Genomic DNA, 57,671 nt, shown 5'->3' on the forward strand with positions numbered 1-57,671 from the left:
GCCGAGAAGCTGAAGAATCGCAGCGGAGATGACGTGCGCGTGGGCCGGTTCGCCGGCTTCGATTTGTTTTTGCGTTCCGGTTTCATCGGCGACCCGGATTTGGTGGTGCGCGGCAAAAACAGTTACGCCGCCAAAGTCACCGATACCGCGCTCGGCACGATTCGTTCACTGGAATCAACCGTGCAAGGATTTGAGGAGCGCGGCGTGAAGCTCGAAGGCACGATTGCCGACGCGCAGAAGCGAGCCAAGGAACTCGAAGGCAAGGTCGGTGCCGCGTTTGATCGCGAGGAGCGTTATCAAGAACTTACGCGCCGGCAAAACGAGATCACCGAGAAGCTTGACCTCACGAAGAACCAAGCGTCGAGTCAGGTCGAAGCAGCCTTGCCCGAGGAAACCGCTCAAATAGCAACCGAAAATCACGCCATCAAGGACACCGCTCGGCCCACGCGGCGGTTGTCCATCCGCGTTTGATTCCCTCCGGTCAAAGGTTGTTCCCGTCCGCCAAAACCCAAATCTCGAAGGGCAGCGTTTTGAGTCGAAAATGGCCTGCTGCGGCCTCGCAAAAAACGATTCGCCCCAAGAAGTCGCTGATTTGGCAATAACAGCGGATAGGGGTAATCGGAAGGAGTAGTACAACTGAAATTTGCTACACTAGCGCTACACTAATTCGCAAGTTGTTGATTATCAGTGGAGCGGGTGAAGGGAATCGAACCCTCGTATAGATTCCAGGTAAGGCCTCAGTGCAATTCCTTAATAAATAGTCACATACAGACATCGTTGACACCGCTGGACGTTAGCAATACGTTAGCAGGCATGGCCAGTATCCATCGCAGACCGGGTTCCCAGTATTACCACGCCGCTTGGAGAGACTCCTCAGGAAGGTTGAGGATGCAGAGCACCAAGCTAACCGACCGAAGCGCTGCAACGGCCTTCGCCCTGGAGATTGAAAGGACCGAGAAGCTGGCTGGGGCCGGTTCCCTGGTTGAAGCCCAAGCGACGGCCATCTTGAAGGGTATCCTAGAGAGGGCCGGGGGCGGAGAAACGCTTAGAACCCGCATTACGAGCGAATGGCTGCGCTCCTGGATTGAAGGCAAGGAGGCGACCAAGTCCACTGCGACCGGCGTTCGTTACAAGCAGATCGTGGAGGAGTTCATCGAGCACCTTGGACACCGAGCCAAGAAGCCGCTCTCAGCAGTCACCACCAGAGAGATTCAAGCATTCCTCACGAAGCGAACGGATTCGGGATGCTCTCCCACCACCGTTCAGCTGGACGGCAAGATTCTGAGAACCGCGTTTAACCGGGCACGGCGAGAAGGATTGATCACCACGAACCCAGCAGAGGCGGTGGAGCTGCCGGAAAGGGATTCAGTGGAGCGCGGAACCTTCACCCCTGCCGAGGTAAAGATCCTAATTAATGCGGCCAAGGGGGAATGGAAAACGATGATCTACTTGGCCTACTTCACCGGGGCGAGGCTCGGAGACTGCTGCCGGATGGAGTGGGAATCGGTTGATCTGGCCAAGGGACTTCTCACCTACAAGCAAACCAAGACGGGCAAGACGGTTCTCCTGCCGATCCATCCTCAGCTGCTGACCCACCTGGAGACCTTGGCCGTCTCAGACAAGGCAGAGAAGTTCGTCATGCCTGGAATGGCTAATAAGGGCCCAGGAGGACGCCATGGCTTGTCTGAAGGCTTCAAGCGCATCATGGAGAAGGCAGGTGTAGACTTTCAGCAAGTAGACGGTAGCGGCAAGCGCAAGATCTGCCGAAGAACATTTCACGCCCTTCGCCACAGCTTCACCTCTGTCCTAGCCAATGCTGACGTTGCTCCTGAATTGCGGATGAAGCTTACCGGACATTCATCCCAGTCGGCACATAAGACCTACTCCCACCATGACCTTGAGACGCTGCGCCGGGCCGTGGACAAGATGCCTCGGATTAGCTGACAAATGCTATGGAAGACAGGCTACCAGACAGACCCACAGTGCAGGAGTTAGCGCTCCTCGCCGCCACGTTGAAGGCCTCTAAAACTGCAAACGAAATAGAGGATATAGCTTCTGAGGCTTTGACGCTGTGGAGGAAGTGTCGGAAATGCCTGGAGGAAGACATGTGGGAGCAGGAAGTCCGCGAAATGGAGGAGGAGGACGCACGACGCGACGCGGTTTTCCTCCCGCGTCAGGACTGTCCCCCCATAAAGCGTGACCACTTTCTGAAACGGGTCCTTCCTCAGTGCCAAGGACGGACCGCCGAACTGGCTAGAATCGCAAAAGCCTATGTTCGTTGGGATCTAACCAGAAGACTGGGAGAAACTCCAACCGAGATCGAAATCAGCGAGGGCTATGCGAAATGGCCTGACATGAATAGTTTTCAGGAAGCAAACGAGCAGGCCCTGTTTTTTAAATACTGGCATAGAGGCGTTTTCTTGAAGGCGAGTAAGCGAAGGGCCAGGCCCACGCCCAAAACTTCGCCTCAAAAAAAACTCACCAAAAAAACATTTGGAAGTTAAATCTAGCTGCCGATTCTGCGTAATGCCTACAGCGGCATGTAGAATGAATTTCCCTTAGATGTTAGATGCCGGAGGGTCGCTGTGTTTTGCTGAGAGGAGTATGTAGTTTGCGGTCTTAGCTCTTCGAAAAGCCAGATTATCCACATGCTATCCATGTGTCGTGAAGTCATTGGACTTCGCTGAACAAACACATGACAAAAGCACAAAAGACCAACTGGCAGTCGGTAGTTGAGAGCAACGATCAAACCGAATGCGAACACATCACAACCTCAATTCTTGCGCGGAAGATTCCGGAACCTCCCAAGCGAGTCTCCCTATCGCCATCTGCAAGTGAACTTCAACGGGAGCGAGATAAAGGAATTCCCATTTGGATCCGCGCACCCAAGAGCGGACCGGAACACTACTCGGGCTTTACACGGTCAAAGCTGTACGAGTTAGCGACCCATGGGCGAATTCGTTCAGTAAGCATTAGGGAACCGGGAAGGATGAAGGGAGTAAGACTCTTTCACTTGGACAGCATCCTGCGATACGTGGAGGGTTGTGAAATGACGGTTAACTAATGCCTTTTTGATGCATATGAGCACCATCTCAACACAAAGAAAGGCCCCGACCGCTGTTAAGCAAGCCGGGGGTGATACGGGTGATGTCCTACCCTATTGCCAGACTTACCAACTTGCAAGCAAACCCCGCCTAGACGATAGAATTCTCGGATTGAAGATCGGGGGTGATAGATGACACCTCAGGAACGAGCTTCCCGTTACCTAGCAGCAACACCTCCTGCCATCAGCGGGAGCGGTGGCCACAATCAAACCTACAGCGTTGCCATCTCTTTAGTGCAGGGCTTCGGACTCACTATCACGGAATCCCTCCCGATCCTTCAGCAATGGAATTCCAAGTGTCTTCCTCCCTGGAGCGAAGCCGATCTGATTCACAAGCTTCGCGATGCTGAATCCAAGCAAGTGGGCAAACCTCGGGGCTGGCTCCTGGAGAATTCTGCTTCCAAGGTTACCCTGCCCGCCAGACCAACCAGCCCAGTGGCCAACCAGCCATTGCCCAGAGAGAAAAAGCCATCCAAGGAAGGATGGACTATCGGAACCGATGAACAGTTAGGAAGACTCTCGAAAGCTAGACCTTACTCGTTAGAAGGCCTTCAACTGGCAACTACCCGGGGGCTTCTCCTCTTTGGCTCCTACGGGGGCTACGAGTCCTACGCCGTGACCGACAAGAGCGATTACGTCTTAGAGGCGAGAAGAGTAGATCAAAAGCCTTACCCTGCAACGTTCCACCTGGAAGAGAGAAAGAGCCATGGAATTGCTGGAACATGGAAGCAATGGCCGGTCGGGATTCTTGAAGCTGCGAAACATGATACAGTCGTCTTAGTGGAGGGCATCCCTGACTTTCTAGAAGCGCACTATTTGGCTCAGTGGGAACAAGCCGAGCATTTCTCCAACACTTCCATGCGTTGCGCTATCGTCGCTATGCTAAGCGCTTGCCCTTATATCACAGAAGAAGCCTTGCCATACTTCCGAGGAAAGAGGATTCGGCTGTTCCCTCATGCAGATAAAGAAGGGGTCAATGGAGCCGCTAAATGGGTGAAGCAACTTAGGGCTGCGGGAGCGGCCAAGGTCGATCTCTTCGACTTTGGGGCTTATACCAAGCGGGACGATTCCCCTGTGAAAGATCTCTATGACTTTCGAGACCTACACCCCCGCCACTATAAAGCTGACTCGGAGCTGTGGAGGATCCTGCCATGATCAAGGAAGAGACATCCCAACTGGCAATTGTCCAAAGCGGAATCGCTAGTTTGGCACAAGGCCTTCCCAGCCTTGACCACAACCCGTCCACTGCAAGAGAAGTGGAGGAACTAACGCGGATGATGGGCCAGAGTGCTATGAATCCAACCTCGCTCGCTCAACTGGAAATCCCCAAGCGTGAACCAATCATTGGCGAGTGGTTCCGAGAGGGAGACCTAGGATTTGTTTTTGCGCCGCGTGGCTTAGGCAAAACCTGGCTCAGCATGTTAATGGCTCGGAAGTGTGCGGATGGCCACGGTTCATGCGGGCTCTGGACAGTACACAGGACCAAAAAAGTCCTCTACGTTGACGGTGAGATGCCGCTCGATTCGATGTTGGAGAGAGATAGGTTAATTGCTTCCCTGCCCTCGGAGAATCTCACATTCCTCCAGCACGAAGCCTTCTTTCACCAGCATGGAAGGGTTCTTAATCTCAGCGACCCAACGACTCAGCAGGCGCTTCTCGCGCATTGTCAGGCCAACGGTGTTGAGATCCTGATCCTGGACAATCTCAGCTGTCTGTTCTCCGGCGTTAAGGAGAATGATGCTGATGCTTGGGAGCTTGTCCTCCCTTGGCTGCTAACGCTGCGACGGAACCGGATTGCGGTGGTGATTGTCGCCCACGCCGGAAGAAACGGTCAAATGCGTGGAACCTCCCGCCGGGAGGATGCTGCTTTTTGGGTCATCCAGCTTAGCGAGGTGGCGGATGCAGCATCCCCTAAGACCGGGGCTCGTTTCGTCTCCAAGTTCATCAAGAATCGGAACGGGACCGAGGAAGCATGCCCAAGCTACCAGTGGGAGTTTACGACAAAGCCAACATTGGACGAGGTGGAAGTCCGGTGTGCCATCGTCTCCCCGCTAGACCAACTTGTGGGATGGGTTAGAGACGGGTTAAGCAGCGCAAGCGACATAGCGGTGGAGATGGGAGTCAGTAAGGGACAGGTTAGCAAATTGGCCAAGCAAGCGATCGAGCGAGGATTAATCCGGAAGGAGGCCCGCGAGTACCTCCCCTGCCCTTGAATACGCTTCGCCTCGTTTCTTGTTTCCCTCCCTAGGCGTGGAAACGGGAAACGAATGGAAACGAAACTGGAAACGAAACCGTTTCCAGGGTTTCAAAACCTCCAATCGTTGGTCTTTTTCAATACTCCTGGAAACGAGCGTAAAAAAGGCTTTGGAAACGAAAGGCAGATTCCGAGGCTTCCTCGTTTCCAGAGGTGCAATCGTAAGAGATTCCCGGAGGTGAGGCTGTGAGGCGTTTTGACCGCCACCTCAACCCAAAGTAGCCCAGGTAGGACATGACGCGTCCTAGGCCTTACCACGGAGCAAATTAAAGGGGTTTAGCAGGCAGTGCCAAACCAGGTGAGGGGAAACCTTCTATTCCTGCAACTTCCGCGCGCTTTGGGTGTAGCACTTTACCTCCTAGACGGGTTAATACCCCAACTGCTTAGCAGCCCAAACCATTAACTTCATGTCCTTGTTTAGCCCATACGTTCCGGGAACCTTCGCCAATGCCTCTTTCTGCCTACGCGCTCTAGCCGGGGCACCCTGCTTCCTCCACCTTCTCAGTTGAGGCGGTTGAGGTGGCCAGCCATGGAGCTTGGCTTTCTCCCTCTTGAGCGCCCAGCTTTGCCACAAGTCGGGATGCTGAGCTTTCAAGCCGAGGTATTCTGTCCAAGAGATTTTACAAGCCGCTGCAACAATGCCCTCCTTGTTGCGATTGATCGGCTCTTCCAAGGGTGTTTGCCTATAAAGCTTCCAACATAACAACCGAACTCTTCGCATTCCGGAAGTGCGCCATTTCTGTTTGAGAGCCGGATTATTCTCCTCCGAGGTTAACGCTTCGGAAACATCCATAAGTCTGAGAGGCTTCACAAATACAGGGAACAATGTGGCTAGAATAAAAAGATGCAGAATGTCAGGCCGTTTCCGAGGATCTGGCGTACAGGCTAACTAGCGTTGTGGGTCAAAGAGGCGGCGCAGCCAACTTGCGAAGACATCGACTTCAGGCACATCCGTATTTAGAAACCTGGCCCTGATCGCCGTCCCAAATGGTCTACCCGGCTCCTCCTGCCAAGCTAGCCAGGTATGGATTAATGCTTTCGGTCTATCCAGATCACTGAACCGAACCTCCTCGTTAGGGATGCCAACCAGGCAGGACTTCGCGTAATCCCACAAACGCGCGGACGGAACCATGAAACGCAGGAAATCTTCGAGAATCCCTTTGGAAGAATTGTCGGGCATCAGCCATACCCCTACGCGAGGGAGATAGGATCGTTGAGGGGGTAGCAAAATTGTTCCACTCAAATCAGGTTCGTTCGGCACCATATCGAATCCCGCCCCTTCCAGCCTAGCTTTCAACGCCGCCCAACTTGCAGCCGTACTGGTATCGCAATCGATGATCACGCCTAGGGAATCAATGTCGCTTCCCTTTAGAAAAACTGGCAGGACATTCAGCAATCTCTCAATTCCTTGTTGCTCCTTGATGGCGGGAGTCGTGATGCCTTTTCGCACACAAATGGCGTCGAGAACATTGACTTCATCCTTGCCCTCGACGAGCAGCACATGTTTGCTTTGCATTCTCATCGCACCTCCACGCTTTCACGGGTGACGATGGCAAGTTCGTCCTCACGGAAAATCGTCGGGACAATGATGTCATCATACCTCGCAAGCCGGATGAGCGAACCTTCCTCGGGATCAGCTGCTGCAGCTTCCTGAAAAGTCCTCACGGCGTCCCAGCTGTGGGTAGTAGCGAACACCTGGATATTGAGAGCCGTGGACAAGCGAAAAATCGCCTTCCAGACGTCGAGCTGCACAGTATGGTGCATACCATTCTCGAACTCATCAATGAGAAGCAGACCACCTTTAGCATTCACCAATGAAAGCGCGATACTAAATAGCCTATTGAGCCCGTCTCCGTAGGATCGAAGCGGGATCGGACGCGGGAAACGGGAGGACTTAACAATAGCGGTTCTATGCGTCCTATTACCTTCGACGCCCACCATCGATACCGCCATTATATCCGGCGAAATCAGCTGGAGAGCATCTACGATGTCGTTCTCAAGGTCCGACAGAGCAATCTTGTCCCAGAGGTGACCAACGTTTGAAGTGCGTTCGTTTCCATACGAACTGACAAAAGCGCAAGGAAGACCTACTTCCTCAGGTACCTCCAAGCGCCAAATCCGATTTCGAAGGTAAGACCGTTTCAAAAGATCGACCGGAATCACCCGACGTGCCCGGCCGGTCCGCTCCGTAACTAGGGCGGCAATCAAACCATCCGGAGGCATCAGGCCTTCGGATGGGAAAAGCTCAGGCTGTTGAGGAACGAATTTCTTGCTTCCGTCCTCCTGACGTTCCTCCGTAAAAAATTTAACCGAAAGCGAAAGCCCCAACGCGCGGTCATTTCCTGGGGCTTCCAAAACGATGGGCTCACGGATATCTGCTACCTGGGGAAATCCCGTGAAAAGACTTCCTATCTGTAGGAGTCCTTCTGATTCTGCACCTCTGGTTGAGTCTTCAGACTCGCTGTAGTCCTCTTCTCGATTCCTGGCGATCGCGTTAAGCATAGAAGGAGCGGCATCCGAGGCCATGATGCGTAGCGCTTCTAGGAGAGACGATTTCCCAGTGTTATTCCGTCCCGTTATCAGGTTGACCCTCGCCAGGTTCTCAAGTTCGAGCCGTTTCAAGGAGCGGAAATTCTCGATTCTTAGAGACGAGATGATCAATTTCATATTCTTCTTACGATGCCTTATTTAGCCGAAGCTCGCGGGAGCCTACCAAAAGCGCTCCGGAGACAAAGCAAACACATGCAGGGAGCCTTCGGCAACATCTTTGGCGGAACTTATATCAATAGCCTGGTGCTTTTAACAGTTTACTCGCACATTTTCGGATATTCACTCATGAACGCCTACCCAGACAGTTGAAAGCTTGGGCGGTTCCACCACACTTCCGAGTTGCTAGATTGCTCTGACATCGGCTTTCTTTGCTGCAGGAGTCCGTATGAAAACCCCCAAGAAATCGTTCGCTATATATGTTCTATCGAAGGAGTTGAGAGATGCGTTTAAGCGATTGAAACACCCCAGGACGGAGGAGGACCAAAAGCTTGTAGAGGCGTGCGCCCAGGTTCGAAAACATCTGAACCGCTTGTGGTCGGATCGGCAACAAAAGGTTGAGCAGTGGGACAACAAACGGCGGTGAACGTCCCCGCTTATTCACTCAACCAGATCCATCTCAAGGTTCTCTACTGGCTCGGATTCTATAGAACAGAAAGCTTCCCTCGGCTTCAAGGGATCGCGAAATGCGTCCGCCATCGCCAAGAATCTGTCCTAGAAGGACGTTCCAGACCTTTGTGTCATTGGATCCTTCAATCGCGTAGAAGATCAAAGGCTCCGAGGTAAACTCGATGGTGATGGATTTCTTAACATCAAGGACCGGAGCCTTCGGTGGAGCTGGCTGGTCTGGGAGAGTTGGTGTCTCAGGGTCTGGGGCTGTTAGAAATGGTGTAAACGTGACATAGCCCGGACTGTTGAACGTGTCATTCCGATCGATAATCCGATCTTCTATGACCTGGCTATTGGTAGTGGTCCAGTAATTCAGGGAAATATCGAAGGTGCCAGAACGGATCACAGTCATGTTGCCTACCAAAAACGAATTGTATCTAATCAGCGAGGTAGCGGGGGGCCAATTAAACATTACTGTCTCTGGTGGAGCACCTGGTGGAAAAGTAAACAAGTTATTCACCAGAGTGGTGTTGCCGATGTCCCAGTTGACTTGCCCGAGGAAGCGGTTACGCATGAGGATATTGGTTTTCCCCCGGGTGCTAAAAGCGGTAGCTTGGAAGGTGCAGTCATACGCCTCGAAGCGCGCTGCATCCCTCCCACTTTGGATCCATCCGTTGGTCATGATCAGATACCGGACGAGAATCTGGTTACCCGATCGATAGGCATCGATTCCGCCTCCGATAAACACAACCGGCTTATGCTCGGTTCCCACGATCACCACCTTGCTATTCTCGTAAGGCACAAGAAACTGGCTTGATGAGTTCACAACGACTCCGGCCTCAATGATTAGAGTATCGTTCGGAGGAATCTCGAAAGTCTTGGCAAGGTTAATCGGCGACTGAGCAGCGGTCCATCGGATCTCGGCTGCATTGCAGCTAGCGGCGCAGAGGAAAGTAATGAGGGCTAGGGTCGCTTTCATGGTTGAGGTAAACTTGATTTCTGCAACCGAATCCTAAAGAACTGAGCAACTTCACCCGATTTCAATCCATTGGTGGTCGCCACCCAGCTTGAAAGGTCAGTGCTAACTTCCATCGTCACGTTCATGGCATTCTCTGGTCCTGGAAGTACAATGGAAGTCTTCTGCGGATTGTCGGGGCCGGGAATGATCTTGTAGGTAAATAGAGTATCCGCCCCAATAAAGTGAAGCCTGCCGGGTCCGGAAACCGTCCCGTAAGGGCCCAATGCGAATGTCGAAAGTCCTTCTCCAAACCGATCCAAGCCCCCGGTCCAGCGCCATACCTGGTAGAATCGTCCTTCCCGCTCCAAAGTAACCTCGATGATAGGTGGCTGTAGTCCCTGCGAGGCTTCTTTCGGGAGGCCCGCTTGGGATGCCTGAACCATCATGAAGGTTTGGCCGGCTAGAAGTTCTATTGTGTTCGTGGTACTGCCAACACGGTCTGGGCTAGAAACTCCTTTCGAGGTGACAGTGCTGAAGTATTGCTCCTCCGCCTGCAAGATGGGAAGGAGGCCGACCAACAAACCAGAAACCACGAGGGCAATCAGGTAATACGCTCTCCAAGGTTTAAGCCTCATAGGTGATGCGAGTTTGGATAGTTTTTTTGGTTTGAAAAACCCGTCGACCGAATCTCAGCCTCCATGCTCGCGTGCCCCCCCGCCCCTACGTCCTTGAACATCCTGGAACCTCATTGAAATCTAGGGATTTGTTAGCAGCCCACGTTAGCATGATTTTCACAAATCCTTGATAATCAACTTGGAGCGGGTGAAGGGAATCGAACCCTCGTCTCAAGCTTGGGAAGCTCACATTCTACCATTGAACCACACCCGCTTCCTGAAGACGCGTTGGTGTTAACAAGTTCGGCCGCACTTGGCAACTGAATGTTTCCCCGTTTTCGGATGCCGTCCTGCCCTCAGGGACCGTGGAAAAATCAATCCGGGTTTTGCTGGAGGAATTCTAACATTCTGGCGAGGCACGAGAGAGGAGCATACCCACAGCGGTCTGTGACGAGCGAGTAACGAAGCCAGAATCTGAGAAGGACCCAGCCCCGCGGGGCGGGGCGGTGCCAGGCCAACTGCGTCGTTGCTCGTCAGTTACAGCCCCACTGCGGGGGGATGCGCCATTCTCGCGCCTAGCATCTGGCCTGGCAGCGCTCGCGCCAAAACCCGAATTTATTTTTGCACGGTCCCTTACTCGCCCCCGGGATGCGGTGCATTTTTAACCCGGTCTTCACAGCCAACACCTTTTCACCCGCGATCTACCGGTCCAAGGACACCTTGAGTCCAATGACAATGCAAAGGTCACAATGATCATCGGAACGTCACTTGTCCAAAAAACAACGCACTTGTTAGAGAGGGTGGAGCCGAACAGACCGTCGGCTGACCCAATAAAATAACAACCTCTCCAACCAACTAAACCAAGTGTTCGTCGACAAGGATGCATCATGAACAGCTACTCACCAGAATTGAATCGTGACCGTTTTCTACGCCGCCACGCTTCGCTCGGAAGCTTAAGAGCCGCGACCGTCGCTCTTTCACTCTACACGCAGCTCCACCTCGCCGTGGACCTTTCCTCGGCCCAACAGATCACCGGTTTCGCCAAACTACCGGGAGCCACGTTCGCCGCAGGACCCACTTCAGGTCAGTTCATCGTCGGTACCAACGGGGTGGCCACTCCCTTCGTCGGCCAACAGCCGGTGCAAGGCTTCTCCGGCATCCTGGATGACGGGAACGGCGGCTACCTGGTCCTCACTGACAATGGCTTCGGTGCGAAAGCCAATTCGGCCGACAGCCTGCTCCGTTTCCACAATGTCACCGTGGATTTCAAGACGGCCAGCGGTGGATCGGGCACGGTCGTTTACAAAGGAAACGTGACCCTCAGCGACCCTGACCGCAAAATCAACTTCCCCATCGTCGCCGATCAGGCGTTCTATCCGAACGGCGCCACCAACGTGCCCGTCGATGCCACCATCACCGCCGGACGATTGCTCACCGGAGCTGACTTCGATCTCGAATCGTTCCGGAGGGCTGCGGATGGCACATTCTGGTTCGGAGAAGAGTTTGGCCCTTTTCTCCTGCACACGGACGCCCAAGGTAAGGTCCTCGAAGCCCCGATTCCTCTACCAGGCATCCAATCCCCCAGCAACCCGCTCCTGGGCGGCCAAACAGCCAATCTCCCCAACAGCCGAGGCTTCGAAGGAATGGCCATCAGCGCGGACGGCTTGAAACTGTACCCCATCCTCGAAGGTCCCCTGACGACCGACCCAGACCAGCGAAAGCTGATCATCTTCGAGTTCGACACGGTGACCAAAAGCTACACCGACCGCCGACTGTTCTACAAAATGGACAGCGCACGTGCCCGGGGAAATCATATCGGTGACTTCTCCCCGGTCGGACAAAACAAGTTTGTGCTGACAGAAACCGATCTCGCCGATGCCCCCAGCGGGGTTAAGAGGCTCTTCCTGCTGGACCTCAACCGTGTTGACTCCTCAGGGTTCGTCGCGAAGACGCTTCTGGTGGATCTGCTCCGCATCCCGGACCCCAATCACCTGGCAAGTCCGGTGAACGAGTATCCGATGCCTTTCTCCACGATCGAAAGCCTGATCCTCACCGCCGCTGATGAATTGTTGATCCTGAATGACAACAACTATCCGTTTAGCGCCGGCCGGATCCCCGGAGTGGCGGACAATGAGGAGTTCATTCGTATCAAATTCCCTCAACCGCTCGAAAACATCCCGGTCCCGGGCCTCTTCCCTACCCTCACAGGCCAAGATCCCTTGGTTATCGGACACCGCGGCGCTGCGGGCTATCGGCCGGATCACACGCTTGCCGGATACCTCTTGGCCATTGAGATGGGGGCCGACTACATCGAACCTGATCTCGTCTCGACCAAGGACGGGGTGCTCATCGCCCGTCACGAGCCGATGTTGGGCGGAACCACGGATGTGGGCTCGCATGCGGAATTCGCGGATCGCAAGTCCACCAAGATGGTGGACGGCGTCGCGGTCACCGATTGGTTTGCCAGTGATTTCACGCTGGCGGAAATCAAGACCCTCCGTGCCATTCAGCCCCTGGGACGCCGGGATCAGAGCTTCAATGGTCTCTACGAAGTGCCCACCTTCACGGAAGTCATCGAACTCGCCAAAGCGCAGGGCGCCTTGAAAGCGCGGACAATCGGTATCTATCCGGAAACCAAGCACCCCACTTTTCACGACAGCCTCGGGCTTTCGCTGGAGGAGCCTCTGCTGGCAGCTCTGACGGCCGCCGGCTGGAACACCTCGAACGCACCGGTGTACATCCAATCGTTTGAGGTCTCGAATCTCCGTCAACTGAACCAAATGACCGAGGTCCGACTGGTTCAGCTGATCGATGCCGACGACGTCAATGCGGATGGGTCGCTCTCGCTGGTGGCGCCGTACGCCCAGCCTTACGACTTCGTGATCAGTGGCGATCCGCGCACCTTCGCGGATCTGCTGACACCAGCGGGACTGGACTTTGTCCGCACCTACGCCGATGGCGTCGGACCCTGGAAACCCTACCTGCTCAAAACGAGGATCTACGATCCGAATGGCGACGGCATGGCTGAAGATCGCAACGGTGACGGCACCGTGGATATCAAGGACCGAGAGATCGTGGGCGACACCGGTGTGATCGCGGCCGCCCACCGAGCCGGCCTGGTAGTTCATGCGTTCACGTTCCGGGATGACGCCAGCCTCTATGGCTTTCGGGATCCGATCTCCGAGTATCAAGCCTTCTTCCGCCTCGGCGTGGATGGGCTCTTTAGTGACTACACAGATACAGGGGTAGCGTCGCGGGCCCGGCTTCATCAAGTGGGCAACGTCTTAGCCATCGAACCCTTGGGTCACAGCCCCAAGGGATTGCGCGCCCGTGTCTTCACGGAGGGCGGGAAGCCGGTACTGATTGAGTCGAGCACGACTCTGGCGCCGACGGCTAGCTGGAGCTCGGTTATGGAAGTAGCTCCGACCATGCCTGTGTGGGAACTGGATCTACCACTGAGCGGGGGCTCGGCTGGCTACTATCGGTTGCGGGTGCCTTGAGTGCGTCCTAAGAGGCCCCGATTAGACAAATCATTCACTCGCCCCGGGTGCGGCAGCGCTCACCGGGGCGAGTGCTTTTAGATGGATCGCGGACGAATCGCACGCTGAGCGGTTAGGGTCGGCACCGCCGAGGGGATCCCAGCTACGCTGGGGGGACCAAAGCGGCAGAGGGCTCTCATCTTTACCTCCAAAAATGCGGACTAGACAAGTCGGGCAACACCGTCGTTTCTCACTTTGTCGGCAAGGCCCGAACCCGCAGGGTTCAAAGAGATGTAGCCGGGGGTGCTCGCACCCCCGGAACTGTTAAAAGTACGGAGCATCGCGCAGCGATGCCACCGGCTTCTGAGACCTGCGTTACCACTCCTCAAAGAACCTAATCAGTTCGTCAGTCCGTTCGCCGACGGGTGGCACGCCTTTCAGGGTGCTGTTGAATAGGGGCCGACAGACCGGGGGTGTCGCTGCTCTCCACACCGCGGTTAATCTCTTTGAACCCTGCGGGTTCTCGGCCGTGGATACAGGAACTCACCCGAAGAAGTGAGGATCTCCTGCAACCTGTTTAGTCCGCCTTTTTGGAGGTAATGCTTAGAGCGGGTTCGACGGAAAACAGAATTATAAACTCAATCGGATCGAACATCGATCAAGTCTCTCCCTACCCGCTGGGTTTGGCAGACGTTAACCTCCCTTGCTCTCGTGAACATCCAAGCCCAGAGTAAACCGCCATGAACACCAACGAAGCCGAAGTCCTGGTCTTCAACGGAGCAGGAAAGCCGTTTGAACTCAAACGGGTGCCTATTCCTACGCTGGGGCGAGGCGAGACACTGATCGAGCTGTCGCTCTCCACGATCTGCGGATCGGATTTGCACACGGTCGACGGCCGTCGCAACGAACCTACTCCTTCCGTCCTCGGCCATGAAGGGGTGGGCAGAGTGGTCGCGATCGGCGAGGGCGTCGAGGCAGCCTGGGTGGGCTGCAGGGTAACCTGGAGCTCGGCGGTCGGATGCGGCCGGTGCCGCACCTGTTGTGAATGGGATCTCCCTCAGAAGTGCGGCCAGGTTTTCAAATACGGCCACGCACGGTTCAAACCGGAGGATACACTGAACGGATGCTACGCCTCGCACCTGATTCTAAGAGCGGGAACCAAGATGGTTAGGCTACCAGAATGCGTGACAGACTCGATGGGCGCTCCCGCGAACTGCGCTTTAGCCACGATGATGGCCTCGACGGAGCCGCTCCGAGAGACACACGATTGCGCCCTGATCCAGGGCGCCGGCCTGCTCGGGATCTACGGGTGCGCAATTTTGCGCCGCGCCGGCTGGAAGCGCGTGTTGGTCAGCGAGCCGAACCCGGAGCGTCGCAAGCTGGTTGACGCCTTTGGCGGCGAGGCGTTCGATCCCGCCGACTCCGGTCAAATCTCTGCGGGTTCGGTCGACGCGGTGTTAGAAGTGAGCGGGAATCCTGCGGTGGTCCCCGAAGCAGTGCGAGTGCTGCGGGTTGGAGGACACTACGGCCTGGTGGGGATGGTGCATCCAGATTCAGCCCTCGGACTGACCGGGGAAACGATCATTCGCAAATGTCTCACCTTGCGAGGCACTCACAATTACGCCTCGCGTCATCTGGAGGCGGCCGTCGCCTTCCTGGAGGCAAGCGCTGAAGCCATGCCGTGGGATACTCTCGTATCGCCACCCCTGCCCCTCCATGACCTCTCTACCGCGTTCGAGCTAAGTGCCACGGGCCAATGGCCTCGGGTCGCGGTACGGCCGTAGCAGCCCGACAGGCGCTATAGAGCGCGGAGACATGTCTCCGCTTTTCCTGCGCGCGGCGGACTAGCTGCTAGTGTGCCTATTGTAAACGGCAGCGTTGGAGGGGTTGAGCTAGAGCGAAGGAACAGCGGTGTCGTGCCCTAAGCATTACCCACAAGTTCGGAGTGTTTCGGTCCCTATCCCAACGGGATTGCGCCTCAAAGCCCAGGGTTGGGAGGAACGAGCTACCCTGGGGAAACCGCTATAGAATTCACAACCCCATCGTGGGTTGCGGTTAGTTGGGGGTGTTAGCCGATCCAGTCGCAACCCGCGATGGGGTTGTCAGAAAACAACGACTAACCCAGGGTAGGCGCTCCTGCGTCGCGCCAACCCTGGGCTTTGAGGCAGAATCCCTTTGGGATTCTAACATTAGGTCGAGGAACTTGTGGGGAATGCTTAGGGCAGCAAGCGGGAAAACGTCACCCGAACGTTACCCCTCGCCTTCGACAGAACAGCTAGGATCGGCGGCATGGCAACTCGGAAAATCGTCGATGCTCAGGTGGGCCATGCCACGCCCCGCGAGTCGGGATGGTTAGCACACCCCGGAGCGCTGGCTGCGTGGAGCATGATCGCCGCCTTTGGGGCCTACGCGTCCATGTATGGGTTCCGCAAACCTTTCACAGCAGGGGGCTACTCCGGCAACGAATTTCCCGACGGTTTCAAAGTCTGGCTGATTGTGGCCCAGGTTCTCGGCTACACCGTCTCGAAATTTGTCGGGATTCGGGTGGTGGCAGAGATGAGACCGTCGGGGCGGGCAGCTACCCTGCTGGCGCTCATCGGCGCAGCGGAGCTCTCCTTGATACTCTTCGGGCTGATTCCAACACCCTGGAACTTGGCCTGCCTATTCTTAAATGGCCTGCCCCTTGGAATGGTTTTCGGATTGGTGCTCGGGTTCCTGGAGGGCCGTCGCATGACTGAGGCGCTGGTGGCAGGATTGTGCGCCAGCTTCATCGTCGCCGATGGCTTCGCGAAGTCGGTCGGCGCCACACTCCTGAAGGGTGGAGTGCCCGAGCGATGGATGCCCGCCGTGGCCGGCCTGATCTTTCTCGCCCCCCTGCTTGCGTTCGTCTGGATGTTGCAGCGTATTCCCGCTCCCACCCAGAAGGATCACGAAGCCCGCTCACCGCGCAGTCCCATGACTCGCGCGGACCGCCGTCGGTGGCTGAAACGGCACGGGGTCGGACTGGGGTTGATCACCGCCGGATATCTGCTGGTGACGGTGCTGCGGAGCTTGCGTGCGGATTTCGCTCCCGAACTCTGGGCGGGGCTGGGGGTGAAGGGTGCCCCCAGCCTATTTACCATCTCGGAACTCTGGGTGGCCCTCGGCGTGGTGTTGACCAATGGGCTAATTTTTCTCGTGCACGACAACCGCCGGTCCTTCTTTCTAGCCCTGGGGGTCGCCATCTTCGGACTCCTGCTGGGTGGGGTGGCATTGCTAGGGCAGTCCGCTGGATGGCTGGCCCCTTTGCCTTTTATGATCCTGATGGGGCTCGGCATGTATCTGCCCTATGTCGCGGTTCACACCACCGTGTTTGAGCGGCTCATCGCCATGACCCGAGACCAGGGTAACATCGGCTTCCTGATGTATCTCGCAGACGCGTTCGGATATCTGGGTTATGTGGGCGTCATGTTGGGTAAACTGGCATTTCAAACCGGAGGGAGCTTCCTTGAGTTCTTTCGTCCTACCGCCGCCATCACGCTAGGGCTCGCCGCCTTGGCCTTTCTGATCGCCTGGCGCGTCTTCGCCGTGCGGATACCCGGTCAGACTCATGGATCCCCGGTTGGACCGGGCTAAACGGGAAGCGACAAGCCCGACAGGCTCTCCGTCAACCAAGCCTCGTTACTCGGCTCCTACACTGGGGACAGTAGGCGGTTCAGATTGGAAGGGTGCCTGGAGTCTGTCGCTTTCCTGTGACCAAAAGGTCATTGGAAAGGGTCGAAAACCTTGCTATACAATACCACCAACTTGACGACGGTTCAGCAATCAACCCGAAATACCAAACCGCTATGCATCAGAAAACCACCATGGGACTCGCGATTATCGCGGGCGGCCTGGCGTTCGTCGGATCCGCGAACGCGACCGATCTCATCATCAACGGCAGCTTCGAGGAACCGAACAACGGGGAGTGGATCGGCAGCTTCGGCACTTACAAGTTCACCGATGTCTACTTCGCCGGCCCCGCCATTCCAGAAAGCTACGAGCCGGGCATCAACTACTCCTGGCGCCACCGCGAAGCGAACAACGACGTCCCGTTGACTCAACTCGTCGACCTGACCGCCGCCCTCTCCCCCACTGAAATCGATGCCGGCGACGGAAAATTCGCCCTGAGCGCCTGGCTGGCCTCCTACACTTCCAATCCTGAGGTTGCCAAGCTCAGCGTGGATTTCTTCTCCCCAGACAACACCGCCCTAGGCCACGCCGAGTTTTCCGGAGCCAGTAGCACCTATCTGGTCCGAAATGCCGATGGCTCTGGACCAGAGGGTTGGACCACCAAAAACTGGTCTCTCTACTTGCGCGAGGGACAGATTCCGGCTGGCGCACGCAGCGCTGTCGTCTCGATCACCCGTGATCCGGCTGCGGGACTGAGCGGCAACCCCGATACCTACGTCGATCTGGTGAAACTGGACGTGTTCGCCTCCGCCGCCCCGGTGCCGCCCACGGTGGAGAGCATCCAGCCAGCCGCCGGCAGCAAATCCGTTCCACCCACGGTGGTGCTGGATTTTACGATTCGCGATGGCACCACCCAGGTTAAGAGCGACAGCATTCAATTCCAGTTCGACGGTGCCACAACGGCACCCACGGTGACCAAGGAAGCGGATGTCACTCGCGTTAAATTCGACCCGCCCGGACTGCTTCCTGCGAACTCAACGCACACCGCACTGCTCACTTTCAGCGACAACGCCAACCCAGCCAACACCAAGACAGTGGAGCTTTCGTTTACCGTGTTACCCTATCTGAGCTTCGATCTGCCGACTCCCCTGGTGTTCGAGAACTTCGATGGCATCGGCGAAGGGGAATTGCCCGCCGGCTGGACGATCGGAAACTTCATCGCGCCTCCCAACGAGGACCTGGATCTGGGCGACTTGAATTCCAAGTCCTATGCCGACTGGGTGGTCGTCCAGAGTGACCGCTTCAAGGAATCGTTGCTCACCTACGACAACCACGCACCCAGCACCGATTACCGCCGCGTGCTTTCCCCGAACCCCCAGGTAGTGCTGAATGGTGAACTCGTCGAGAACTATGCCCAAGGGAACATTCTCTTCGGCGACTCGGGCTATCGGTCTGGCTCAGGGCAATACCTCTATACAGTCACGCCAGATTTCGACTTCTCCGGAAAGTCTTCCCTTTATCTGATCTTCAAGAGCCTGTGGGAGCAGAACCAGGACAGCATCGGCACGGTTGAGTACTCCATCGATGAGGGAGTCACCTGGATTCCCCTGCTCTACATGTTGGAGAATGCTGACGTGAAGCGGGATGCCTCTGGAGGGATCGATGCGCTGGAGACCTTCAGCGCGATCCAGGGCGATACCGCTCGCTTCACCGACCTGGATGGAAACGAAAAGGGGAACCGCTACGGAGACTTCTTGAGCATCCCCGAAGACCAGTGGGCCACCCTGGCCCCTTACATCAGCCCCCGAGTCAACGACGATCCAGCTGAATCCAAACGCCTGGAAATCCTGGCGCTGCCAAACGCTGCCAATCAGTCGAAAGTTCGCTTTCGGTTCGGTCATGCCGGAACCGACAGCTGGTATTTTGGCATAGACGACGTTGGGGTCTACAGTGTGACGTCTTGGCCGGCACCTCAACTCGAAGTGGTCGCCAGCGCCGCAACCACTTACGTGGGCAACCGGGAACGCCTGAGCGTGAATGTCAAAGGCGTCGGCCCGTTCACGTTTCAATGGAAGAAGAACGGGGTGGCTGTGGCGGGTGCAACGGCAGACAGCTTGATCTTGGCCGATATCCAAGCGACCGACGCGGGTAACTACACGGTCGAGGTGGGGTATACGGGTGGGACAGCCACCAGCGCCCCCTTGGCGTTATCCGTTTCCGCTGCGCCGACCAAGCTGCTCGGACAATGGGACTTCCAGGGCGATCTGAAGGCGAGCTACGGTCGCGACCTCGCGTATGCTTCGGCGGAGGTGGAGCCCTTGACCGTGTTCTCGACCACCGAGGCTCTGGGTATCCCGGGTATCGGGGAGCGCTCCGTGCAGGTCATGGGATTCAACCCCGTGGGCAAATTTGACGGTTATCGCCTCTACCCGGGACTGACCCGGCCTGCTTCGACCTCGGCCTCCGGCAAGTTGAACCAGTACACGCTCATTCTAGACGTGTTCTATCCTTCCGCGACTTCAGCTGCCTGGCGGTCGCTGCTGCAGTTAGATCCAACCAACGCCGACGATGGAGAATTCTTCATCAATCCCTCAGGGGGCATCGGCATCGACTCGGTTTACAACGGCGTGGTCAGCCTGGATGAGTGGCATCGGCTGGCCATCGCAGTCGACCTCGTGGGTCCGGGCGTCTTCCCGGGAGCCACCATTTTCATCGATGGCCAAAGGGTGGCTAAACGCAGCTTGAGTCAGGGAGCGGACGCCCGCTGGTCCTTCCCCGTCGGATCCGGAGCAGACGATGTCTTCGCCCTGCTATTTGCGGACGAGAGCGGGGATGTAGCTCCCGGCTATGTCAGCAGCGCTCAGCTCTACGAAGGACGATTGAGCGAGTCGCTTATCGCCTCCCTCGGTGGGGCCAGTGCCGACAAACTTCCGAGCCAAGTCATCCAGACTTCCTGGACGGGTGGAAAACTGACTTTAAGTTGGCCGGGAGCACAAACGCTCGAAAGCGCTCCTTCCCTGAACGGACCCTGGACAACCATCCAGGGCGCCGCCAGTCCCTATGAAGTTACCGCGCTCCCGGGGGCCGCTCATTACTTCCGCCTGAAGACGCAGTAAGCATGAGCAGGTGAAGGTAGCACCGATCGCGATCCCCCTCGCCGGGACGGACTACTGGCGAGGGGATCCCAGCTCCGCTGGGGGGGACCAAAGCGGCAGAGGGCTCTAAGCATTACCCACAAGTTCTTCGACCAAATGTTAGAATCCCAAAGGGATTCCGGCTCAAAGCCCAGGGTTGGCGCGACGCAGGAGCGCCTACCCTGGGTTAGTCGTTGTTTTCTCACAACCCCATCGCGGGTTGCGCTTGGGATCACCTGAAGCCCCACAGGGTTCGCAACCCACGATGGGGTTGTGGATTCTATGGCGTTTTCCAGGGTAGCTCGTTCCTCCCAACCCTGGGCTTTGAGCCGGAATCCCGTTGGGATAGGGAGGAAGCCCTCCGAACTTGTGGGTAATGCTCAGGGCACGACACCGCTGTTCCATCACGCCCCCTCGCCCCTCACACGCACGTAGTTTGCTGGGTTACCACCCCACAGCCATACCGGAGCGCGTAGGAAAAGCGGAGACGTGTCTCCGCGGTACATAGACTTACCTCGCCCGATGGGCCGACACGGCCCGCACTACCTATTCTTGCGATGATGAAGGTGTTTACGAGTGTCGATGGGAGACCCATTCAGAACGGCTGAGTAGAAATCGTAAGGGCAAATCTGCAGCTCTCGAGATCCCAATTCGTGGAGTGCGCTGGATCGGCCCCAGCCGCCGAAGCAGAGAACGCCTAGCCGGGTTCTCAGCAATCCAGACCGGCGACTCCGCAGAGCAGAGATCCACCCCATCCAAGGAGCGATCGATCCCCAAGGCCTGGCACAACTTCGCCGGACCACGAGTCAGGTCGATCACCCGACGAGTTGGACGGCGTTGTTGCATGAGCTCAAACCCGTGCGTCGCCTCGAGAGCCCGGATCAGCACCGCCTCCCCGCGTCCCTCCGGCCCACACACCGCGTTGAAACATTGGTGCATGCCATAAATGAAATAGACGTAAGCGCGGCCGGGAGCCCCAAACATCGACCGATTTCGAGCCGTGGGCCCCGCAAACGCATGGCAGGCGGGATCGTTGTGCAAGTAGGCCTCGGCCTCTACCACCACACCACCCATAACCCCCTCAGGGGTAACCCTTAGCAGGTAATGCCCCAGCAATCGCGGAGCGACCACGCGGGCGCTGGGAAGATAAAAATCCCGTCTGAATGGCAGGAGCTGGAGAGGCGGGAAGGAGTTCGCGTCAGACATCTCTAAAATAGTTTTGTAATACTGCGTTTCGCATTTCGTAGAACACGGCGAACCGGAGAAACCCAGCCGGTTTGCCGCCTGAAAGGCGCGTCAGGTTTAACAACGAGTGAACCGGATGTAACGTGGAACTTGCATCCGACACCTGACTCCGTGAGTGCGGAACGCTAACACGGGCGGCAAACCGGCTGGGTTCAACTCATTTTGGATCTTCCCATGAACCAATCCTCGTCCCCTCGTCTCCTAAACGCTGGACTGGAGGAGACGAGGTCACGAGTCCTTGTGGTGCGGTCTCCTCGCACGCAGTGCCTTCTAGCAGGCTGTCGCGGCGTTTCCTAAGAGATACATCAGCACCATCGGGATCCGCAGCCGGACTCGCGTCCGATAGACACAAGTCCGACAGGCTGCTAGGGCTTGAACAAGCTCGGCAGCCACAGGGTGAGCGGGGGGAAGTAGGTGATCACCAGCACCCCCACGATCAACACGAACAGCATCGGCAACACCGCTCGAGTCACCTCGGCCATGCTCTTTTGAAAGCGATAGGAAGCGAGGAACAGATTCATACCCACGGGCGGCGTGAGGAACCCGAGTTCCATGTTCGCCAGAAACAGGATGCCGAAGTGGAGGGGATCAATTCCAAACCTGGCGGCCAGCGGAGCCAACAAAGGCACCACCACCACGATGGCTGAGAAAATGTCCATCAGGCATCCCACGACCAGCAAAAAGAGGTTCACGGCCAGCAGAAAGACCCACTTGGAATGGATGCGCGTCGTCACCCACTCGACGAGCAGATCGGGCACCTGGGCGTCGATGAGCCAATGGGTAAAACCGAGAGCCACTCCCAGTATCAGCAGCACACCCCCGACCAGAAGCCCACACTCCGTCATGACTCGAGGCACGTCCCGAAACCAATGGAGATCGCGGTGAATCACCGCCTGAGTCAGAAACGCATAGAGCGTCGTGACCGCAGCCGCCTCCACCGGAGTAGCCCAACCGCTGAAAAGCGCGACGAGAGCAACCACTGGCACCAATATCTCCCACTTGGCCTCCCAAAGCGCCGCTCGACTTTCGTTCCAACTGAACGTGCGATCGCTGGATTTGTCCTTGGGACCTTGTCGGATCCCCCACCAAGCGGTCAACCCCACCAACAGCAAACCGGGGCCGATTCCGGCCAGGAAGATTTGTTGGAGAGTCAGGTCGGCCTGGGCGCTGGTGTTCGCCACGATCACGTACAAGATGAGCGGCAGGCAGGGAGGGAAGAGCAGCCCCAAAGATCCCGCGCTGGTGAGCAGCCCCAGCGACGCGCGCTCGGAGTAACGCGCCGCGACCAGCACCGGCATCAACAGCCCGCCGAGGGCCAAGATCGTCACACCCGACGCGCCCGTGAACGATGTGAAAAAGGCGCAGACCAGGGCGGTCACCAGCGCGGGCCCTCCGCGAAACCACCCGAACCATGACTGAAACACACGAACGAGCCGACGCGAAGCGCCTCCTTCTGCCAGGAAATAGCCAGCCAAAGTGAAGAGCGGAATGCTCGGCAATGTTGAATTCGTGACCAGTGAATAGTGCTTGAGGGGCACCACCGCCAGGGGCTCCTCGTGCCCCCAGAAAAGAATCAGGGCCGCGCCGCCCAAGGTCGTGAACACGGGCGCACCGAAGACCGTGGCGAATCCCAGCACCACCAGGGCCGGGACCATCAGCTTGGAAGGATCGATCCCCCCCCACCGACCCACCCCCGCAATCGCTAAAGCGATGGCCAAGGTGATCAGTCGCACTGCGGCAGTTTCACCCGAGTGCCAAACCAGTCTCAACGCCACCGCCCCAAACCCAATCGGCATGACCAATTGAATCCACCATTTCTGAACCCCATAGGCCAGCTCCTGCCCCAGTCCTTTCTGCGAAATCAGGAAGTCCACGCTGGCAGCACATAAAAAGATGCAAATGGCGGCGGCCCAGCCCTGACTCAGCACCGACGCCAGAATTTTCCATTGGCCCTTCAACCATTGGGAGATGGGCGAGAGCGACAGCAACCGCTGATCCCGGGCCGCCAGCGCCCCCCCAAACACCCCCACACACAGCGTCAAATGTTGAACGATCGCGCTGACATTGGAGATGCCCGTCTGCGCCACTTTGCGAAGCACAATCTCCAAAAGCGGCAGCAGCGTCATTGCTGCCAACGCAACCACCACGAGCGAGTTTTCCGCCTCGCGCAACCATCGCCAAGGACCGGTGATATTCCTCGGGTCCACTGTGGGGATTTCAGCGCTCATGACAAAGAGGACGAAACGACGAGGCGACTCTTGCGTCTCAGCAGTGAACTAGCGAGCAGCCGGCTTGGATCGAAACTCCTTCAAGTGGCCATGCACCGCATCATAGAACTCAACGGGAACCACTGGGCCGCGGATCCGATCCTTGATCTGCTCGGCAGCCTCCTCCCAAAGCGCCTGGTTCTGGGGTGTCACGGGGTGGACGGTGAGCTTCCGCTTCTGCATCGCCACCACCGACTCCACGCCCTCGGCACGCGCCAGTGTCTTCACTTCCTTGCCAGTGGCCGCGGCAGACTGCAGCAGCTCCGCGCGAATGGCTTCCGGGATCTTCAGCCACGATTCCTTGCGGACGACCAGCGCCCCCACCAAGGGCGCCCAGTTCAATTCCAGCATAAAGGGCGCGGCCGTATCTATCTGAGTGGCCAAGGCGAAGAAGGGAGGCATGGGTGCCGCGGTGATGATGCCGGTTCCCAGGCTGGAGAAAATCTCGGTGGGTTCCAAGGACACCGGATTAAAGCGGCCCGCTTTCCAAGCTTCAAACTCGCCTTTGCCGCCGGCCCAGGAAAAGACTTTCAGCTTGCGCAAATCGTCGGGCTGAATCACCGGCTGCTTCGAAAAAAACCGCACCCAACCGGAGTCAGTCCAGAACAAAACCACAAAACCCTTGGCGTCCATGCGGGATTCGAGCATGGGCCTCATCTTCTCGGTGACGAAGTCCACCTCTTCCAGTGATCGAAATGCCATCGGCATGCTCTGCAACGCCACCACCGCGGGCTCGATCTGGGACAAACCGGCGGCTGTCAGCAACCCGGCTTGGAGATTTCCAGTGGTCATGGCACTGACCATCTCCCCCTCCGAACCCTGTCGACCGTCGGGATACACGATGACCTGCACCGATCCGGCGGACACCTTCTGCCACTTGTCCCGAAGTTGGAGCAACTGCTTGTGATACGATGTCCCGCTGGGAGCCAGCGTTCCCAACTTGAGAGTCACCTTCTTCTCGGCGGCCGATGTCGGCAGACCCGCGCACAGGCACAGAAGGCTAAGAATCCAACCGATTCGAAATGATTTCATGACTAGGGTTTCGCTTTTTCAACAAAGAGTTCATCGAGGCGTCCCAGGAGCCAGCGGGCGCGACGCTGCATGACCAGGTTCTCAAGCCGCCACTCCTCGCGGGCGTCGGCATCCACTTTCAAAGCTTGCTGAAGCAGCGACTCGAACTGGGCTCGATCGTTCTGCGGCACGCAGACCGCCTCCGCCAGGCCAAGATAAGGCCCGGCGAGTTTACCTTCGGACAGCTGGACGACCCGATCAAAATGACGCCGGGCGTTCACCGGAGCCTCCGGATTGCTCCCCGGCCGAATCATCTCATACTGGATAAACAACCCGTGGATCGCCCCATAGTTCCATCCTTCGTCCAAGGCGAGGGCTCGCTCCAGCACCGCTTCAACCAAGGGCAACTCCCCAATCAGATCCGGCTGATCCTTCGACTGGGCTATCGCGGCCGCCCAAGCCGCACCGGTCCAGAACAGCAAGGGAACATCCTGACGCTTCGCCGCGTTCACCGCTCCCTTGGGATCGGCCCTTAAGTTCTTCTCAAAGCCTGGGTGGCGGACCTCCAGGCCGCGCAATCCATGGTTGCGGGCGCGCAGATAGAGACGACGGGCGCGCTGCTTTAAGGCTTCACTCGCGGCAAAGTCGTCGGCCTCGCGCTGATCGGCCTCCTGCTGCACAAAGGCATACGCATATTGCACAAACCCGGCGGCGGCCGCGCGCCGAAGCTCCACATGATTCGGGCTCTCAGCCAGCAGCGTCTCCATCGTCTTCAAGCTGAACGGCGCAGCCTGAGCGATCAGGTCTGGATCCTCGTCGCTGGAGAAAGTCTTCCCGCCCGCCGCCAGAGCATCTCCCAGTCGGTTCACCGCCAGGCGCTTGATCGAACACCCGGGCATGAGCAACCCCAGCACTAAGAGTAAATAACTGCATTGAACCCACCGCATAATCTTAGGTCTCACCATGAATGACTCCTCTTTTTAATCGGCCCGGAACAGTTTGACCATAGTTTCTTTGCCCAGGGCAGCTCCATGGAGTGCTGTAGCCCGCTACAGCTTTTCAGCGCCCCCGGAGGGGAGATGCAGGCTGTCCGTTGAGTCCGTCCCGAGCCGGACGGATCCGGGAACCTCCCACCTCCACACCAAGCTGTTCAACCGTCAAAAAGTCATCCAAGCTCCCCTCCCATGAAACACTTCCGCAGCCTCTGGATCCCGTTGATCCTCGCCCTGATCGAGCTCGGATGCCCCCCGGCGAGATGCTCCGCCGAGCCGGTCTGGAAGGCAGGTTTGGCCCGACGAAACATCACCCCCACCGAGCCGCTCTGGCTCAGTGGCTATGGATCGCGTGACCACACGTCGGAAGGAACCCGGCTGCCGCTCTGGGGTAAAGTGCTCGCCCTGGAATCGGCCGACGGGCAGCGCGCAATGATCATCAGTTTGGACGTGGTCGGGCTGGACCGGGAAACCGCCCAACAGGTTCGGCAAGAACTCCAAGCCAAAGCTGGAATTCAGGCAGATCGGATCGCCATCTGCAGCTCCCACACCCACACCGGGCCGGTGGTAGGCCGCAACCTGGACACGATGTACTTTTTCTCCGCCGAGGAGGGTGCCAAGATCAAACGTTACACCCACCGCCTGCAGGAACATTTGATCCAGGCCGGCGAGGAGGCCGTTCGAAATCTGACCAACGCACACCTATCCTGGGGCGTCGGCTGGGAAAATTTCGGCGTGAACCGGCGAAACAATCCCGAGCCCTTGGTGCGAGCTCATCGGGCTGCGGGTAAATTGAGAGGGCCGGTCGACTATGATGTGCCAATCCTCCGGATCACCGATGCCCAAGATCAACTCACCGCGCTGATCTTCGGCTACGCCTGCCATGCCACCGTCCTGGATGATTATCTCTTCTCCGGAGACTATCCCGGATTCGCTCAAGCCGAGCTGGAGCGCCGTCACCCGGGAGTTCAGGCGATGTTCTTAGCCGGCTGCGGAGCCGACATCAATCCCCTGCCGCGACGCACCCCGGAGTTGGCCGAAGCCTACGGACGTCGGCTGGCCGAAGCGGTGCTTCGCACCACTGAAGGGGTGCTGACGCGTCTGCCGCCTCAACTGGAGTTAGGCGCCTCCGAAATCGAACTCCCGTACGACACCCTCCCCTCCAGAGAATCGCTGGAGGAGAAGGCCAAATCGGCTGACAAATACGTGGTGGCCTACGCCAAGAAGATGCTCCGAGAACTGGACAGCCGCGCAGCGCTTCCCAAGAGCTACCCGTATCCCCTCTCCGTCTGGCGACTGGGCGGCCAACTCACGTGGATCGCCCTCGGCGGCGAAGTGGTGGTGGATTATTCACTGCGTTTGAAACGAGAACTGGGACCCGGCACCTGGGTATCGGCCTACAGCCACGATGTCATGGCGTACATCCCCTCGAAACGGGTCTGGGATGAGGGTGGCTATGAGGGCGGCGGAGCCATGATCTACTACGGCCTCCCCACCCGCTGGGCCGGCGACGCCGAAGAGCGCATCATCGAAGCGGTGAAGAAGCTCACGCCGAGGTAGGTGGTAGGTGGTAGGTTGTCGAAAACTTCGTCGAGTGCGGCTCTTTCCGCCGCCGATGGGCCCAGAGGGCCCACGCTACATTTGAACAAGAGTGACGAGTGACGAGTGATGAGTTCCTCGACGGCCGACACATGCCAACTGCCAACTGACAACCGCCCCCTTCCCCCACTCACCGCTTCTTCAGTCCGGCCGGTCGGGGGGCGAGCTTCACTTGCGGGTAACGCCGCTTGCCGGATCGTCCCTTGGCCTTCGCCTTGGCTTCCGCCGTTCCGGCGGATGCAGCCAACGACATCGACATGAAATCGCGCTGCGAGTCGCGTTCGGTCTTCACTTTGCGTGAACGCGAAGCCGCCCGCCGATACGAACCGTCCGATTCGAGAAAATGAGTCCGCGCCGTGTCCTCCAACATGGTCTTCAAGATCTCGTTGCGGACGCGATCCGCTAAATTGCCGTCCTCGACGGGGAAAACCACTTCGATACGACGAAAGAAATTTCGCGGCATCCAGTCGGCACTGCCCAGGTACACCTCCGGCTGACAGGCGTTCTCGAAGGCAATGATCCGGCTATGCTCGAGAAAGCGCCCCACCAGACTGCGCACGCGAATGTTCTCACTCACCCCTTTCACCCCGGGCCGCAAACAGCAGATTCCCCGAACAATCAGCTCGATCTTCACCCCGGCCCTGGAGGCCTCATACAACGCCTCAATAATCTGGCGATCCACCAGGGAATTCATCTTGGCCACGATCCCGGAGACCAACCCCTTTCGAGCATGATCGGCCTCTCGATGAATCAGCTCCAGCAGCCTCGAATGCAGCTGAAAGGGAGCCACCAACAATTTCCGGGTTTCCTGAAACTGACAAACACCCGTCAGGAGGTTGAATAGATTGGTGACGTCTTCCCCGTAATCAACACGGCTGGTCATCAGTCCGAGGTCGGTGTAGAACCGGGCGGTAGTCGCATTGTAGTTGCCCGTCCCGACATGCACGTAGCGCCGAATGCCATCCTCGTCGTTCCGCACGATGAGCGTCATCTTCGCGTGGATCTTGTATCCCACCAGCCCATAAACCACATGGACCCCAGCTTCCTCAAGCTGCCGTGCCCATTGAATGTTGTTCGCCTCATCAAAACGGGCCCGCAACTCCACCACCGCTGTGACCTGCTTGCCATTTTGCACCGCGCGCATCAAGGCGCCCACAATGCGGGTGTCGCCACCGGTTCGGTACAGCGTGGTCTTAATCGCCAGCACGCTCGGATCGACCGCCGCCTGCTCGAGCAAAGCGATCACACTCTCGAAATGTTCGTAGGGATGATGCAGCAGAACATCGCGCTGCCGCAGAGCCGAAAATAAATCGGACTCGTCACGAAGCGCCGCAGAGAGGGGAGCCACAAAGGGGGCAAACCTCAGCTCCGGCGAATGATCCCCCTCACAGATCGCCATCAAGCGCGTCGGATTCAGCGGGCCGTCAATGACGTAGAGATCCTCTTCCGTCAGGTGAAGTGTTCCCAACAACGCATGGCGCATGTCCTGGGGCGTATCCTGCTCCACCTCCAAACGCACCGCATCGCCTCGCCGCCGGTTGTGCAATTCGTTCTCCACCGCGTGGAGTAGGTTGTCCACATCCTCCTCGTCAATGTAGAGCTCGCTATTCCGCGTCACTCGAAACTGCCAATAACCCAAGATACGTGTGCCGGGAAATAGGTCGGCAAGAAAATGCCCGATCAACCTTCCCAGAAAGACATAATCCTGCGAGTGCCCTTCCTCGCGAGGCAGCTTCACCAACCGGGGAAGCACGCGCGGGGTCTGAACGACGGCCATATGCTTCAGCACCTGCCCCGCCTGGGCCATCTCCAACTGAACAATGGTGTTGAGGGATTTGTTGAGCAGTTGCGGGAACGGATGCGCCGGATCGATCGCCAGGGGGGTCAGAACGGGACGGACCTGGTTGAAGTAGTACTGCTCCAGCCATTGAGAGTCCTGGCTGTCCAGCTGCGACGGATCCAGAAAACGGATACCCTCCGCCTCCAGCGCCGGAACCAGGTCTTCACGCCAACAACGATACTGATCCTCCACCATGCGACGCACCCGCCGCTGCACCGCGCGAAAGGTCTCGGTAGCCGTGAGGCCATCGACGGAACGCTCCACAACATCACTCTCGATCTGCTGCTTGACCCCCGCCACACGCACCTCAAAGAACTCGTCGAGATTGGAGCAGGTGATGCAGAAAAACTTAACCCGCTCCAGGAGGGGATTCCGCTTCTCCAAGGCCTCATCGAGAACCCGCTGGTTAAACTCCAGCCAGCTCAGCTCCCGATTGATAAAATGCTTGGGTCCGTAGGATTTCATGCGTCGCGTCACTCTTCGCCACCAAACCGCCAAAAGAACGTGAGTCTACTGCCGCCTAACGACCGAGCAAAGTGACAATCCGGTTACGAACCAAGCACTTCGTCCAGAAGCGCAGCGGAGACTTTCTGTCCCCACCGAACCTCGCCAATCCGGGTGGCGAGCACAAATTTCACCTCGCCCTGGCTGACTTTCTTGTCCAGCTTCATCGCGTCGCGGAGCCGGACCTGAAAAGCCCGAGTCATCGGCAGCGCAGTCGGCAGCCCGGCCCGACGGAACAATTCGCGGATCCGCGCCACTTCCCCCCCCGACAAACCTGTGAGTCGCGAGGACAGTTGGGCGGCTTTCACCTGCCCAACAGAGATCGCCTCGCCATGCAAAAACTTGCCATAGCCCGAGATCGCCTCGATCGCATGGCCAATGGTATGGCCGAAGTTCAAAATCGCCCGGAGCCCGGTTTCCGTTTCGTCCTGACTCACCACCTCCGCTTTGATCTCGCACGAGCGCGCAACAATCCGCGTGAGCAACGCTGGGTCGCGACGCAGAATTCGTGGCATTTCCTTCTCCAAGAGCCGAAACAGCCGCGCATCGTAAATGATGCCGTACTTGATCACCTCGGCAAGCCCTGCTCGAAACTCGCGCTCCGGAAGGGTTTTGAACGTGTCCAGATCGCAGAGGACCAACCGAGGCTGGTAGAACGCGCCCACCAAATTCTTACCCGCCGCCAGGTTCACTCCAGTCTTCCCGCCGACGGAACTATCCACCTGAGCCAGCAGCGTCGTCGGGATCTGGATGAACGGGATGCCGCGAAGATACGTCGCCGCCACGAACCCCGCCAAATCCCCGACAACTCCCCCACCCAGAGCGACGATGCAGGACTTTCGTTCCAAACGATGCTTGGCCAGCAGGTCATAGCACCGCTCCACATTGCGAAGCCGCTTGGCCGATTCGCCCGCAGGAATGGTGACCAGCGTCGCTTCCACTCCCGCCTCCTTCAGGCTTTTCATGACCCGAGCCGCGTACAGGGGCGCCACGCGGACATCGCTGATCACCGCACAGCGAGCCCCTAACTTAAGGGAGGCGTAGTGCCGACCTAGCCCCGCCAAAAGGCCGGAACCAACCTGAATCGAATAACTACGGGAACCAAGGGCGACTGCAACGCGCTTCATGCAGAGAACCCTAGAGCAAAGCCCCGCGGCGAGCCAGCGTTTCCATTACGGGGGCTATGGGGAGTGAATTGAAGTGGGTAGCATGGGAGCGTGATCTCAGCTCCGCTGGGTGGACTTACGCGGTAGCGGGCGCTCATCCTTATCTTCAAAATGGGGACTAGAAAAGCAGGGCAATGCCGGCGTTTCTCACTTTGTCGGCAGGGCCCGAACCCGGAGGGTTCAAAGAGATCTAGCCGGGGGTGTCGCTGCGCTCCACACCCCGGCTACCCTCTTTGAACCCTGTGGGTTCTCGGCTTCGGCCTCAGGAACTCATGCGAAGAAGTGAGGATCCCCTACAACTTCTTCAGTCCTCCTTTTGGACCTAAAGATGAGAGAGGGCCGCCGCAATCCGTACACCTCGTTCCCCACAACCGGAGCCCAACCCTCCCTTACACAATCATCTTCGCGATCACCTGCCCGTGGACATCGGTCAGTCGAAAATCCCGCCCCTGGAACCGAAAGGTCAGCCGTTCGTGATGAATGCCCAACAGGTGAAGCAGCGTTGCATGCAGATCATGGACATGGGCTCGATCCTCCACCGCATTAAATCCCAATTCATCGGTCCGGCCCACCACCGCCCCCGGCCGAGTCCCGCCTCCGGCAAACCACATGGTAAACGCATCAATGTGATGGTTCCGACCGGTCTTCTCCCGCGATTCTCCCATCGGAGTCCGCCCGAACTCGCCGCCCCAGATCACCACGGTGTCTTCCAGGAGCCCGCGCGACTTCAAATCGGTAACGAGCGCCGCGCAACCCTGATCAATCTCGTGGGTCACCTTCGGAAGATCATCCTCGATGGTCTGCCCCGGACCGCCATGGCTATCCCAATCGGCATGATAGAGCTGCACAAAGCGGACCCCCCGCTCCACCATTCGGCGAGCGAGCAAGCAGTTGCGCGCGAAGCTGGGTTTCTCCGGATCACAGCCGTAGAGCCGAAGGGTGGCTGCGCTCTCCCCTTTGAGGTCGGTCAGGTCAGGAGCGCTGGCCTGCATACGAAAAGCCAACTCGTAGCTGGCGATGCGAGTCGCGATCTCGGGATCGCCGGTTTCTACCAAACGAGCGAGGTTCAGATCACGCAGCGCATCCAAGGTGCGGCGCAGACCTCCACGAGTCACTTCCTCAGGACCGCTCAAGTTCAGAATCGGATCCCCCGAACTGCGAAAGGGAACCCCTTGATAGGCCGTCGGCAAAAAACCACTGGTCCAGTTCACCGCCCCGCCGCGCGGTCCTCGGGGCCCGCTCTGCAACACCACAAACCCAGGAAGATCGCGCGACTCACTGCCCAGACCGTAGGTGAGCCAGGATCCGAAACTAGGCCGGCCGAACTGTCCCGACCCCGTGTTCATGAACAACTTCGCCGGAGCATGGTTGAACAGATCCGTTGCGCAGGATCGCACCCACGTCAGCTCATCCGCCACAGTTGCCAGGTGGGGCATCAAATCGCTGATCCACATGCCTGAGGCACCGCACTGACGAAAGGTGCGCTTGCATCCGAGCAGCGTGCTGCGGTTCTTGAATGAAGAGTCCATGAAGGCGAAGCGCTTCCCTTCCAAAAACGAATCCGGAATCGCCTTCCCGTTCAGCTCGTTCAATCTCGGCTTGTAGTCAAACAGCTCCAACTGACTAGGACCGCCCGCCATGAACAGATAAATCACATTCTTGGCCCGCGGAGGGAAATGGGGCCGACGAACCCGCATCGGATCGCCGCTTCCTACATCCGGCTCCGATTGGCCCGAAGCCATCCCGCCAGCCATCGAAGCCAAAGCGAGTCCACCCAGCCCAAACGCGCAGCGGGTGAAGAGATGACGACGAGTAAGCTCTAGCGGGTTCATCGCAGGTTGTTATTCGCGGGTGATGGCTTCGTCCAAGTTCAACAAGACCCGCGCCACTGAGGTCCACACGCGATCTTCGGTCGCATCCGACAGCGCTCGCTCCACGCTCAAAAAGCGCTCCAGACGATCCAGTTCAACAGAACCCGCCTTCCGGCTCAGAACCAATTCCAATCCCAACTCCAGCCGTTCCCGATCATTGCTCGGCGACGACGCCCGCATCAACCTCCTGCCCAGAGCCCCCGTGAGTTCTCGAAACGCCGGGTCATTGAGCATCGTTAAGGCTTGGAGGGGAGTGTTACTCCGCATCCGACGGGTGCAGGTTTGAAAACCATCCGCCGAATCGAATACAGCCAGCGCTGGGTGCAGGGTAGAGCGCTGCAGGTGGGTGTAAACCGCCCGCCGATACCGATCAGGCCCCACGCTGGTTTTCCAGGGGCGATCGTTCTGGGTGAAAGAACCTAGCCCGGCTGGCTGAGGAGGAAAAACCGGGGGGCCACCAAGCCGGGTCTCCAACCGGCCGCTGGCCAGGAGCAGGACATCGCGGATGATCTCGGCGTCCAAGCGTAGCCGATTCTGCCGTCCCAACCAACGATTCAGCGGATCGCGTTCCGCCGAAGTCGGAGTGAGTCGGGACGATTGACGGTAAGTCGAGCTGATCACGATCTGCCGATGGAGCGACTTTAGGCTCCATCCCGACCGAATGAGCCCGCTCGCCAGCCAATCCAAAAGCTCCGGGTGAGACGGAGATGCCCCCTGCGTTCCGAAGTCATTCTCAGTCTCTACCAAGCCCTTCCCAAAAAGCTGCTGCCACACCCGATTGACAAGAACACGCGCGGTCAGTGGATGCTCGGGGCTCACCAGCCACCTCGCGAGATCAAGACGGTTCAATGGTCGGACGGAGGCATAGGCGGTGGATCTAACTCCCGTTGGTTTGAGCGCTTCGGGAAAACCGGGAGAGACCTCATCACTCGGACGGGTAAAATCTCCCTTCACGAACATCGTGGTCCGGCGGGGAGCCGACAGCTCCTTCATCACCAAAGTGCGCGCCAAGCTCGGCAGTTGTGATTTGAGCGCCTCCACCTCCTGGCGTCGGGCGCGATAACCCGGGTGTTGGTCCCGAAAGGCCGCCCAGACCAAATTCGATTGGTCCTGATTACGTTGATCGCGTGGGATCCGCAGTGTGTCCCGCGTCAGGCTGCTCAGCTTAGCCGTTGCCTCCGGGCGCAGAGCCGATTCCCAAGCACCCAACTCGGGAGCCACCTCGCGCGCCGCCCAGGCTCTCAGTTCCTTCTCGCGGTCCGCGATCCGCCTTCGAAGCGCATCGCGAGCCGCGAGCTCGACCGAGGATGCCAGCTCCACCACGTTCTCCGCCTCCAGGCCTGAACTGCCATGACCGTCGTTCTCGCACGAGTTGAAAAAAGCCAGAAAGCGATAGTAGTCGCGCTGGCTCAAGGGGTCGAACTTGTGATCATGACACTGCGCGCAAGCCAACGTGAGCCCCATCCAGACCGTAGCGGTTGTGTTGACCCGATCGACGACACTCTCCAATCGGAATTGCTCAGGATCGATGCCACCCTCGTGATTCACCTGCGTGTTGCGATGGAATCCCGTCGCGATCAAAAGATCGACCGGCGGTGTGCCCGCAGGGATTTCCTGCTCGGGAATCAAGTCTCCGGCAATCTGCCAGAGGGTGAACCGGTCGAAGGGGAGGTCCGCATTCAGCGCCCGAATCACCCAGTCGCGGTAGGGCCAGATGCTACGCGGGGAATCGATACTGTAACCATTGCTGTCCGCATAGCGCGCAGCGTCCAACCACCAGCGCCCCCACCGCTCGCCGTAATGAGGAGAGGCCAGCAAGCGGTCGACGAGCCTTTCATAAGCACCCGGAGCCTGGTCGGCGAGAAAGCTGCGCAGTTGCTCCGGGGTCGGAGGCAACCCGATGAGGTCGAGGAAAACCCGTCGGGCCAGGGTGGCGGAATCCGCAGGAGGAGAAGGCGCGAGCCCAGCTGCCTGCACTCGCGGCAGAACGAAGGCATCGAGAGGAGTGACAGCCCCCGCGACGGCCGGGGGAACCGGATTCGCGATCGGCTCGAAAGCCCAGAGGCGCACCGCGGGCGGGGAGGATTTGGGGTCAGCCGCCGGCGCGCTGCTGCAGGCCAGAAACAAACAACTCAAGCCGACCAGACCGCGTCGGAGCAGTGAGTGCTGGTTGGCTGGCATCGTTCCAGTCTGGAGATTTAGTTCAAACCGTCAAGCCGAGGCAGAGGGGTGCTTTTCCTCATTGTTAAAACAATGGCCTTCGAGTATTCCCTTCCCCATGCGCACCCTGTTTCTAGCCCTCGCCCTTGGCAGCTTCGCCTCACTTTCTGCTTGGGCGGCACCGCTGAGAGTCTTGCTCATCGACGGACAGAACAACCATGACTGGAAGGCTAGTTCGCCGTGGATCAAGAAGATCCTCGAGAGTAGCGGTCTGTTCGTGGTCGACGTCGCCACCACGCCCGGAGCCGGGGGAAACATGGCCGCGTTCAAGCCGGATCTAGCCCCCTACCAAGTGCTGGTTTCCAATTACAACGGCGAGTCGTGGTCCAAGGAGTTCCAACAGGCGTTCGTGAACTTCGTTCGCAACGGGGGCGGTTTTGTCTCGGTGCATGCAGCGGACAACGCCTTTCCAGATTGGCCGGAATACAACGAGATGATTGGGATCGGGGGATGGAATGGACGCAATGCGAAGTCGGGCCCCTGGCTCTACTGGGACGGCAAGATCGTGCGCGACCCATCGCCCGGAAACGGGGGCAGCCACGGCAAGCAGCATGAGTTCAAGCTGACCACCCGCGAACCCAGCCACCCCATCATGGCCGGATTGCCGGCCGAGTGGATGCACTGCAAGGACGAACTCTACGATCGCCTGCGTGGCCCGGCGAACAATGTAACCGTCCTCGCCACCGCGTTTTCAGACAAGGCCACCAACGGAAGTGGACGTCACGAGCCCTTGCTGATGGCGCTCACCTTTGGTCAGGGCCGGATCTTCCACACCGCCTTGGGCCACAACAACGGCCCCGACCTGACCTCCCAGAAATGCGTCGGCTTCATCACAACGCTCCAACGGGGGACCGAATGGGCAGCCACCGGCCAAGTGACCCAACGTCCTCCGGCCGACTTCCCCACCGCCGACAAGTCCAGCTCACGCCCTTAATGCTCCACTGACCCGGTTCAACTCTCCCGAAAGACCCTAGCCCAACGCTCTCGATTCACCCACCCAACCCCTCGGGCCCTATGAAACTCGAACGACGCCGCTTCCTCACCCTCGCCGCCGGCACCACCGCAGCCCTTCCGCTCCTGACGTCCGGGTTTGGTTCGACCGCCGTCGCAGCCACGCCCACGAACCCCAGCTTTCTGAAGGGCAAATCGCGGATGCGCCTGGGCACGGTCACCTACAATTTGGCGAAGGACTGGGATGTGGAGACGTTAATCAAGAATTGCGAAAGCGCGGGCTTCGAAGGAGCTGAACTGCGCACCACGCATGCCCATAAAGTCGAGGTGGCGCTGTCGAAGGCCGAACGTGAGGAGGTCCGCAAACGCTTCGCCGACTCCAAGGTCGAGTTGATGGGGCTCGGCAGCGCCTTCGACTACCACACCGCGGATGCCGAAAGGCTCAAAAAGGATATCCAAGCGACCAAGGATTACCTGGTGCTCGCCCACGATGTTGGGGCTTCCGGAGTGAAGGTGCGCCCCAATGGGTTTCCCAAAGACGTTCCCAAGGAGAAAACCTTGGATCAGATTGGCCGTTCACTGCAGGAATTGGGGGAGTTTGGAGCCGGTTACGGAGTCGCCATCCGCCTGGAGGTTCATGGGGAAGGCACTTCCCTGCTGCCGCACATCCGCCGAATCCTGGATGTCGCGGACCACAAAAACGTGGGCATCACCTGGAATTCGAACCAGGCGGACCTAGCTGGCGAAGGCTTCGATCACAACTTTAACCTGGTGAAGGACAAAATCTTCTGCGTGCACATGCGTGATTTGTTCCTGGAGGAGTATCCCTTTCGCCAGCTCCTGACCCGGCTCAACGAGACGGGCTTCTCCGGCTATTGTCTGGCGGAGATTCCGGACAGCAAAGATCCCGTCAGGGTCATGCGCTACTACCGAGCGCTCTGGCTCAGCTATCAAGGTCTGCTCTAAGCCGGTAAAATTCCTCAACTCGCGCTTGATCCGGTCCGGTAGCTAGCTAACATCCACCTGCATGAGCGTTTTCCTTGGTGCAATGTTTGCTTGGGTAATCATCGGGTTGGTCCTCGGTGGCAGTATTTTCTTACTGACCGTCAAGGGCATGGTTTGGCCATTCGTCGTCACCTCTCTCTTGCTCCTCTGGATCATTAAGCGCGTGGGTTGCAGCACCCATTGACCACCCAGCATCGGCCACCCGCCATCGCCCTCTGTCGAGAGGGCTATTTATCCAGGCTCCGAAGCCGAATCTTTCGCAAGGCTCCAGTGGTGCTCCACGTCGAAAAGCCCAGCGGCATCGACATTTCCACTTCAATCCGAACGGAAATCGTGCGGTCCGTCGTTACCAAATTCACGACCTGCTCGTCATCCAGCCAGGCTTGAATCAATCCTTCGGTAACGCGAAGCCGGATTCGATACCACCTTCCCTCTTCGAACTTTAAATACTTAGCAGTCTCGTTGTGCGCGGCATCCTCGCTGTCGATGGAAGACAGTCCCAAAACACTGCCGCCCCATCCACCCACAATCAAACTGCAGGGATCCTTGCCCACCGGGAACGTCAAGCCACAGAAGAAGTCGCTCCCCGCCACTCTCATCGCTTCGAGGGTGATCTCGTAATTCATGCGCGGCAGATCGTTCGTCCAAGTGATCCCGGTCATGACACCCTGCTCGAGAATGATCGCGGGACCGCCTCCTCGAAAATTAGGTTCAACCCGCACTTCGGCAGCCCCGGCAAATTCGGTGAGCTTCCAGCCAGTGAGTGTGCGTCCATCGAAGATCTCACGATCGCCGAAGGGCACTTTGGAAGAAGCCTTGGGCGGAGCGGCAGCCGTCGACGCCGGAACCGCGGGTGGCGTGGGGGCAGTCGCGGGAGCCGACGCTGGTTTCGGCTGGACGGACCCGTTCGTGGATTGAGAAACCGAGGGGGAAGGCGAAGCCTGAGGGGATGTCGCGCAGCCGGAGCCGAGGAACGAAGAAACCGCGATGACCAGAACCAGCCACAGACCAGGCAAACGGGAATGCATTCCCCCTTCATGCCAAGCCCAGTCGATCAGGTCCAGTCTTAACCCAACCAGGAGAGGGACGGAGCTCATCGTTTCTGCGTGTCCAACGAGTTCCGATCGGACCGGAGCTTGGTGACTTTGTGGCTTGGTGTGAGAAAATGGGATCAGCGATTGAAATAAAAAGCCCGCGCCGGAGCTTCCATTCCCCGGCGCGGGCGTGTCTGTGTCCCCTACTCTCCTACGTCCAACGGCCTCATTCCCGTTGCACGCGGAAGAATCGATTCCCTGCTGTCGCAGGGATGGTCACCTCGTGCTGTTCTCCATCACCAGCCACGACAGCCCCGACGGCTGTCCATGGACCGCTGACCTCCGAGGCGCTCTCCACTTGATGGCTCCCTGACGTCGCCGCCCAAAACTGAAGCTGCACATTCCCCTGCTCCAACCTGACTCGACTGAGAAAGGGGATGCCTTCGGGAACCACATCCACGATAGCTCTGACGGCAGTGGCAAACCCGCTTTGCACCTGGCCGCCATATTCAATGACATGACTGCCCGCTGTGAGAGGTTCTAACATCAGCCAATACCCATCCGAAATGGCGGGGCCGCTCGGCATTCCATCGACGTAGCGCGGATCAATCACCTTGTAGATGTTGTCCACGGGAAGCGTGAAGGCGAACTCTGGCGACGTGACACGCAAGGACGTCGGATTTGGAATCGGAATGCCATCCATCGTACCCAGAAGTTTCAGGGGGTTATCCATAAAGCTCTGGGCATCAGCTCGCAGCTGGAGGACTGAGACATCCGGATCGTAGGTGATATTGTCGTTCTCAACGTTCAACATCGGGAAGAACAGATGCTTACCACCCGGCACTCGGTAATGACGGGTAGCCGCCGGAACCGTGGGATCATCCGTTGATCCAAAAGTCCCCCCCAAGAAGAACACCGAGCCCTTCTGCAGGTTATTGGCCTGAGCTCCGGTTGTGTCCATTAGGGGATTTGTCGCCGAGGTCTGCTCGCTGGCCCAAATCCACCACTTCGAGCTGTAGTCCGACTGGGTCACGCCGGCTACACTCGCATAAGGCGGCAGGACACCGGGCGGAAGCACCGTCAAATGATAGGTCACGTCCACACCAAAGGTGGCATGACCCCCACCTAGACGAATGATGTGATTCCCAGCACTGAGCGGCTTGAGCATCACCCAATAGCCGTCGGACACGCCCTGCTGTTCAGTCCCCGTCACACAAGGATCCCAAGTGTCCCGAAGGCTGATATCGGCAGTGAAGTTGAACATGGACGAGGTTCCTCGATAGGCGAAGAGATTCGTCAATGCCACACCGTCCACCTCCGCGAAGAGGTTGGTGGTTCCGGCCATGAAGTCCTTAGCACCCTGCAGGAGGAAATCCTCCAAACTCTGGCCTTCGGCCGGTTTGAAGTTCGGATCCGGGCAAGGATAGTCGTTCGCGATATTGATGGTCGGGAAGAACAGGCTCTTGCCGTAGGGGATCACCAATTCCCGCGTCACGGTCGCGCCGGAAGTTCCGGCCAGGAACCAGACATCCCCGCTCTGGTTAAAATGCCCGGATGTCCCATTGGTGTCCATGATCGGATTCTGGGCGAAAGGAAGAGACCATGCCCATTGCCACCAGGCAGCACCCCATTCCCCATAGGTCTTGCCCAGGTAAGTTTCGGTCGCCGGGACCACGGTCGGCCCCACCACCCGAATTCGGTTCGTGACGGCCAGCGACCAGCCAAACGTGTTTTTGCCTCCGAAGGTGATCGTGTGATCACCCGGCGCGAGCGGACTCAGCATCACCCAGATGCCATCCGAGACCTGATCTTCAATGACGACGCCGTCGCGATATCCCGGGCTCAAGGGTTGAAACACATTGTCGGTTGGCAGCACCAGCGCGCTGAGGGGAGATCGCTGACGATAGGTCGTCAGCAGGGTCACGGGATTTCCGTCGATGGTCGCAAAGACGTCCCGATAACTGTCAAACCCCGACGCGGCCCACTCCCGCAGCTGCTGTTCGCTGACCGGCGGAACCACGTCGATGTTGTCCGCCGCCCCATTCAGCACCGGGAAGAAGAGATGCTTTCCCGCCGGCACTGTAAACGTCCGGCTCGCCGTGTACGGCTCCAGCGTGTAACCAAGCAATCCAGCGAGGAAAAACACATCCCCATGCTGGCGCACATTGGCATTGGCCCCGTTTCGATCGAGCAACGGACTGGTGTTAGTCCCCTGGCTCAGCGCCCACTGCCACCATGCCCCGCTCCACTCGGCCTGGCTCTTGCCCGCGACCTCGACATAAGGCGGCAACACTCCGGTCGGCGGCACCGTGATGTGGTAAGTGATGTCCTGATCACCGAATGGATACTCAACGTCATTTCCAGCCGCATCCTTGCCCGGGATAAAATCCTTGGCTTTGAAGCGGATGGTATGAAGCCCTGGTGACAACGGCTCCAGCATCACCCAATAACCATCAGCCACGCCCTTGGAATTCGGGCGATTGGCAGCGCACGGATCAATGCCCGCCCAGGTGGCGTCGGCAACGAATTCAAAGAGCGCACTGCGCGCTCGGAACGGAGCCGAGTTCGTGGTCACGACCCCGTCAATCTCCAGATAAAAGTCCCTTGTCGTGTCGATCACCGCCTTGGCGAACTCCGCGAGAAACTCTTCCAGTGTTTGCCCGGGTCCAGGTTGGAACCCAGCATCAGGACAGGGGTAATCGTTGATGATGTTGATGACCGGGAAAAAGACATGCTTCCCAGCTGGGACGACCACGTTGCGCTCGATCACACCGCCGACGGTTGACCCGGCGAGGAACCAGACCGGTCCCTGTTGGCCATAAGGCATGTTTGCTCCCGTCGCATCGATGCTGGAAGCGCGATTGGTCGGGTTCCCCAGATCCCACTTATACCACTCGGCACCCCATTCCCCATAGCTCTTGCCGGCGATGGGCTGGGACTGCGGCACCACCGAGGGAGGCAGAACCGAGATCTCGTAGGTGATGTCCTGCCGGAAGGTGAATGACTTGGTGGGATCCGGGTCGTTGTAAACGAAGGTGCCACCAAACTGCAGGGTGTGCTGTCCCGGAGTCAACGGCTCGAGCATGGCATAGTAGCCTTCGTCGACAGCCACACCGTTCGTAGGACCAGGAACGCCCAGGAAGTTAACCGCCGGTGCCTCAAAGGAGAACAGCGGAGAAACGATCCGGTTTCCACCCAATCCCGGAACCGCGACGCCGTCGATCGTGCAAAACACGTCGATTTTCGGAAACTTCACTGCGCAGGCGCGAAGTGTTTCCTCCAGTTCCCCACCCGCGAACGGAGGATTTTCCACATTCGAACATTCGCCGTTAACCAGCGGAAAATAGAGATACTTTCCCGCGGGCACCACAACCTTGCGGGTCACCTTGCCCGAATCGTTCACCACGCCGCCCAGGAACCAGACGGAGCCGCTTTGGCCACGCGACGCATCATCGCCTTCTTCATCCTTCAGCGGATGATGAGCATCGAAGTCTTGTCGCAGCGCCCATTGCCACCACTTGACCGACCACTCTGGAAACTTTGACCCGGCCACAGTTGCCAAGGGCGAGGTCACTTTTCCCGGCAAAACGTTCAGCAGCACCGACGAGCTCAGCTGACTCACCCCCTGATTGTCCACGGCTACCGCGCCGATGGTATGGGCTCCAGCTGGCGCATTGCTCCAGCTCAGGCTGTATGGAGCCTTCTCGGAAGAACCCACGAGGGTCCCGTCGACTCGATACTCGACCCGAGTGATATACCCATCCGCATCAGAGGCGTCGACGGAGAGCGAAACCGTAGAGCCCGCCGCCGCGTAGGAGGCATCGGCCGGGGCGATCAGGCGCACGAGCGGAGGCAGGTTCTCAGCGGTGACGTTCACCGTGATGACCGCCTCTCCGCTGGCACCCAGGTTGTCGCGACACACGGCGCGATAGGCATGATTTCCAGCAAGAACGCCTTCCAGACGCAGGGAGAAGGGGAAGGTCGTGTCCTCGCCGAGCTTGGTGGCACCCTCATAAAATTCCACAGTCCGGACTAGTCCATCCTGATCGTAGGCCTCGACTTCCAAATCAACGCGAGCCGGGGCTGAGAGAGTCGGCTGGCTCGGACCGGTGAATGCCAGCGTAGGCACTCCGTTGAGAGGGGCCGCGGCCCCGACCCCAGGCAAAGTCACATGGTAGGCAAAGAGGAAGGTATCAACATTAAAGTCGTTGGTCGCCACCACGATACCATTGTGATAAACCAATGACGCGGTGATATCGTTGTCCGTCCCGATCAACAGATAGTAGTCATCGGGCGCGGCTGGATCATTCTTAGGCACGAGCCCAAGCCCCTCCCATTTTTCGGGCATCGAATTGGCGTCGGACGCGGTATTGTTGAGCCCAAATCGAGCCAGATCCTGCGGGTTGAGCAGATCCACCAAATCGACCTTGGACACCGGCTTGAGACTAGAAGGCAGACTGTTGGTCGGAAGGGCCTTCATCCCAGGTGCGCCACGTTCCAGATCATAGCCGCTGTTGATGATGTTGGAGGCATCGGCTGTGCTGAACAGCACAATGCGCTTATAGGTGCAGGCATTGGTATCACCAGATCCATAGCCCAAACTATCACGTTCCGAGGCCAGAAAGGTCTGGTGGTTGATCGCCAAAACCTCACTGAGAATGGTCTGCCGATTGCCTTGAGCGTTTCCTTGAAGCGTCAGCGGATAGACATACTCGGCGACGGGCTTGCCGTAGGTAGGCGATCCCACCTCAATATCAAACAGCAGCACCCGAGAATTTTGGCTGTTGTTGGCTCTCCCTCCATCCTGAACCAGGGGACTCTGAAGTACGGTCACCAATCGCTTCCCATCGGGAGTCAAGGTGAGCCCCTCGAAGCCGCGATTATTACGGCGTCCAGTGGTCCCGGAACTCGCACCCGTCCAATTGAGGGTCGCGGGGTAGTTTCCACGTTTCGGCAAATAAGCTTCCGGCGGCAAGAAGGTGCCGATCAGCTCGCCAGCGGCGTTGAACCGGTGGATGACCGGGCCATACTCATCAGCCACAAACCAGCCGCCCTGAGGATCCTTCGCCAAGCCTTCCGAGTCGAGGGAAGGCTGACCACGCCCGGGACTGTCGCCGGGGGACGTGGGTATGGCCGGTGCGGGAAGCTGCAAGGAATCATAACCGGTGAGCGGACTCCCATTGGCCGAGAAAACCAAGGAGGCGGTGTTGACCAGCGTGATTCGATCCTGCGCCACAGGGCCAGGACCGGTGTAAGGGTTGAGCGTGAAGGAAAAAGTCTGAACTCGAGGATGGTAGTCATAGGTAAACGCCCCCCCACCCACCGCCCAGCCTCGATCCGTCAAGCCATGAACCGTACCGGTCACCAATGATCCTTCGTATCGGACCGAGGCCGAATCCAGTACCATCCCGCTAAAGAATCCCCCCAAAGTATCCACTTTATCGCCCAGCTGATCAAATTGATCGGCTGGGAAACGCCCCACTGCGACCAATCCGTGATTGACCGGGTCAGCCCCCAAGACCGACGTCGTGGTCACAGGCAAGCCCAGGGCGGCTACCCCTAGCCCAAGGCAGGCCACCCCGCGAGTTAACAGAGTTTTTTTCATAATAGGTTGTTTGGTTGTCAGGGTGATATCTCCCCCCTTGTTGCAGCACTTCCATGTGTTCGAGGCTCGGGAATATGGTTTTCCCGAAGACACGACCATGAGAGATCCAAGGATTAACTCGGGGCGGCCCGGAGAATCTTTCAAAAAAGTTTTGGATCTAGCCTTCCCTCCTCTCCCACCTCATGGGCCGAGACGGCCCACGCTACATGGTAGCGTCGTCCGTGTCGGACGATTCCCCAGCCCCGAGCGCAGCGGGCATGTCATCTCATCCTTTCCCTCCTCTCACATCCCATGGGCCGAGACGGCCCACGCTACAAAGAGGCGAAGGAGGCGATTACGATTACGATTACGAAGGGGAGGCGAAAGGGGGATCCGCCTCTGGATAGAAACCCGAACGCCTCAGGGACGCTTCCAACAACTCAGGCGTGGAACGCAGCTTGGCCGCTGCAGCGAAAAGATCCGCTGTGTCGACGGGGAGCCAGTTGCGGCGATCGCGCCGACTCAGACCTGCCACGTCAATCGGAGCGATCACTTGATCAATCCTTCGCGCCAACTCCTCGACCGAAAGCGTTGACGACAGCCGCAAACACTCGTCCATTCCCGCGACGAAGACAGGATTGCTCCCCAACAGAAATGAGTCGCCCGCCAGATCAAGGTGTCCCAGCCGCCGAGCGGATTCCGCATAGCTCACCGCGGCAAAATACAATCGGGTCAGGGTGGCGAACCGAGGGAAATCTCCCATGGCCCCATATAACGCTCGGACCAGTCGAGACACACGATGCAGCTCATCCACGCTGCGCTGTGTGGCATTGGCCAACGCAGGCTCCAAACTTTCCCGTCCCCAATGTTCCGCGGCCGCCTCCACCAGTCGGTTCAGGCCGAACAGCACCAAAGGGAAGCCGGTGGACAGCAAGGGATCCACAAATCCCATCGCCGAGGGCAGCATCACCCATCCGGGCCCCTGGCACCGCGCGGAAAGATACGGCATCGGACTCTGGGTCATCATGGGTGTGACGGGTTCCGCCGAGGCGAATTGTCGTCGAACGCTGGGCAAGTGCTCCAACAAGCGATCCCAGCAGGGCTTACCCGCGACGTCTCGGACCCGGTCTGCCCAGGCAGGCAGCAAAGCCGCCCCCGCGCTGGTGATGCCATTGTTGAAGGGCAGCACCCAAATCCAGCCTCCCTCGAACACATGGTGCAGGGCCGCATCGTCCGGAGGATACGGAGGTGTTTCGGCCGATTGAAATTCGGACAGCTCGGCGACCTTGCCCACCCCGCGGAAATGGGCGAACACGGTTTCGGTGGGCGCATAGCCCTCAAAGCGTGCTTCCCCACAGTCGAGTAGTCGTGACAGGCAGCCGCGAGAACCGGTGGCATCCACGACCAACCGGCAGTTCACACGCAACGGGACTCCGTCTCGTGTGCCCTCCAGCCGAACAATCCCGTCCTGCGGAGGCATGAACCGGTGAACCTCCGTCCGATCCCTATATGTGACGCCTCGACTGATCGCAGCCCGCAGAAGGTGCAGGTCGAAATCCGGCCGATACCAATGTGTGTCGGCGATTCCGTCATGCGGGCTGGCCGCCACCAGCAGCTGATGGCTATGGTCAGAGGTGTCCGAAAACGGCCGGTCCCAGGCATGCTGATAGAAACTGAATCCCCGCTTTAATCCGCACGCAACCTCCGAACAGTCCCGCTGCCACGAACCCCATTTGGCTAGAGGCAGCAACTCCGGAAGATCGTATCGCCGGGCAAATTCCTCCAAGAGCAGATTGGTCAAAGGTGTCGACGACTCACCAATGGCGAAGCGGGGATGCTGCTGTCGCTCAATCATCGCCACCCGAAGGCCCTGACGTCGCAAGGCGCAGGAGACCAGGCTCCCAGCGAAGCCGGATCCCAGCACGACCACATCCGCCTCCAGATGAAGATCCAGAGTTGGCATCAGCCTGGCCTCCCGAACCAGCTCAGCGACGGACCAGGAATGGAGGCTTTCAACAACAAGGCGTCGTCAATCCGGGTTGAGTCCACACGATGCGCAGAGCGGCCGAGGCAGCACCCGTTGCTCCAGGTTCATGGCGTGGAGCCGAGCTCGCCGTGTCGGAAAACAGACCGCGCAGGACGAAAAGCGCTCCAGGTCCCAGAGATCGAGAAAAACCCGGCAATTCCCCTGCCCCAAGGAAGCTGCAAACGCTACTTCGATCGACTCCAGCGCGGGCTCAGCCGCCAGTCCCTCCCGGGCCAATGGTTCCAGGGCTCCTCGGTCGACCCGGAGCGGGATCAAGGAGATCACCGAGGCTCCAGCTTCCGCTGCCACCTGAACCGATCGCGCCAGCCACGCCGCCTGTTCCGTCTTGGGAATGAAGGGTGGATGCAACAAAAGGAATACCCGGATAGCCACGCCGTGCCGGCGCAGGAATCGGCAAGCCTCCTGAAAATCCAAAACCGTCATACCCTTGTTGAGTCTTTCCAGCGCCTCGGGATGCGCGGTCTCAAGGCCCATTGCCACCTCCAGAACGGTGGTACCGGGCGCTCCTGCCCCGAGGGGTTGCTGAACCCGCAACAACTCCAAAAAGGGAAGCAGCCGCTCCCCCACCAGGGCCGGGTGACACTCCACGATCAAACGCTCGAACTGGCGCGCACGGCGAATTAGGTCAGGGTAGTCCTCCGGCGGAATTGCACGGGGGTCAAAGAAGCTCCCACTGTTGTAGAGCTTGAGAACCCGAGGTCGGTCAGAAGGGGCCGACCCGAGGCGCTCGAGGGCATGGTCTAGCTGAAGAGGGATGAGACCGGGCTCCAGGGAGTGCTCCAGGGTATTCTTCCAGAGATCGCACATCACGCACCGCCAGGGACATTCGCGGTTGGTGAGGAACACAGTCCAGATTTGCGCCGGAGCGCCGGACTCGCTCGGCTCACACTCCGAAAGGAAAGCGTAAGGCTCGTGCGGATTGACCGCGTTTCGCAAGCCGCGCCGTCCAGGAGGGCCTCCACCCCGATCCGAACGCTGAAGCGACGAGGCGGAGGCACTCATGTGGCGGCCTCACTTCGAAGCGCCCGAGCTGAACTTCGCGGGAAGCTTGCCGATGTCTTGGTTGTATCCTTGCTCATCCTCGCGTTTACCCAAGCGACGGGCCAGAGGAGCCAGCTTCTGATAAACCACTACCTTCTCCGGATAATCCGGATTCTCTTTTAGGATGCGCAGATACGCTTCGTAAGCCTTGAGATCGGGACCATAGGTCGAACGCACGTCGCCCAAGGCGTAGAGCACGCGAACCCGCTGACCGGGGGAAGTCGCTGTCTTGAGCACTTCCTCGAAGGTCTCGGCCGCGAGGTTGAACCGTTTCTGCTCCAGGAACAGGTTTGCCACCTTTTCCTGAAGAATGGGATTGTGACGAAAATCTGACTTCTGCAAAAACTTGATCACCAGCTGCCGATCCGCGTTGGCGGCCAAGTTCTGATTCGCCTCCATCAGATTGGACCAGGCAACCAGATCGCTCCCGCGCGCGCGGAGCTGTTTCTCCAACTGATCCGTGGGCTGCCAGAAAGGTCGATACAGAGGATCGCCAATCGAGGTGATCTGCCAGGATAACGAATTCTGCGAGGCGGAGGCCGCCTCTCCGAACGTGTTGCCAAAGAAGACAAATCTTCCGAAGAAGGCGGGCAAGTCTGGGGTGGCACCCAAATACGGCTCCTCCACACAACCCATGGTGGCGGTAACCCCCTTGGCCAGCAGCGGACCGACCCAGCGCTGGGTGGCGGATCGAACGACCTGGGCGCTAAAGGAATGAAGATGATACGCGAAGGCGCCGGGCATGAACTCCACCTCTGGGCGAGTGAATGGACCCGAGACCGCCTCGTCGTACCACCCGGCATAAAACGCCACATGGCTCATCGGGTAGCCGCTCGTGAACGTGATCGGCGTTTCGTCGAGAACCGTTTCGAAACCCAACTGCTTCATGACCTGTGCCACCGTCTTGATCCAGTCATCACCGTGCACGTACGGACCGTTAGTCAGCCCTCGAGCGTCAAAGTAAGCTCGCCCCCAGAGACCATTGGTCTCGGCCTGAATTGCTTTGTCAACCAAGCCCTTGGCGATGGCCGGGGTAGGACCATCCAGCCGCGACACCATGAGAATCCCGTTGGTGGGATGCATGTAAAGCGCGTTGGTCACCCCGTAGAAGGGATTGGGAATCACACCGATCCAGGGAGCCTTGTCACCCCAGGCTAACAATGTCATCTGGCTGTCGACCGCACAGTCCGATCGACGCAGGTTCTCGGGAATTTTTTCAGCCCCGGCCTCCTTGAGGCTGGGGTCGTTCAGCACTTTCACCGGGACGCCATAGCAGAGTGCTGCATAGCGAATTTTGGATTTACCCAGCTGTTGCAGGCCATTGCTCAAGGTCTGCAGATCATCCCACACCTTCGCATCAAGCAGCGCCTTGGAGAGCGGACGCTGGAGGCGCTGGAGATACTCGTCCCGCGTCATCGTCTCGGTCGTGGGCAAATCCAATCCCACGACCTGGTCCGCCGGAACCGAACGTCGCTCCGCGTAATAATCCGCGACCTCTTTGGATTCCTTGAGGTTGCGGTTGTAAACCACCACAACCGATTCGCCCGACTCGCGGGCCTGGGCGACTGGCGCAGCCAGCAGGAGGCAAAGCCCAAGGCAGGCAGCGGCAGCTCCCAGAAAAGTTTGAACGAAGCGAGACGCCACCGGTGGTTTTGTGGAGATCATGGAGATCATGTTGCTAATGGTCGGCCGAGAGGAGGCCGGTTAGCCGATCCCCGTCCTGGGGTAACCGCTATCCCAACTCGACACGGAGCCCATCATAGGCAAACTCCACGGCCGAGGGCAACTCCTGCTGCGCGATATCGTGATCGTAATCGTGGGTCAGGTGGGTAAAGTAGGTTTGCCCCGCCCGGATCCGCCGGGCTGCGGTCAACGCCTCGTCCAGACACATATGGGTCGGATGGGGCTGAAACCGTAACGCATCCAGGACCGCCACCTCAACCCCTTCAATGGCTGCCACCACCGGCAACGGGACCTCTTTGCAATCGCTCAGGTAGGCCAGTCGCTTGATTCCCCCCTGCTCGAAAAGGAACCCGGTGCTGGTGAAACGCCCATGAGGCAGGTCAAATGGGGTCACCCGGAGATCTCCCACCTCGAACGGACCGTCAAACACCATCGGCTTGGGGATAAAATATCCTCCCGGCCATGGGCCGTCGTGAAAGGCATAAAAAAAGACCTGCTTCAGCACCTGATGGGTGGCGGCGTTGGCATAAATGGGCAGCGGCTGATCGCCGTTGATGGCGCAGAAGCGACGACAATCATCCATGCCCATGATATGATCCGCATGCGCATGCGTCACCAGCACCGCATCAATCTGGCGAATCCCCTCCCGAAGACACTGGATTCGAAACTCAGGAGTGGTATCCACCACCAGCTTGACGTGGTCGGTTTCAACATAGATGGAGGGACGAGTGCGATGATTCTTGGGGTTGGCCAAGAACTCTGGCGGATACTCCTTGCCGATAATGGGCACCCCCTGCGAGGTGCCGGATCCCAGGAAAACCAAGTTGAACGCCATAGACGAATAACCTACCAGCGCCCCCCCGGAGGGAACAAGAGCCCAGAAATTTTCTTTGCCCAGGGCAGTCGTGACCGCCAACATGTCCCCATGCTGGCGACGTTGCGGATCAAAAATCTGGCCCTGGTCTCGGACCTGTGTCTGGAGCTCGAATCTGGGCTCAACGTGATCACCGGAGAAACGGGAGCGGGCAAATCGGTGATCATCGGTGCCCTGAGCCTGATCCTGGGTCAGCGGGCGGATCGCGGCCTCATCCGATCGGGAGAAGAACTCTGCGTGGTCGAGGCCGTCTTTAGCCTCGAGCCGGCGGGCAAGATCATCCCAGCTTTCCTGGAGGAGAATGGGCTGGAGCCTTGCGAGTCGCACCAACTCGTCATCAAGCGCAGCTTTCATCTCAATGGCACCAACCGGCAGTTCGTGAACGGTTCACCGACCACGCTGGCCGCCCTCAGCACCCTCGGCCAGTCCCTGGTGGACATGCACGGACCGCACGATCATCAATCCCTGCTCAGCACCAGCCGTCAGCTGAACATGCTGGATGCCTTCGGCCACCTGGAGGTTCCGCGTCAACTCTTTGCCGATCTCCTGTCGGAACTAAACCACCTCAAACAAGGGCTGGGGGAGCTGGCCGTGGACGAACGCACCTACGCCCAACAGTTGGACCTGCTCCGCTTTCAAGCTCAGGAAATCCAGGGAGCCCGCCTCCAGCCCGGTGAGGAAGGACCTCTTCAGGAGGCTTTCCAGAGGGCTAGCAACGCCTCTCGGCTTACCGAACTCACGCGCACCGCCGTCGACCTGCTCAGCGACGGCGAGAACTCCGCGCTGTCCGCCGCAGCCCAGTTGGGCCGGACGCTTCAGGAATTTCAACGGCTCGATCCGCAAGCTCAGGAACTGCTGGTCATCCACGAGCAGGCCAGCCAATCCCTCCAAGAACTCTCCACCGCGCTGTCCCGCTATGCCGACCGCCTCGAGGTGGATCCCCAACAGCTGGCTGAATTGGAGGAGCGGATCGGCCTGATCCAATCCCTGAAGCGAAAATATGGCGGCACGGTCGACGAAGTAATCGCGTTCGGCGAAACCGCCGCCGAGAAGCTTCGAAAGCTCGAAGGCCGAGAGGCTGAGGTCGCCCGGATCAGGGCCGAGATGGCGCGCGTCGAGACCAAGCTTTGGCAAGCAGGCCAGGAGCTTTCCGGACAACGGCGCAAAGTGGCGCCCAAACTGGCCAAGGAGATCAGCAAGCAATTAAACGAGCTGGGCTTCCGCCAAAGCCAGTTCGCGGTCACTCTCCAAACCCAGACTCCCGGCAAGGAGGTCCAATCCGCCTTTCGCGGGCAGGGCCTGGATGAATTGGAATTCCTGTTCGCCCCCAACCCAGGCGAGCCTCAACACCCGCTTCGCCAGATCGCTTCCTCAGGCGAGATGGCCCGGGTGATGCTGGCGATCAAAACCGTGCTGGCTGCCCGGGACGATGTGCCCGTCCTGGTCTTCGACGAGGTTGATGCCAATGTCGGCGGCGAAACCGCCCAGGTGGTCGGCCTCAAAATGTCGCAGATCGCCAAGGATCGCCAGGTCCTCTGCATCACTCACCTCGCTCCGGTCGCCGCCTCAGCCAGAGCGCACTACGTTGTCAGCAAATGCGTCAAGAACGGACGGACGTGGAGCGCCATCGACCGCCTCGACCGACCAGCTCGAGTCACCGAACTGGCCCGAATGCTAGGCGGCCAATCCAATGCCGCGCGCCAGCACGCCGAAGCCCTGCTCCAAGAGTAGCGCCCAAGGGGTCAGCGCCTGCCGGCCTTAACCCGCCGGTGAGATGGGGTTTCGCGGCCCTTGCCATCACCATCCGTCTCAGGAATAGTCCTCCAGTGAATGTGACGGTCACCGACCTTACGAACGAACTCCTCAAGTCCTACGCCAAGACGGGAGGGATCAATCACTTGGACGGGAAGAACCTGCCCTCGAAGTCCTCGGTGGTGGACATCACCGTCGACCTTTTGCGCCTGCTCTTCCCCGGATTCTTTGATGATCAACCGCTCCACTCTTCCGAGTTGAAGGTCGGAACCGCCGCGCTCATGGACTCGGTCTTGGGCCGGCTCGAGGACGAAATTCGAAAGAGCTTCGAGTATTCCCCACCGCCGGGACAGAACAAGAAGGACCTGCGCCAATCGGCCCACGAAACCGCCACTCTGTTCTTGCAGTCTCTCCCACAGCTCCGGGAATTGCTCCAAACCGATGCCGAAGCCGCGTACCGAGGAGACCCTGCCGCACTCAGCAAGGAAGAGGTAATCGTCGCCTATCCGTTCATGGAGGCGGTGGCGGTCCAGCGACTGGCCCATCAGCTCTACCTCAAAAGCGTGGCGCTCATCCCCCGCATCATGACCGAATGGGCTCACAGCCGCACCGGGATGGACATCCACCCGGGAGCCAAAATCGGCACCCATTTCTTTGTCGATCATTGCACCGGCACGGTCATCGGAGAAACCTGCGAGATTGGCAATCGAGTCAAGCTGTACCAGGGAGTCTCTCTGATCGCACGCTCCCTCTCCGGCGGCCAGGCGCTGCGCGGCATCAAACGGCATCCCACGGTTGAAGACGATGTCACCATCTATGCCGGTGCCACGATCATGGGCGGCGATACCGTGGTGGGAGCCCGCTCCACCATCGGAGCCAATGTCTTTCTCATGCAGAGTGTGCCCGCCGATTCACTGGTGCTTCCTGACGATGTGAAAGTCAAAGTGATGAGCAAGAAGGAGCACCGGGCGGGGCAAACCACCGGATTGTAAGGCTAACCTGCGTCGCTCCGCGAGGGCAACCTCGGCCGTCAGCACCGGGTCAACCGGCTCGCCGACAGACAAGCACACTTCGGTCGGCTGCCGTGGGCCGAAACTCCGGGGTTTCGAAACCGGACTCCCGAAGCAACTCCGCCATCTCCGAAATGGAGTAACATTTACCCTCGGTGATGTTCATCAACAACGCCGAGTAAGCGGCTGCCGGCAAGGGCCCCGACTTGTCCGCGCTGAGATGCACATCGTGGATCAGGAGCAATCCCCGCGCGGGCAACGCTTCGGCCGACCTCCTCAGCAGAAGCCTAACCTTCGGCACATCCCAATCGTGCAACACATTGGAGATGAGGTGAACATCGGCATCCGCCGGCCACCGGTCTTGAAACATATCCCCCGCCACCACCTCAATCCGATCACCGAACCCCCGAGCTTGAATGCCCTGACGCGCGATGCGATCGACCGGTGGCTTCTCCAAGACCACCCCGGACAAGCCAGGATTCGCCGCCACCAAGCTGCAGGCGTAGATCCCCGAGCCGCCCGCCACATCCAGGAGCCGGCGCTGGCCCGACAGCGACACAGATCGGGCCAGCGCCGGTCCCAGGTAAACTCCCCGACAATCCATGGCCGCGGTGAACTGCCCCGCAAAGGCCTCCTCTTCCATGGCCTGCGCCCAGGCTCTCTGATCCTGAAGGCTGGCCCAATTGGCCGGCTTGCCGGTGCGCAGCACTGTCAGGTAATCCTTCGTGACCGGACGATCCTTCATCGATCCATAATAGGGCCCGATGAACCAGGGCGATGTCTTGACCAAATGCTCCCGTGCCACGGGAGTCAGATGCATCCGCTGATCCCGCTCCTCCAGCAATCCCATCGCCTTGAAAAGGGTGATCATCACATCCGTTGGTCGCTCGTGGATCTGGAAGTGACGGCAAATCCCAGGAACGTCGCTCGGCTGAGTCTCCAGCCAGGTGAACAGGTCCAGCCACACCAAGGCAGCCGCCAGCAAATCGGTGGCATAGAGACCATCACGATAGCGATAGATTGAGAGCGGGTCGGTCGTTGGTGCCTGAGTCAGGTCGAATGGTGCCACGACCCAAGCCTATCCCTCCGGAAAACCTGGCTCAACTCTCTTTAGAAGCTCAGATCCACCACTCCAGGGGTATCCTCTCCCGGCTTCAAGGTGGCCATTTCCGCCCCCGTGATCGTGCGAGGCGGAGCTGCAGGAACTGCCGGGGCCGCCGCGGGAGCCACAGCAGCAGGAGCAGCAGCAGGAGCAGCAGCAGGAGCAGCAGCAGGGGCAATCCGCTGAGGAGTAGGAGGAGCGGAGTTAGGGGGAGACTTTGCCGGGGGGGCGGCCGGTCCCACGCCGAACAGCATCGCGGTGAGCTGCTCGGTCGTCATGGCCGATGCCCCTTTCATTAAGGTCTGCACATCAGGCAGCGGGGCTGGACTCGCAGCCACCACGGCTGCTGGCTCACTCGCCGGTGCCACCGGCACGGGCGCCGCTGCTGAGGTTACCGGGACGGGAGCTGGGGTCACTGAAGTTCGCTCCGCCTCCAGCACAGCCGCAACGGGGGGCGCAACGGGGGGCGCAACGGACGGGACGGGAACAGGCGAAGGAGGGGCAGGTTGGGAGGCCGGCGCAGCCGGCTCTGCGGAAGCCACGGCCGAGGGTGCCGCTGAATCGTCGGCTCCCCCCATCAAAGAGGCCAAATCCACCGGGCCAGGAGGCAGGACGGTCGGAGTAGGTGCGGATGGAGCCGGAGCGACCGGTGGCGTGGTCAGGCTGGCGGCATTGGCAGCAGTGCTCGGAGTGGCTCCCGACGCAGGAGCACTCGGCAAACCCGCCGAAGCAGGGGCCTCGGGCTGCCGCAGTAAATCGGCGATCTGACTCTGGCTCATTTCTCCACCGGAAGCAGAGGCCGAACTCATCGGCGCAGACTGAGTTGAGGCAGCTACCACTGGCGAAACAGTTTCGTGGGCTGAGGCCGCACCGGCAGGCATGGCAGGAACCGAGGCGATCTCTTCGGCCCTCAGTTCGGGTTCCCGCGGCGGCGGCGCGGTCGGGTCCACCACCGACAGGGGGTCCAAGCCCGGGGTGGGCGTGATCGCAGTCTCTGGAGCCGCCACCACTCCCAGCGCAGAGGGTTCGGCGGACTCCGAATGGAGCTCATGAGCATCGTGCGGGGGCGTGCTGGATGCCAGGGCATGCTCAGGCACGTGCGCTGCATCAGCCGAGGCGACGACTGCATGCGCCCCGACAGCCGGAGCTTGCGGGTGCAGACGAACCTGAGCCACGAGCCAGGCCATCGCGCCGCTCCACAGCAGCAGCAAGAAGCCAGCACTCATCAACAACCGGTGCTGTCCGGAAGCGATGGACTCACCCGCCATCTGCCTGGTCTCCTCCAGCAGTTCAGCAACCTTCTCGGCGTGTTGGAGTCGGGCCTCCGCATACTCGGTGCGAAAACGCTCCATGGCAAAAGGTCCGGGAGCAGCCGCGTGCTTCTGCACCTGGTCCGCCTGAGGGATCAATTTCTTGCGGAAATGGGTGGCCAGCCCGATGAGCTCCTTGCGAACCGGGCCCTGGATGGGTGCCTGTTCCGCCAAAACCCCCAACTGGTGTTGCAGTGCCTCCACCGCCTCGCTCTTTTTCCGCCTCAGCTCAGGCCGATCCGGAGCCAACATGATCGCCCGGGTGCTCTCATCCAGGTCAGACAGCAGGCCCTGATAATCCGTAAGGCCTACGAAAAGCTCCTGCTGGGTTCGGATGGAGGCAGCCAGGCCAAAGGTGTTCACCCAAGCCATGAGGTGAGCACCCACGATCGTGACCAGGGCGAGGCCAAGCATCCACGGGAGCCCAGGCACAGTCCTCCACCGAGTTCCGAATGACTTTTCAGCCATCGAGCAACCCTCCTCCAGAGCCCTGGTGTCCGACAGAATAGTGGTGCACAGGTTTACGTAGTCGTCTCCTCCAGCCGAAGACACTTCCTCCCCATCTAATCGGGCGTTGAGCCAGAAGGGTTAACTACAAATTATAGTTCAGGTCCAGGAGCCGAACTCGGGCGTGTATCATCAGATTCCGACCGATGACAAGGGGATTCCAGAAGACTTTCCACCCTTAGAAACTGATTGAGGCTTGCCACGCTGACTGCATCCCGATTGGATCTAGGGCGTCGAAGGCATTGCATCGGAACCATGCAGAATTACCCAAAGCATTATTGTGGCGTTTTTGGCATTTTCGGACATCCCAACGCTGCGGAGTTGACGTATTACGGGCTTTACGCCCTTCAACACCGCGGACAGGAGAGCGCCGGGATTGTCGCGTCGGACGGCCGCCAGTTCCGCACCCACAAAGGGATGGGATTGGTCTCCCAGATCTTCAACGGGGAGGTTCTGCATGACTTGGTTGGAAAAATGGCGGTGGGACACACCCGCTATTCCACCACCGGCTCGTCCCAGCTCAAGAACGCCCAACCTCTCACGGTTGATTGCGCCCGTGGCCAGATCGCCATCGCGCACAACGGCAATCTGACCAACGCCGCCGCCCTGCGGGAGGAGTTGGAGATGCAAGGCTCCATCTTTCAGACCACGGTCGACAGCGAAATCATCCTTCACCTGCTGGCCCAGCCCGACGGAGGCAACCTGCTCAACACCCTGGTGCAGACCCTGCACCGCATCGAAGGTGCCTATTCCCTGGCCATCATGACCGAGAATGAGCTGGTGGGCGCTCGGGACCCCTACGGTTTCCGCCCACTGTGCATTGGCAAAGTGGACGATGCCTATGTTCTCGCCAGTGAAACCTGCGCCCTGGACCTTATCCATGCCAAGTTCGTGCGGGATGTAGAGCCCGGTGAAATCGTCATCATCAACGAGAAGGGGCTCCAAAGCCTGAAAGCTTTCCCCGAGCATACGCAGCGCGCCTTCTGCATCTTCGAATACGTCTATTTCGCCCGTCCTGACAGTGTTCTTGCCAACCGAACGGTTTACAAAGCCCGAGTGGACATGGGACGTCAACTGGCCCGGGAAAGCGGTGTCGAAGCCGATATCGTGGTTCCGGTGCCGGACAGCGGAAACTACGCGGCCCTGGGTTATTCGCTCGAATCAGGCATTCCCTACGAAATCGCCTTCATCCGGAACCACTACGTGGGCCGCAGTTTCCTGCAACCATCCCAGCTCATTCGTGACTTCAACGTGCGGGTCAAACTGAACTTGATTCCCGAGTTGGTGAAGGACAAACGAGTGGTGATTGTGGACGATTCCATCGTCCGGGGCACCACCTGCAAAACTCGGGTCAACACCTTGAAGGAAGCCGGCGCCAAAGAGGTGCACGTGCGCGTCAGCTGCCCGCCGCACATGAACCCGTGCGTGTACGGCATCGATTTCCCGGATCGGCGCAAGCTCATGGCCGCGAACTACAGCATCGATGAGATTCGCAAGTATCTGAATGCCGACTCGCTGGCGTATCTTTCCCTCGATGGCATGGTCCAGGCCACTGGCCACCCCAAGTCCTCGTTTTGCATGGCCTGCTACGATGGCGTCTACCCGGTCGCTTACGATCAAAGCCTCGACAAGGAAATCATCGAACGCCGCCGCAAACGCTTCGAAAGCCTGGGCGAAGCCCTGGACAAAGAGAAACGCCAGATCAAGCTGCTTTAGCAGGTTCGGCGTCCCTTCCCGGTTCGGTGCCACCTCCGCCACCGGAATGTTTGGCTTGCTTCCTATCGACCGGAGGAAGAGCATCCCAGCTACTATGAAGCGCGCTGGGACCGATCCGTTGCCAACCCGGGCGAGTCTACTGGAACGACTCAAAGATCCCGAGGACCAGGACAGCCATCGGGAATTTTACGACCTCTACCGCAACCTCATTTATGGGGTGGCGATGAAATACGGGCTCTCCGACGCCGACGCCCAGGACATCATTCAGGAGACCATGCGCTCGGTCACACAAAAGCTCGCCGAATTCCAATACGATCCCAAGGTGGGCTCCTTTAAAGGCTGGCTGCTGCAGAATACCAAATGGCGGATTATTGAACTGCTCCGCACCCAAAAGAAGCACCTCAAGAAGCCGTCCACCAGCGGAGACGACTCTCGCCGAACCGGCACGATGGAGCGCGTTCCCGACCCCAGCGGAAATAACCTGGATGAGATCTGGGAGGGAGAATGGCAGCGCACCCTGCTCGAACGAGCGGTGACGAAGGTGCGCCAGGAAGTCCGGCCGCTCCAATTTCAGATTTTTGACTGCTACGTCCTGAAACAATGGCCCGTCGAGAAGGTGGCCAAAACCCTGGGCGTCAGCGCAACCCAGGCCTACATCGCCAAACTTCGCGTGGGCAAGAAGCTGCGCGATGAGATTAAGCGCCTCGAGACGCAGCTAATCTAGCCCACCGGCTCCACGTCCACAGCGACCACCTTGTACTCCGGACACATCGTGTCCTGGTCACATTCGCTGCTCGTGACGGTATTGACCAGCACCTCAGGGAAATGGAAGGTGCAGTACAACACCCCGGGCTTCACTTCATCGGATCGCTTCGCGTGCAATCGAACTTCCCCTCGCGCGCTGAAGATCCGCACCATGTCCCCATCCGCAATCCCCTTTCGAGCCGCGTCCTCGGGGTTAATCGCCAACTGGTCCTGAGTCACAATGAGC

At 58.8% G+C, this 57,671-nt stretch carries 38 protein-coding genes and 1 tRNA gene (1 of these 39 running past the window's edge); 17 read left to right on the forward strand and 22 right to left on the reverse strand.

Annotation, left to right across the window (positions count from 1 at the left end):
* The 5 genes from JNN07_07965 to JNN07_07985 all read left to right on the forward strand — a co-directional run.
* Nucleotides 1-471, forward strand: a 471-nt coding sequence (locus tag JNN07_07965; GenBank protein MBL9167662.1) for a hypothetical protein, incomplete at its 5' end; no start/stop codon positions are given.
* A gap of 417 nt (nt 472-888) precedes the next feature.
* The gene (locus JNN07_07970; GenBank protein ID MBL9167663.1) at nt 889-1,944 is read left to right on the forward strand and encodes a site-specific integrase; all 1,056 of its coding nucleotides are present in this window, start codon (nt 889-891) and stop codon (nt 1,942-1,944) included.
* An 8-nt stretch (nt 1,945-1,952) separates the two neighbouring features.
* Entirely contained in the window at nt 1,953-2,504 is a 552-nt protein-coding gene (locus JNN07_07975) for a hypothetical protein (protein MBL9167664.1), read from the forward strand.
* A gap of 731 nt (nt 2,505-3,235) precedes the next feature.
* The gene (locus tag JNN07_07980; protein ID MBL9167665.1) at nt 3,236-4,258 is read left to right on the forward strand and encodes an SGNH/GDSL hydrolase family protein; all 1,023 of its coding nucleotides are present in this window, start codon (nt 3,236-3,238) and stop codon (nt 4,256-4,258) included.
* Nucleotides 4,255-5,316 carry an AAA family ATPase gene (locus JNN07_07985; GenBank protein MBL9167666.1) on the forward strand — a complete coding sequence of 354 codons (1,062 nt, stop codon included), beginning with the start codon at nt 4,255-4,257 and terminating at the stop codon, nt 5,314-5,316. Before JNN07_07980 ends, JNN07_07985 begins: the two co-directional genes overlap by 4 nt.
* A gap of 930 nt (nt 5,317-6,246) precedes the next feature.
* On the opposite strand, the gene JNN07_07990 is transcribed toward JNN07_07985, so the two are convergent.
* The 5 genes from JNN07_07990 to JNN07_08010 form a co-directional block, all read right to left on the reverse strand.
* Entirely contained in the window at nt 6,247-6,858 is a 612-nt protein-coding gene (locus tag JNN07_07990; GenBank protein MBL9167667.1) for a hypothetical protein, read from the reverse strand.
* 17 nt (nt 6,859-6,875) lie between these two features.
* Nucleotides 6,876-8,024, reverse strand: a complete 1,149-nt coding sequence (locus JNN07_07995; GenBank protein ID MBL9167668.1) for an AAA family ATPase — start codon at nt 8,022-8,024, stop codon at nt 6,876-6,878.
* Between the two features lie 499 nt (nt 8,025-8,523).
* The gene (locus tag JNN07_08000) at nt 8,524-9,492 is read right to left on the reverse strand and encodes a hypothetical protein (GenBank protein ID MBL9167669.1); all 969 of its coding nucleotides are present in this window, start codon (nt 9,490-9,492) and stop codon (nt 8,524-8,526) included.
* A complete protein-coding gene (locus JNN07_08005; GenBank protein MBL9167670.1) occupies nt 9,489-10,106 on the reverse strand; it encodes a hypothetical protein in 618 nt (205 codons plus the stop codon). Before JNN07_08005 ends, JNN07_08000 begins: the two co-directional genes overlap by 4 nt.
* Before the next feature lie 179 nt (nt 10,107-10,285).
* Nucleotides 10,286-10,359 (reverse strand) — tRNA-Gly (locus tag JNN07_08010).
* A 613-nt stretch (nt 10,360-10,972) separates the two neighbouring features.
* Between JNN07_08010 and JNN07_08015 the strand changes: the two genes are divergently transcribed.
* From JNN07_08015 to JNN07_08030, 4 genes are all read left to right on the forward strand, one after another.
* Nucleotides 10,973-13,585 (forward strand): esterase-like activity of phytase family protein, encoded by a 2,613-nt coding sequence (locus tag JNN07_08015; protein ID MBL9167671.1) that lies wholly within the window; start codon nt 10,973-10,975, stop codon nt 13,583-13,585.
* A 719-nt stretch (nt 13,586-14,304) separates the two neighbouring features.
* A complete protein-coding gene (locus JNN07_08020; GenBank protein MBL9167672.1) occupies nt 14,305-15,348 on the forward strand; it encodes a zinc-binding dehydrogenase in 1,044 nt (347 codons plus the stop codon).
* 505 nt (nt 15,349-15,853) lie between these two features.
* On the forward strand, nt 15,854-17,179 hold the full coding sequence (locus JNN07_08025; protein ID MBL9167673.1) for a hypothetical protein: 1,326 nt from the start codon (nt 15,854-15,856) through the stop codon (nt 17,177-17,179).
* A gap of 212 nt (nt 17,180-17,391) precedes the next feature.
* Nucleotides 17,392-20,331 carry a hypothetical protein gene (locus JNN07_08030; GenBank protein MBL9167674.1) on the forward strand — a complete coding sequence of 980 codons (2,940 nt, stop codon included), beginning with the start codon at nt 17,392-17,394 and terminating at the stop codon, nt 20,329-20,331.
* 588 nt (nt 20,332-20,919) lie between these two features.
* Here the strand turns inward: JNN07_08030 and JNN07_08035 are convergent.
* From JNN07_08035 to JNN07_08050, 4 genes are all read right to left on the reverse strand, one after another.
* Nucleotides 20,920-21,555, reverse strand: coding sequence for a DNA-3-methyladenine glycosylase (locus tag JNN07_08035; GenBank protein ID MBL9167675.1), 636 nt, complete (start codon nt 21,553-21,555; stop codon nt 20,920-20,922).
* Nucleotides 21,556-21,959: 404 nt separating this feature from the next.
* Nucleotides 21,960-23,822: a TRAP transporter large permease subunit gene (locus JNN07_08040; protein ID MBL9167676.1), complete on the reverse strand. Its 1,863-nt coding sequence runs from the start codon at nt 23,820-23,822 to the stop codon at nt 21,960-21,962.
* A 48-nt stretch (nt 23,823-23,870) separates the two neighbouring features.
* Nucleotides 23,871-24,893 carry a TRAP transporter substrate-binding protein DctP gene (gene dctP, locus JNN07_08045; GenBank protein MBL9167677.1) on the reverse strand — a complete coding sequence of 341 codons (1,023 nt, stop codon included), beginning with the start codon at nt 24,891-24,893 and terminating at the stop codon, nt 23,871-23,873.
* A gap of 2 nt (nt 24,894-24,895) precedes the next feature.
* The gene (locus JNN07_08050) at nt 24,896-25,771 is read right to left on the reverse strand and encodes a hypothetical protein (GenBank protein ID MBL9167678.1); all 876 of its coding nucleotides are present in this window, start codon (nt 25,769-25,771) and stop codon (nt 24,896-24,898) included.
* Between the two features lie 285 nt (nt 25,772-26,056).
* On the opposite strand from JNN07_08050, the gene JNN07_08055 reads away from it, so the two are divergent.
* Nucleotides 26,057-27,424, forward strand: a complete 1,368-nt coding sequence (locus tag JNN07_08055) for a neutral/alkaline non-lysosomal ceramidase N-terminal domain-containing protein (GenBank protein ID MBL9167679.1) — start codon at nt 26,057-26,059, stop codon at nt 27,422-27,424.
* A 169-nt stretch (nt 27,425-27,593) separates the two neighbouring features.
* Here JNN07_08055 and ppk1 read toward each other — a convergent pair whose 3' ends face one another.
* The 4 genes from ppk1 to JNN07_08075 all read right to left on the reverse strand — a co-directional run bounded on the left by ppk1 (nt 27,594) and on the right by JNN07_08075 (nt 35,025).
* On the reverse strand, nt 27,594-29,768 hold the full coding sequence (ppk1, locus tag JNN07_08060) for a polyphosphate kinase 1 (GenBank protein MBL9167680.1): 2,175 nt from the start codon (nt 29,766-29,768) through the stop codon (nt 27,594-27,596).
* An 83-nt stretch (nt 29,769-29,851) separates the two neighbouring features.
* The gene (locus JNN07_08065) at nt 29,852-30,934 is read right to left on the reverse strand and encodes a 3-dehydroquinate synthase (GenBank protein MBL9167681.1); all 1,083 of its coding nucleotides are present in this window, start codon (nt 30,932-30,934) and stop codon (nt 29,852-29,854) included.
* Between the two features lie 428 nt (nt 30,935-31,362).
* Nucleotides 31,363-32,805 (reverse strand): DUF1501 domain-containing protein, encoded by a 1,443-nt coding sequence (locus tag JNN07_08070; protein ID MBL9167682.1) that lies wholly within the window; start codon nt 32,803-32,805, stop codon nt 31,363-31,365.
* A gap of 9 nt (nt 32,806-32,814) precedes the next feature.
* Nucleotides 32,815-35,025, reverse strand: a complete 2,211-nt coding sequence (locus JNN07_08075; GenBank protein MBL9167683.1) for a DUF1553 domain-containing protein — start codon at nt 35,023-35,025, stop codon at nt 32,815-32,817.
* A 97-nt stretch (nt 35,026-35,122) separates the two neighbouring features.
* On the opposite strand from JNN07_08075, the gene JNN07_08080 reads away from it, so the two are divergent.
* From JNN07_08080 to JNN07_08090, 3 genes are all read left to right on the forward strand, one after another.
* Nucleotides 35,123-35,998 (forward strand): ThuA domain-containing protein, encoded by an 876-nt coding sequence (locus tag JNN07_08080; GenBank protein ID MBL9167684.1) that lies wholly within the window; start codon nt 35,123-35,125, stop codon nt 35,996-35,998.
* A gap of 80 nt (nt 35,999-36,078) precedes the next feature.
* Entirely contained in the window at nt 36,079-36,981 is a 903-nt protein-coding gene (locus JNN07_08085) for a sugar phosphate isomerase/epimerase (protein ID MBL9167685.1), read from the forward strand.
* A 61-nt stretch (nt 36,982-37,042) separates the two neighbouring features.
* Complete coding sequence (locus JNN07_08090) at nt 37,043-37,204, forward strand: hypothetical protein (protein ID MBL9167686.1); 162 nt, start codon at nt 37,043-37,045, stop codon at nt 37,202-37,204.
* A 43-nt stretch (nt 37,205-37,247) separates the two neighbouring features.
* Here JNN07_08090 and JNN07_08095 read toward each other — a convergent pair whose 3' ends face one another.
* The 6 genes from JNN07_08095 to JNN07_08120 form a co-directional block, all read right to left on the reverse strand.
* A complete protein-coding gene (locus JNN07_08095) occupies nt 37,248-38,117 on the reverse strand; it encodes a DUF1080 domain-containing protein (GenBank protein MBL9167687.1) in 870 nt (289 codons plus the stop codon).
* 163 nt (nt 38,118-38,280) lie between these two features.
* Entirely contained in the window at nt 38,281-43,659 is a 5,379-nt protein-coding gene (locus tag JNN07_08100; GenBank protein MBL9167688.1) for an esterase-like activity of phytase family protein, read from the reverse strand.
* Nucleotides 43,660-44,005: 346 nt separating this feature from the next.
* On the reverse strand, nt 44,006-45,601 hold the full coding sequence (locus JNN07_08105; protein MBL9167689.1) for an FAD-dependent oxidoreductase: 1,596 nt from the start codon (nt 45,599-45,601) through the stop codon (nt 44,006-44,008).
* A gap of 66 nt (nt 45,602-45,667) precedes the next feature.
* Nucleotides 45,668-46,687 (reverse strand): hypothetical protein, encoded by a 1,020-nt coding sequence (locus JNN07_08110; protein ID MBL9167690.1) that lies wholly within the window; start codon nt 46,685-46,687, stop codon nt 45,668-45,670.
* A 9-nt stretch (nt 46,688-46,696) separates the two neighbouring features.
* Nucleotides 46,697-48,391 carry a TIGR03790 family protein gene (locus JNN07_08115; protein ID MBL9167691.1) on the reverse strand — a complete coding sequence of 565 codons (1,695 nt, stop codon included), beginning with the start codon at nt 48,389-48,391 and terminating at the stop codon, nt 46,697-46,699.
* A 67-nt stretch (nt 48,392-48,458) separates the two neighbouring features.
* A complete protein-coding gene (locus JNN07_08120) occupies nt 48,459-49,244 on the reverse strand; it encodes an MBL fold metallo-hydrolase (protein MBL9167692.1) in 786 nt (261 codons plus the stop codon).
* Between the two features lie 90 nt (nt 49,245-49,334).
* Here JNN07_08120 and recN point away from each other — a divergent pair, with 90 nt between their 5' ends.
* Both recN and JNN07_08130 read left to right on the forward strand, forming a co-directional pair.
* Nucleotides 49,335-51,014 (forward strand): DNA repair protein RecN, encoded by a 1,680-nt coding sequence (gene recN, locus JNN07_08125; GenBank protein MBL9167693.1) that lies wholly within the window; start codon nt 49,335-49,337, stop codon nt 51,012-51,014.
* A 95-nt stretch (nt 51,015-51,109) separates the two neighbouring features.
* Complete coding sequence (locus JNN07_08130; GenBank protein MBL9167694.1) at nt 51,110-52,027, forward strand: serine acetyltransferase; 918 nt, start codon at nt 51,110-51,112, stop codon at nt 52,025-52,027.
* 49 nt (nt 52,028-52,076) lie between these two features.
* Here JNN07_08130 and JNN07_08135 read toward each other — a convergent pair whose 3' ends face one another.
* Together JNN07_08135 and JNN07_08140 are read right to left on the reverse strand one after the other, a co-directional pair.
* Nucleotides 52,077-53,114 carry a methyltransferase gene (locus JNN07_08135; protein MBL9167695.1) on the reverse strand — a complete coding sequence of 346 codons (1,038 nt, stop codon included), beginning with the start codon at nt 53,112-53,114 and terminating at the stop codon, nt 52,077-52,079.
* Nucleotides 53,115-53,155: 41 nt separating this feature from the next.
* A complete protein-coding gene (locus tag JNN07_08140; protein ID MBL9167696.1) occupies nt 53,156-54,925 on the reverse strand; it encodes a hypothetical protein in 1,770 nt (589 codons plus the stop codon).
* 294 nt (nt 54,926-55,219) lie between these two features.
* On the opposite strand from JNN07_08140, the gene JNN07_08145 reads away from it, so the two are divergent.
* Complete coding sequence (locus tag JNN07_08145) at nt 55,220-56,680, forward strand: amidophosphoribosyltransferase (protein ID MBL9167697.1); 1,461 nt, start codon at nt 55,220-55,222, stop codon at nt 56,678-56,680.
* A 94-nt stretch (nt 56,681-56,774) separates the two neighbouring features.
* On the forward strand, nt 56,775-57,404 hold the full coding sequence (locus JNN07_08150) for a sigma-70 family RNA polymerase sigma factor (GenBank protein ID MBL9167698.1): 630 nt from the start codon (nt 56,775-56,777) through the stop codon (nt 57,402-57,404).
* Here the strand turns inward: JNN07_08150 and fdhF are convergent.
* Nucleotides 57,401-57,671: the final stretch of a formate dehydrogenase subunit alpha gene (fdhF, locus tag JNN07_08155; GenBank protein ID MBL9167699.1), read on the reverse strand. It continues 2,447 nt past the right edge of the window; only the last 271 of its 2,718 coding nucleotides appear in the window; its start codon lies off the right edge, out of view; it ends in the stop codon at nt 57,401-57,403. The genes JNN07_08150 and fdhF overlap by 4 nt on opposite strands.

It is taken from the genome of Verrucomicrobiales bacterium (assembly GCA_016793885.1).
In the GTDB taxonomy this organism is placed as follows: Bacteria; Verrucomicrobiota; Verrucomicrobiia; order Limisphaerales; family UBA11320; genus UBA11320.

Bases quoted from the DNA above. Each gene is read 5' to 3' on its own strand.
- JNN07_08085 (MBL9167685.1), top strand. From the start codon at position 36,079: ATGAAACTCGAACGACGCCGCTTCCTCACCCTCGCCGCCGGCACCACC.
- JNN07_08005 (MBL9167670.1), bottom strand. From the start codon at position 10,106: ATGAGGCTTAAACCTTGGAGAGCGTATTACCTGATTGCCCTCGTGGTT.
- JNN07_08150 (MBL9167698.1), top strand. From the start codon at position 56,775: ATGAAGCGCGCTGGGACCGATCCGTTGCCAACCCGGGCGAGTCTACTG.
- JNN07_08120 (MBL9167692.1), bottom strand. From the start codon at position 49,244: ATGGCGTTCAACTTGGTTTTCCTGGGATCCGGCACCTCGCAGGGGGTG.
- JNN07_08055 (MBL9167679.1), top strand. From the start codon at position 26,057: ATGAAACACTTCCGCAGCCTCTGGATCCCGTTGATCCTCGCCCTGATC.
- dctP (MBL9167677.1), bottom strand. From the start codon at position 24,893: ATGAAATCATTTCGAATCGGTTGGATTCTTAGCCTTCTGTGCCTGTGC.
- JNN07_08000 (MBL9167669.1), bottom strand. From the start codon at position 9,492: ATGAAAGCGACCCTAGCCCTCATTACTTTCCTCTGCGCCGCTAGCTGC.
- JNN07_07985 (MBL9167666.1), top strand. From the start codon at position 4,255: ATGATCAAGGAAGAGACATCCCAACTGGCAATTGTCCAAAGCGGAATC.
- JNN07_08035 (MBL9167675.1), bottom strand. From the start codon at position 21,555: ATGTCTGACGCGAACTCCTTCCCGCCTCTCCAGCTCCTGCCATTCAGA.
- JNN07_07975 (MBL9167664.1), top strand. From the start codon at position 1,953: ATGGAAGACAGGCTACCAGACAGACCCACAGTGCAGGAGTTAGCGCTC.
- JNN07_08095 (MBL9167687.1), bottom strand. From the start codon at position 38,117: ATGAGCTCCGTCCCTCTCCTGGTTGGGTTAAGACTGGACCTGATCGAC.
- JNN07_07970 (MBL9167663.1), top strand. From the start codon at position 889: ATGCAGAGCACCAAGCTAACCGACCGAAGCGCTGCAACGGCCTTCGCC.
- JNN07_08105 (MBL9167689.1), bottom strand. From the start codon at position 45,601: ATGCCAACTCTGGATCTTCATCTGGAGGCGGATGTGGTCGTGCTGGGA.
- recN (MBL9167693.1), top strand. From the start codon at position 49,335: ATGCTGGCGACGTTGCGGATCAAAAATCTGGCCCTGGTCTCGGACCTG.
- JNN07_08040 (MBL9167676.1), bottom strand. From the start codon at position 23,822: ATGAGCGCTGAAATCCCCACAGTGGACCCGAGGAATATCACCGGTCCT.
- JNN07_07995 (MBL9167668.1), bottom strand. From the start codon at position 8,024: ATGAAATTGATCATCTCGTCTCTAAGAATCGAGAATTTCCGCTCCTTG.
- JNN07_08090 (MBL9167686.1), top strand. From the start codon at position 37,043: ATGAGCGTTTTCCTTGGTGCAATGTTTGCTTGGGTAATCATCGGGTTG.
- JNN07_08025 (MBL9167673.1), top strand. From the start codon at position 15,854: ATGGCAACTCGGAAAATCGTCGATGCTCAGGTGGGCCATGCCACGCCC.
- ppk1 (MBL9167680.1), bottom strand. From the start codon at position 29,768: ATGAAATCCTACGGACCCAAGCATTTTATCAATCGGGAGCTGAGCTGG.
- JNN07_08050 (MBL9167678.1), bottom strand. From the start codon at position 25,771: ATGCCCGGGTGTTCGATCAAGCGCCTGGCGGTGAACCGACTGGGAGAT.
- JNN07_08015 (MBL9167671.1), top strand. From the start codon at position 10,973: ATGAACAGCTACTCACCAGAATTGAATCGTGACCGTTTTCTACGCCGC.
- JNN07_08110 (MBL9167690.1), bottom strand. From the start codon at position 46,687: ATGAGTGCCTCCGCCTCGTCGCTTCAGCGTTCGGATCGGGGTGGAGGC.
- JNN07_08075 (MBL9167683.1), bottom strand. From the start codon at position 35,025: ATGCCAGCCAACCAGCACTCACTGCTCCGACGCGGTCTGGTCGGCTTG.
- JNN07_08065 (MBL9167681.1), bottom strand. From the start codon at position 30,934: ATGAAGCGCGTTGCAGTCGCCCTTGGTTCCCGTAGTTATTCGATTCAG.
- JNN07_08115 (MBL9167691.1), bottom strand. From the start codon at position 48,391: ATGATCTCCACAAAACCACCGGTGGCGTCTCGCTTCGTTCAAACTTTT.
- JNN07_08070 (MBL9167682.1), bottom strand. From the start codon at position 32,805: ATGAACCCGCTAGAGCTTACTCGTCGTCATCTCTTCACCCGCTGCGCG.
- JNN07_08100 (MBL9167688.1), bottom strand. From the start codon at position 43,659: ATGAAAAAAACTCTGTTAACTCGCGGGGTGGCCTGCCTTGGGCTAGGG.
- JNN07_08030 (MBL9167674.1), top strand. From the start codon at position 17,392: ATGCATCAGAAAACCACCATGGGACTCGCGATTATCGCGGGCGGCCTG.
- JNN07_08080 (MBL9167684.1), top strand. From the start codon at position 35,123: ATGCGCACCCTGTTTCTAGCCCTCGCCCTTGGCAGCTTCGCCTCACTT.
- JNN07_08145 (MBL9167697.1), top strand. From the start codon at position 55,220: ATGCAGAATTACCCAAAGCATTATTGTGGCGTTTTTGGCATTTTCGGA.
- JNN07_07980 (MBL9167665.1), top strand. From the start codon at position 3,236: ATGACACCTCAGGAACGAGCTTCCCGTTACCTAGCAGCAACACCTCCT.
- JNN07_08020 (MBL9167672.1), top strand. From the start codon at position 14,305: ATGAACACCAACGAAGCCGAAGTCCTGGTCTTCAACGGAGCAGGAAAG.
- JNN07_08140 (MBL9167696.1), bottom strand. From the start codon at position 54,925: ATGGCTGAAAAGTCATTCGGAACTCGGTGGAGGACTGTGCCTGGGCTC.